The organism is Joostella sp. CR20, from assembly GCF_038433465.1.
Lineage (GTDB): Bacteria > Bacteroidota > Bacteroidia > Flavobacteriales > Flavobacteriaceae > Galbibacter.
Genome location: NZ_JAESVF010000010.1, coordinates 1 through 57,671, shown reverse-complemented (window position 1 = coordinate 57,671; position 57,671 = coordinate 1). Strand labels below are relative to the sequence as shown.

The following is a 57,671-nucleotide window of genomic DNA, read 5'->3' as shown; positions in this document are numbered from 1 at the left end:
TATGAATCTATGCAATTTAGAATAAATTGTGAAGCTGAATGTGGGCACCACTACAAATTAACAATTCTTTAAGAAAAATGTCATGATAATGTAGCAACGACTATTTTTTTTATAATTGTCCGCAATCTGTCATAACATACTGTCACCTCGAACGCAGTCGAGAGGTTATTTAGCTTAACAACTTTAAATAAGGTCTCGACTACGCTCGACCTGACATTTTAATCTTGGTATGATACATTACGGATATTCAATTTTTTTCTTTTATAAAATCTTGATAAATTTTACTTTTTAATGCTTCTGATAATTGCTGACGAAGTGCATTGTAAGTCGTTAAAATTTTTGCGCGCGAAACATTAATTGAATCTACAGGAGCATTTTCTTCTAATCGAGTTTTTAACTGATGACTGAAGGTTTTAAAAACTACCAAACGGCTTTTAACATCTGGAGAATTAAACTTTGCAGGAAATAAAGAATCTTTCGCAATATCGGTGTCCAAACGGATAAATTCTTCAGCAAAATAAGTAAGGTCGCCTGTTTGCTGATTTTGAAACTTCTCCATCAAAACACTTAATTCCTTAAATTTTTTCCACTTGTTTATCTCTGTCAATTTCTCTTGACTAATCGGGACAATTGCAGGCAATTCACTATACGTCAATTCTTTTTCTTCTTCGGAAGTAACATTTCCGTCTTGACTAGCATCGCTCCCGCAACTAGTAAAAAAAAGACCTCCTAAAAATATGGCTATGTAAATAATTGACTTCAAAAAACTGTGAATTAAAATTTAGCTCCAAAGATACGGGAGTAAAAATAAAAATCTATTTACAATTAAAAAAAAGAGGCTCTTTAATAAAATTTTAAAGAGCCTCTAAAGTATATCAATGTTTGTTGAGCTACTTCTTAACCATTCGGATGTCTTTAACTTCTTGTCCGTTTTCTAAAACTTTCAGAATGTAAATTCCTCTGGAAAGTCTAGAAAAATTGATGGTTTTTAAATTATAACCAACATTAACTTTTACATTTTTAATGTGCTGTTTAAGTTGCCCGTTTATGTCGTACACTTGCACTTCAAGCTTTGTTGAATTATGACTGTTTATTACAAGTCCGGCTGCATAACGAACAGGATTTGGCACTAAATACACACTCGCAATCGAAATTTCGTTTGGTGTTTCTGAACAACTACCTAGTACCGCTCCAAGCTTCAATAAATGTGGAACTGTGTATTTTGAAACACATAACGAACGACCTCTATAACAAATAGCTACTTTTTCTATCCATGGGTTATTACCGCAACTTACATCTTCTACCTCAACGGTAACACTTTCGGTTTGCGAACAACCATTTGTGTCGGTTACCGTTAAAGTGTAAGTAGTGGTTTCTTCAGGAGCAACTGTTATCGACTGAGTTGTTTCTCCATTACTCCATTCGTAGGTGTACGATGCTGTTCCTCCAGAGATGTTTTCAGGAGTAATTGTTACTGAATTCACATCACCATATCCCACATATATTTTTTCAATTGTAGGCATATCAACAGTGATTGCTTCAGGTTCAGTAATCGTAAAATATTCAGTAATAGAATTTCCTTTAGCATCATTTACCACCACATCATAATCTCCAGGAATTAAATCGGAAACACTTTGCGTAGTTTCGCCATTACTCCACAAATACTCGTAAGGAGCAACACCTCCGCTTATTTCGATAGAAGCTGTTCCGTTGTCTGCTTCGGAACACGTACTGTTGGTGAACTCTAAATTTTCAACAACTAGCGGAGCCACATTTTCAAACATCAATCGAATAGAAACTGGGAAATGGTCGGAAACTGTACTGGTATAATCGCTGTCGTAAAATTCGTAGTGTACTGTTGCTGAATTTTCTATAAAATTATCCTGAAGTTCATTGGAGAGTGAGATATGGTCAATCATGTTTTCTCTAAAAGCATACGAACGATATCCTGCTTCACTCAAAGATAGAGTTGCCAAGAAATATTCTTCAGGGTCATTTATAAATGCTTCAAATGAAGAAACAGTCGTATTAATTCCGTCTGCAACAGTTTCATCTAAATCATCGTTATAGTCACCCGCCAAAATAAGATTGGCTTCAGGAAACATAACATCCAACGAATCTTTTAAAACTTCTATGTCGTACTTACGCATTTCATATCGCAACTGCGCATCGCTACTACTATTTGCACGTGCATGCAATGCTACGATATTAATTTCTTCGGAAGCGCCATTGATGTTTACATCGGCAGTCATTAAAAAAGGGAGTCTTCCACTTGCATAAAAACGGTCTGCTTCAGAAGGATAATCGGTTAAATAAGAAGTATCTCCACCGTTGTAATACGGATGAATACTTTGCAATAACGCCTGTGTTTTCTTTGGCGTAACCGTAGCGGTTTTATAAACAAATCCTACTTTTTGTTTGGTGCCAGAATCATTTGGATACGAAGTAGCGTCGGACAATACAAAATCATAGCCATCGAGTTCACTCACTGCTTGTGCAAAAAGGGCATCGTCCGAAATTTCTACCACCGTATAAATATCGGCGTTCAACTTTTTCATGATGGTTACAACGCTATCTTTTTGTACCGCATCTGAATTTGGATAACTAGAAGCTGGCGAATTTCCTTCATCGCCAAACCATTCGATATTCCAAGTTACAATATCTAAGGTTTCTTCCTTCGGAATATCAATTCCGTTACTTGGGTCAAAAGGTGTAGCACATGGAAAGTCTGTTTTCATTCGTGGTAACAACTGTGCAAACTCGTTAAAAGTTCCTACAACACCAACAATTTCACAATGCTCTGGTTGTACCAATCCAGATAAATCTGCTACATCTTTATCAATTCGCAATTCTCCTGTTCCAGAAGCATCGGTAATATTCACGTTTGAATCTCCAAAAAGTAAACTTCCAGGAGCTGGAAAAGTAGCATCTACAATTTTAACCAGTTGCCCACGATAATTTGCCAATTCAGCAATAGTAATTTCTTTTGGTTGAATAGGTTGTGTTGGTAGTCCGTTATTTGCTACGGAAGAAACACTTCCTAATTGAATTTGATTGTTGAATGACGAGCGACTAGCAGTTACGGTTATTGAATCTCCGATAGCAAAGTTCCCTCCGTGAATTTGTTCATCAAAAATAGCAATTCCTCCAGTGTTATCTTGAAGATATGCAGGACCTGCAAAATTATCAGACACCGTCAAAACCCCTGTAATGGTTACTGTTGTACCGTCTGGAAGTGCTCTAGCTTCGGCAATTGGAATAATATCCGTAGGAACAACAATTACAGTCCCTTCGTTTTCTACCCCCGGTGTTGGAGTTTTTGCAACATACGCACTCGTATTTAAAAGTCCGCCACCACCATTTGGAATACGTTGCAGTGAATGATTGTCTTTATCGCCTTCGGCATCTTCATTTACCTGAGGTTCCCCTGCATTTAACAATGCTAAAAGTTCCGTGTCATCGTCGTCATTTGTATCGTACACTATGGCATCGATTAAGCCATTTGTAGTAAGTGTTGTTCCATTTGGAAAATCGGTTGCAACCCCCTGATAAAGCGCAATTGCATCCGCTCCATTTTGAATGCTGTTACTGCCTATCACATAAGAAACATTGGTAACACCTTCATTTCCTAAAACAAAATATCCTTCCGCATTGGTTGTATATCCGCTTAAATCATAAGTGTTATAAACTGTATCTCCGTTTCCGTTGTAAAGCACCAACAAAAATCCGTCAAGGGCAACATTTCCAACGCCACCATCATAAAGTTCTATAAATTCGGCAACATCAGTACCTGGGGTATCTGCGTCAATTTCGTTTATAATTAAATTGATTTGTTCCGTTGCATTGGTGTTGCTAGCTCCAGGCGTTGGAATAGCCGTAACATATGTTTCCGTATTTCTTAGCCCCCCACTCCCATTGGTATAGCGCTGTAACGAATGGAAGTCTTTGTTGCTATTAAAATCTTCATTTATTTGAGGTTGCCCATCGTTTAGTAACACAAGTAATTCGGCATCATCACTATCGTTTGTATCGTACACAATAGCATCAACTAGACTGTTGGTAGTTACTTCTGTTCCGTTCGGAAAATCGGTTGCTTCAGCTTGGTAAAGTGCAACTGCATCGGCTCCATTTTGCAATCCGTTTCCAGCAAAAACTATAGAAACATTAGAAACTCCTTCGTTTCCTAAAACAAAATATCCGTTTGCATCGGTTGAATAGCCATCCAAATCATACGCTTGGTAGCTCAAATTGTTTGAACCGTTATACAAAACAAGGGTAAATCCGTCAAGTGCGGTGTTTCCAACACCTCCATCATACAATTCAATAAATTCGGCTGTATCGGTACCTTCAGTATCTGCATCGATTTCATTAATTAGCACAACAGCATCTGTGCCTCCGTTATTTCCTGAGAACACTTCATTGGTAGTATTTGGTGTATTTAATGCTTCTCCTTCTTCGGAAGTGGCATCTGGGAAATTTGGTAATCCTTCTCCATTAAAACTATTTCGAACCCAATCTGAAGTTGTATCGGTATCCATTCCATTCGGAATTCTAGAAGCACCACCAACGGTAAAAGTACTTCCATCAAAAGACGGATTTAAAACTACTTCAGCATAAGCAACATCGCCAGTTTCGGTATCAACCACCGCAACAGCATCAACAATGGCAGTCCATGGAGTTGTATCGAATACGCCATCGGCATTGGTATCTACAACATCACCTACGGCACCTGTAAAGTCTTCTACCAAAAGTAAACTTACAGTTCCGTTTTCAAATTCATTAGAGAAAAATTCGGTTGTATAAAATCCTTCAGCATTTGTTGTTCCTAATTGAAATGCGCCATCAATTGTTCCTACGGAAGAAGAAGCGTCGCCTTCAATTTCAATCAGCCAATACGATGATAAATCGGTTTCAGGAGTTGCAAAAATTTCGACAAACTCGTTTGAATCTGTACCCGTGTGATTAAACACAAACTCATTAATAACAGGCGCGATGGTAACCGAACCAAAAATTTGATTTGTATTGATACTTCCAAAGGTAGCTGACTCTTGAACTTCCCATGAAAACGCAGTATAATCAGTGCCAGTTCCTACCAACCCTAAAGAAGTTCCTTCAGGCGTGCTGCTGGTTTGTGCAATTCCAATATCTTCACTCAACATTCCGCTAGCGGGACCACTTGTTGCAGTTAAAGTTCCTTCGTAACTTAAAAACTGAACAACCGTTCCGCTTGCATCAACAAGCGCAATTCCATCTGGACTTCCGTTTTGCAATCCGTTAGCTGGTAACGAAATATGAGCAACGCCAAAACCATTACTCAAATCGGCAATTGTGGTATTTATCGTTAAGGTGTTATAAGGTGTACCGTTAGAACCGTTGTACAACACAATGTTGTAAGTTGAAAGGTCGGTACCAGCAGGGCCTGCAATTTCGATGCTTTCGTTTACATCGGTGCCTGCATTGTCGTAATGAATTTCATTTATAAACACACTTTGCGCGAAAGTGTAGCATGAACAAAACGCAATGGATAAAGAAAGTAGAAATCTTTTCATATATTATTTTTGATGGGTTATCTCTCACAAAAATAACATCTATTTCTTTTTTAACACTGATTATCAATGTTATGTAATTGTTAGGCAGACTTAAATAAATAGAAAATTTTCGAACTTACACTTGAAGAAATATAGGCTGTTTAAAAATCGAATTTCAATTGCACAGAAACTGTTTTTGGGATATTGGTAATTTCTTTCTTTTTCTCGGTGTTTAAATTTGCCAAGGAAATCCCCAATAAACGCACCGAATTTTCTAAAGATTCTTGATAAAGTAATTCTTTGGAAGTTTCTAAAATCAAACTTTTATCAGCAATAAAATAGTCCAATGTTTTACTGCGAGTCTGTAGTTTAAAATCGCTATATTTTATTTTTAAAGTGACTGTTTTTCCTGCAATTTTATTTTTTTTGAGTCGCCTTTCTAGCTCATTTGCAATACTTTCCAATCGTTCTAGCATAAAAATTTCGCTACTGAGGTTGTCTGCGAATGTACGTTCGGCACCAACCGATTTCGGAATTCTATTTGGTTTTACAGCACTTAAATGAATGCCTCGAACTACTTGATAATAAAAAGCACCACTTTTACCAAAATGCTCGGTTAAAAACTCAACCGATTTTTCTTTTAAGTCTTTTCCTGTAAAAATCCCCAACGAATACATTTTTTGGGTTGTTACTTTCCCTACGCCGTAAAACTTCCTTATTTCTAAGGCTTCCAAAAACGGAATTACAGCATCGGGTTCAACTGTTTTTTGTCCGTTAGGTTTGTTATAATCACTCGCTACTTTAGCAACAAACTTATTGATAGAAATTCCTGCGGAGGCTGTCAATCCTACCTCATCAAAAATGCGTTGCCGTATTTCTTTTGCGATATTACTAGCCGACGGATTTCCTTTTTTATTTTCGGTTACATCCAAATACGCCTCATCGAGCGAAAGCGGTTCTACCAAATCGGTATAATCAAAAAATATCTTTCTAATTTTTAATGAAATCTCTTTGTATCGGTCAAACCTCGGACGCACAAAAATAAGCTCTGGGCAATTGCGTTTGGCTTGTGTACCACTCATGGCACTTCGCACACCAAATTTTCGTGCTTCATAACTCGCTGCAGAAACAACTCCTCTCCGCTCGCTTCCGCCCACAGCAATAGGTTTCCCTTTTAACTCTGGGTTATCCATTTGTTCTACGGAAGCATAAAATGCGTCCATATCAACATGAATTATTTTACGCAAAGGGAAGCTTTTTTCCATATACAAATTTAATTAGTAAATACATCTATTGTGTAATATTGAGTAACTTTATACATAAATGTATTGATACCATCAACCGATTTTAAAAACATGAACAAAGAAAAAACTGCTATTATCCTTGGCGCAACTGGTCTAACGGGAAACATCCTTTTAAACCAATTGTTAAACGATTCGCGTTACGCTACTATAAAATTGTTTTCACGGAATTCGGTAAACATCCAACATCCAAAACTAGAAGAACATTTAATTGATTTGTTCGAATTAGAAAGTTATCAAAAAGACTTCTTTGCTGATGAAGTGTTTTGTTGCATAGGAACCACCAAAGCCAAAACGCCCAACCAAAACACCTACAAAGCTATTGATTACGGCATTCCTGTTACAGCTTCTAGATTAAGTAAGGTAAACGGCATTGACACTTTTGTGGTTATTTCCGCACTAGGAGCAAACCCAAATAGCAATATATTTTACAACAAAATAAAAGGAAAAATGGAAGCCGATGTTTTAAAAACAGGCATTCCAAATACTTACATTTTACAACCTTCTTTAATTGGTGGAAACCGAAAAGAAAAACGAGCAGGCGAGCAATTCTTTAAAATCATTATGAAAGCCCTCAACTATATTATGGTTGGCCCTTTAAAGAAATATCAATCGGTTGACCCTGAAAAAATAGCAACAACAATGGTATATTTGGCAAATACTAATTTTTCTTCTGGAAGAATTAAGAACAACGATATTATTGATTTAGCAGAAAAAAATGATAGAAATTGAACGTAAATTTTTGGTTGCTTCGGATGAATTTAAAAAAGAAGCTTCAAAAAAAGAACGCATCGTACAAGGTTTTTTAAACAAAGACCCTGAGCGTACTGTACGCGTAAGAATTAAAGGTGAAAAGGGATATATAACCGTAAAAGGGATTTCCAACGAGACAGGTACCAGCAGATTTGAATGGGAAAAAGAAATTACAACCAACGAAGCTGAATCACTATTGAACATCTGTGAAAAAGGAATTATCGACAAATACCGATATGAAGTGATTGTGGGGAAACACACTTTTGAAGTCGATGAATTTTTTGGCGACAACCAAGGTTTAATTATTGCTGAAGTTGAATTATCTTCAGAAGAAGAAACTTTCGAAAAACCAAAGTGGCTAGCCGAAGAAGTTACAGGAAACCCCGCATATTACAATTCTCAACTAAGCATAAAACCTTTTAAAGATTGGTAACCTTCAAAAATACATCTTATGAAACTTTTTACATACACCTTTATTATTTGTTTGTTGATTGCTTGTAATAATGAAGCTTCAACGCAAGGAGTTACTTCCGAAGAAAAAACAACAATTTCTACCCAACAACTCAAAAAGCAACTTACAGAAAATGGTTTTCAGATTTTTGATTATATCGATGAAAAATCTGGCGACACTATCTTAATGCAACAATACTTTATTGCTTTTTTAAAACGTGGAGATAACCGTTCGCAATCAAAATCGGAAGCCGACAGCCTCCAAAAATTACATTTGGCACATCTCGGCAAGATGTATGAACAAGGTTATGCCGATATCTCTGGACCTTTTGGAGACGATGGCGATATTCGAGGAATTACAATTTACAACGTACCCTCTTTAAAAATGGCCGATAGTTTAGCCAATGCCGACCCTATGGTAAAGGCTGGCAGACTAAAAATTGAAATCCATCCGTGGTGGGCTGCTAAAGGTTTTCCGTTACGCTAAAAATCATCCATTTGTTTGTAGGCTTCAATCACGGCCAACTCCCCTTCTTTTCCTGTTTTTGAGTTTCCGTGTTCCATTCCTAAAACTCCAGTAAATCCTTTTTCATGGATGTACTTAAAGATGTTTTTATAGTTAATTTCTCCAGTAGTCGGTTCGTTTCTTCCAGGGTTGTCGCCCATTTGGAAATAAGCAATTTCATCCCACGAAGCTTCTATATTCGGAATTAAATTCCCTTCTGTAATTTGCTGATGATACACATCGAATAAAATTTTACAAGATGGCGAGTTAACTGCTTTACAAATTTCATAAGCATGCGCCGATTTTTGTAAAAACATCCCTGGATGATTTCTAAAATTTAAAGGCTCGAGTACCATTACAATTCCGTGAGGTTCTAAAATAGCAGCTGCTTGCTTTAACGACTCAACCACATTTGCCGTTTGGTAACCTTCCTCCAAACGCAAATCAACATAACCCGGAACAACGGTTACCCATTTGGCGTTTACACGTTTTGCAACTTCAACAGCATTCTTAATATCGGTTAAAAATTCAGTTCTATAGGCTGCATCACCACTGGTTAAATTTGGGTCTTGCCAATAAATTTTATGAGCCACAAAAACACCCATGGTCAAACCTCTTTTTTCCATAGTTTTGGCCATCGCATTTTGTTCAGAAACAGGACGATTACGCATTTCGTTGTCTTCAAAGGCAGTAAACCCTTGGTCGGCCATAAAGTTTAATTGGTCTATCACATCGGTTCCGGCAAGGTTTTCAAACATTCCAATATGCGGCGCATACTTTAACTGAAACTGATGTTTTTGCAAGTTTGTAGGTTTTGAAAAAGCAAAGGCTCCAGTAGTAAATACTGAAGCCCCAACACTTGTTGCTATTGTATTGTGAAGAAATTTTCTTCTGTGCATAGGTTTTGGTTTAATTAATCTTGGTTAAAGATATTAAAAAAACCATTTACACAAATTAGTCGCGACTAATCTCCAAAATTTCAAATTTTATAATTCCGTTTGGCACTTGCACTTCGGCAACTTCTCCAACAGATTTTCCTAGAAGTCCTTTTCCGATAGGAGAATTTACCGAAATTTTCCCTGATTTTAAATCGGCTTCGCTTTCGGCTACCAATTTATAATTCATTTGCATTCCGTTAGCTTGGTTTTTAATTTTTACATTCGATAAAACCAATACTTTAGAGGTATCCAACTGCGACTCGTCGATAACGCGTGCATTTGCCAAAGTTTCTTCTAATTTAGAAATTCGCATTTCCAACAAGCCTTGCGCCTCTTTTGCGGCGTCGTATTCGGCGTTTTCAGATAAATCTCCTTTGTCTCTTGCTTCTGCTATTGCTTGTGACGCTTTTGGGCGTTCTACGTTTTTTAATTGCTCTAATTCTGCTCTTAATTTCTTTATTCCTTCTTCTGTGTAATATGATACTTTACTCATAACTTCATCATTTATAAATACAAAAAATCCCCTTTGTCCAAAGAGGATTCTCACAAATATACAAAATTTTACACAACGCTCGTCAGTAAAATTTAATCCGCATTTCTAAAATTAAACTTGAAAGTATTTGTTGTAAATTGCATAACATTTTTTAAAGTTTTGCGTTTTTCTTTTTTTAGATGAAGGCTTTCAAATTAAAACAATCTCATATGAAATACTTAGTATACTGTTTATTGGCTTTAGTAAGTTTAACTGCTTGTAGTAGTGATGATGCATCGTACGACAACCCGTACCTTGCCGAACCTAATTTTAATTACACCATCAATTTAAGCTTACCTCAATATGCAAACTTATCCGTTCCTGGGTCTACTGCATACATCAATCAACCCAATGTTGGACTTAGAGGAGTTTTTGTGATGAATGTTTCTGGGAGTTATAGAGCATGGGAAGCAGCTTGCCCAAACCATCCGATAGAATCGTGTTCTACCATGACACTCTCTGATGTTACTTGCGAATGCAGTTGTGAGGGCTACCTGTACGAATTGGCTGGTGGAAATTTAATTGTAGATTTTCAAGGAGAAGGAAAATCGTATCCGTTGCAAGAGTATAGTGTTTCTGCAAATGGAAATACAGTGAGGATTTTTAATTAAAAAAATATCTCTTGAGAAGAAAGTACAATCGCTTTCTTTTCTGCTGAAAAAACAAATTTCCTTTACAGTGAATTTAGTCTTAAAACTAAAATCAACGTAAAGGAAATTATTATTTTATAGGATTCTTTTCAATATCCAGAATGTATCATACCAAGATAAAATGTCAGGTCGAGCACCTTAAAACTTATTAATTCGAACAACCTCTCGACTACGCTCGAGGTGACTGTTCATTATGACAGATTAACGATAATCATTACTTTTTTTATTCTTCTGAAGAAAAATTCCAGTTTTTCAAACGGTCCAAATACAAATACGACTCTACAAATTCTCGCTGTTCTACACTTGTCATTTTCTCCAACAATTCTAGAGAAGAAATATAACTCGCTAAGTTTCCGTTAGACGAATAAAACTTGCCATCGGTAACAAAACTTACTTCCTCATCGTTTTGCACTAATAAATCTGGATAATCTTTTTGAAGTTGTGCACCTCCACCAATCCACGTTACAATTTTCTTTCCTTTGGCAATTCCTGTTTTTCCAATAAGTTGTGCCCCACCACAATTACTCACCGTGTATTGTGTTTCCTTATTTCGTTCAACAATAAAATTTACAAGCGCTTCATTACGAACAGCTGTCCACATATCGTAAGCACTCGGTACAAAAAGCACATCGAGTTTTGGCGCAGTTTCAAAAGTAAAATCAGGAACAATGGTTAATCCTTCTTCGGTTTTTACGGGTTGCAAACTTTCTGCAATTGTTACCACATTAAAAAGTTGTTCTCCAGCTTCTGTGTGTTTCGAAAAAACATCCATTGGCGCGGTAACTTCAGTCATTAAAACTTGCTTATACACCAATAGTCCAATTGTTGGTAAGCTATCGTTTACCTCTACTGAGGTAACTTCTTTACTGGCAGTTTGTGCTACTTCTTTTACTTCGGTATTTTCTTTTTTCTCGGAACAACTCACTAAAAAAGCAAGCGCAAAAACAAACAAGATATGTTTCATAAAACAGTTTTTTTTAAGCTTGAATATAATTTCAATAGCTAATTTTCATCAAAAATACAGAATATAATTTACGAAAATTAGCTGTTTCAAGAATAATTAAACTGTTTTACTTCTTCTAAAAAGTAATGGTAGCACCCAATAAAAAGTTAATTCCAGCCTGCGGGTAATATCCTGTTCCGTCGTAAGTGGTTATCGAACCATCACTATTTTCTCCATCGTAGGTGTAATAATATCCGTTAGAACTGTATTCAGCATCAAAAATATTATTTACCAATCCGCTTAAAACTATTTGCTTAAAGAAACTGTTTGTTTCGATAGTGTATTGCACATTAAAATCGTTTACAAAATAGCTGTCCAGTTTAGAGTTTTCAGTATCGGTATTTCCTAAATATTGCACAGAAACAAACTTCGATAAAAACGATAATTGTAAGTTATCGAATGGTAAGTACGTAAAGTTATTTCCAGCTACAAAATTTGGAGAATACGAAATATTTGTGTCGCCTAAATCTTGTACATTGCCATCTATTTGCGTGTAAAAATCGAGGTTTTTGTTGGTGCTCAACGCAAAGTTAGGCTTTAACAAAAACTTATCTGCAAAGAAAAAAGTAGCATCAACCTCGAGTCCTAATCGGTAGCTATCACCCACGTTTTCTCTTAAAGGCGCACCAACATCGTTTAATTCGCCCGTTAACACCAGTTGATTTTTATAACGCATATAATAAACATTGGCATTTACTTTGGTTGTTGGCGTAGCATAGCGCCACCCCAATTCGAAATCGTTTAGAGTTTCTGGCTCTGGACTTCCACTTTCGTAATCGTTTCGGTTGGGTTCTCTATTGGCTCTGGCATAGGAAGCATACAAATTATTAGCATCGTTTAATCGATATGTAAGTCCCGCCTTCGGATTGAAAAAATTAAAAGTATCATCCACCAAACCTGTGTCTTCTCCGTTTGCCTCATAGGTTACTCGTCGGTATTGCAAATCTCCATACAAACTTAAATTGTTGGTTACTTTATAATTCAGTTTTGCAAAACTATTAAAGTCGGTTTTAGTAGAAGTATCGTCGTAATAACGGTCTCTTATTTCGCTATCGCTAGCATATCTCGCCCAAATAATTTCTCCAAAATGGTCGCCTTCGTATTTATTCCAAGCTCCACCAGCAATAAACTCCATAGTTTCATTTTCGTAAGTTGCCGAGAAAGTAGTTCCATAAAAATGATTGCTCAACCATCTACGACGAATTAAATCAGTCGATTGTATCGTTTCATCTGAAACCTCTATGGGCGCTAAACCATAATCTGAAAAATCTTCATCTTGTCTGTACTGCTCAAAAAATCCTCTTCCACGTGTGTAATGAATAGCCAAATTTGTATTCCAATTTGCAGTTAATTGCTCATTCCAATGCAACTGAAAATGGTCTTGCTTGTAATCGTCAACTTCATTATCGTAATAATCAACCACATTTCCATCGGTATCATAAATGGCACCTGCACTGTTGAAAGTGCGTCCATATTGCTCTATTTGCCAATTTTCAACACCATTCCAAGATTGATACGTAATTTCGTGTCCGCCAAAAACCAATGCTTTAATCAACGTATTGTCATCTACATAAGAACCTTGTAAAAAATACGATTCTAAGTCTGATGAAGCTCTGTCGATATAACCGTCAGATTTAATTCGTGACAAACGCCCAGATATTTCAACATGGTCGTTTAACAAGCCACTGCTGAATTTTATGTTTGCTTTTCGCGTATCGAAACTTCCTACAGAACCCGAAATTTCGGCATACGGATCTTCATTCACGGCATCGGTTAACAAGTTTAAACTCGCTCCAAATGCACCCGCACCGTTGGTAGAAGTTCCAACTCCACGCTGTAATTGCAGATTCTCTACGGAAGATGCAAAATCGGGCATATTCACCCAAAAACTTCCGTGTGATTCTGAGTCGTTGTACGGAATTCCGTTGATGGTTACATTCACTCGTGTAGCATCACTACCACGCACACGAATTCCTGTGTATCCTACTCCAGCACCAGCATCTGAAGTTGTAACTACCGACGGAAGGTAATTCATTAAAACAGGAATGTCTTGCCCTAAATTTCGAGGCGCAATTTCTTCCGCAGAAAGATTTGAAAACGTAACAGGTGTCTCTGTAGTTACACGAATAGCAGAGACCAACACCTCATCGAGCATAACATCGTCCTCCGAAATCTGTACATCGAGCACCGTGTTTTGAGTAACATTTATAGTTTTTGTAATTGGATTTTGAGCAGAAAATCTAAAAACCAAAGTTTGCTTTCCTGCAGGAACAGTTAATTCATAATTTCCGTAAGCATCAGTTTGAGTACCGTTATTGGTTTTTTGCAATAATACAGACGCTCCTGGAACTCCTACATTTTCTTGGTCGGTAAACTTCCCAGAAATCGTAAACTCTTGTGCAAAACATAGCTGAGCGCTTACGCATAAAAAAATTAAAGATGTGAATAAAAACTTCATTCGTAAATAGTTTTTTACGAATAAAAGGGGTTATTATTCTGTTGTTTGATTAAAATTAAATTGTTGCCTGTGCAAAAAAGCAGTTGAAGAATTTTTGTTTCTCGACTCCGCTCGAAAAGACAGCTAGCTGTATCTTTTCAAATTTACATTTAAAACCGCTTTTAAGCTCGGCCTCCCTAAACAGCATTACCTGTTCTAGGTTCCATGGGTATAATCTCAGCCTTTTTGAGTTAAAAAAATAATTTTCAAACTAAAAAGCACCCCTTATGAGATGTCGCAAAACTACAAAATGAAGGTTGGTTTAAAAAAATATTTTGACAAAACTTTCACATCAAATTAACACCCATTATTTATCTTTAAAAAATGGAAAAATCGAAAAGCAGAATTCCCTTAAAAGTGTTTTTGAGCTACTTAGCTTTGGCAACACTCGTTATTATTGTTGGCTGGCTCGTGTCAAACGAAATCAACTCTTTTACACAAGCTCAAAAAGACGAAACTATCGAGAAAAACAAAATTTTAAAAATAGGAAAACTTCTTACACTCATGTATGAAAGTGAGAGTTTTGCGCGTTCTGCTATTCAATCAAATTACAAAGAACCTTATCTTAATTTTCTTCGGAAAAACGATTCTATTTCCATCCAAATCGATTCTATAAAGTTGCTTATCGATGAGCCGCATCAGTCGCAACTTTTAGATAGTGTGAATAATCTTCTTCAGCAGAAAATAAAAAACATAAACGAATTAAGACAATTACGCTTAAACGATACTTCAGAAAAAACAATTGAAGTAGCCATCCAAAAATTGAGTAGTATTGAAGATCAGCTCGGGCGACTTTCGTTAAAAGATTTTGTTGAAGATCCAGAAAATTTAGACGAAAACACTAAGAAAATGCTTCTGGAATATATCGACATTAACAATCGGTACATTCCGCGAGATTCCAGCAATTCGGTAGATCAACAAACGCTCGATTCTATTGTAATTGCATCTCGAGAAATGCTTCAAAACGTAAAAGAAGAAGCCACTACGCAAAAGCTTTCACTAGCTTTAAAAGAACGTCAACTTTTAAAAAACGACTTAACAACTTCGCAGCAATTACGACAAATTTTAACTGCTTTTGAAAACGAATTTGTAACCAATGCGAGGGTAATAAATGCCGAACGCGAGCGTGTGCTTCAACGTAGTATCCGAGTAATTACAATTGCCGCAATCATCGGAGCTATATTGGTCTTGGTGTTTTCGATTGTTATTTTAAGAGATTCGTGGCGAAGTCAGCAATACAAACGAGAAATTGAAAAATCGAACGAGCACAACAAACTTCTTCTAAAAAGTAGAGAGCAACTTATCTCGATGGTAAGTCATGATTTACGAACTCCTTTAAGCACCATTTTAGGATATACAGAATTGTTAAAAGAAGCCAACCTCAACGAAAAAGAAGCACATTACACCGACCGAATTAAAAGTGCTTCGGGTTACGTAACCCAACTTGTGGACGACCTTTTAGATTTTTCAAAATTGGAGGCTGGAAAAATAAAGGCCGAACGCATCGCTTTCAATCTAAAAACGCTCATTACCGAAACTGCTGAAAGCGTTCAAGCAATTTACAGTCAAAAAAATATTGCGCTTCAAATTGATGTCGATCCGCAAATTCAAAACACCATAATTGGGGACCCATTTCGGGTGAAACAAATTGTATCGAACTTAGTGGGAAATGCTTATAAATTTACGCAAGAAGGTAGTATTACAATTAAAATTCGACTTAAAAATAGCCAAAACCAACAGTTGGTAAATATTGCTGTAATCGATACTGGAATTGGAATTAAAAAAGAAAAACAACAAATAATTTTTGAAGAATTTACGCAAGCCGAAAGCGATACCGAAAAAAAATATGGCGGAAGCGGCTTGGGACTAACCATCTCTAAAAAACTCGCAAATTTGCTTGGCGGAAATTTATTTTTGGAAAGCAAAGAAGGCAAAGGAAGTACTTTTTCATTTGTTTTTCCTGCGGAATTTAGCACACAAAAGGCTGTAAAAACAGAAACTCCAAAAACCAATACGCCGCTTCAAGAAAGCTATACTGCCATTATTATTGATGATGACGAAACACTTTTAAAACTCAACCAAGAGATTTTAGAAAACAACAATATTAAAACGCATGTTTTTAGCAGCGGAAAAAAAGCGCTCGAAGAAATACAAAATATCGATTACGACTTTATCATAACCGACATTCAACTTCCTTCGTTTAACGGGTTTTTCTTTGCAGAAACACTTCGCTCCGACGAGCAATACAACTACAAAAACCAGCCAATAATTGCAGTTACTGGAAGAAAAGACCTCAACAAGAAAAGTTATATCGACGCAGGTTTTGCTGAGTTTTTATACAAGCCATACACGCCACAGGCCTTACTAGAAAAAATACATCTTATTTTAAACCGCGAAGAAACAACTCCCGAAACCGAAATTGAAGAGACAGAAACCATGCAAAAGGATGCACTTTTCAATTTAAAATCGTTGAGCTCTTTTATAAGCGACAAAGAAGGGTTACTGCATATTATTGAAGTTTTTAAAGAGAACACCCAAAAAGATTTATCAGATTTAAAAAAGCATATTACTGATGAAAATTTGGAAGAAGTACGAAAACTTGGGCATAAAATGCAAACAATGTTTAAGCAAATAGATGCCCAAACTGTAGTGCCTATTCTTAACTTTTTAGAACACTTTAAAGACAGTGAAAAGAAACAACTTTCTAGAAATTACAAAGCTTTAAAGAAAAACATCAAGCTTACTTTTTCAGCAATCGATAAACACTTAAAATAACCTAAGCGTCTATTTCGTATTCTTTGATTTTGTTATAAAGTGTTTTCCGAGTAATATTTAACAATCGAGCAGCTTTCGATTTGTTGTTACCAACTTCTTTAAGCGCGTTAATGATTAAATCTCGTTCGTTGTCTTTTGTAGAAAAAGATTTTGCTTGCTGATTTTCTCTTGGCGGATTGATCACCTCAAAAGGAAGCACCGATTTTTCAATCAGATCGCTTTGTGTTAGTAATGCTGAACGTTTAATAACATTCGACATTTCTCTTAAATTTCCAGGCCATTTGTATTGCTGAAAAATGGTAATCACTTCATCTGAAAAACCTAAAACATTTTTATTGAGTTGCTCGTTGGCAAGGTTTAAAAAGTAATCAGCAAAAATTAGTAAATCTTCTTTCCGTTCGTGTAAACTTGGCACTTGAATAGAAAACTCATTTAAACGATGGTATAAATCCTCTCTAAATTGTCCGTTTTCAACAGCCTTCAATAAATCTTCATTGGTAGCGGTTATCAATCGGATATCAACTTCAATTTCTTTATTACTTCCAATAGGTTTTATCTTACGCTCTTGTAAAGCCCTTAAAAGTTGAATTTGGTTTTCATAAGAAAGATTTCCTACTTCATCTAAAAAAATAGTACCGCCGTTGGCCGCTTCAAAATGACCTACTTTATTATTTACCGCACCTGTAAACGAACCTTTTACGTGACCGAAAAATTCGCTTGCAGCAATTTCTTTCGGAATAGCTCCACAATCAACAGCAATAAAACTAAAATCTTTTCGGCTACTATTATCGTGAATTCGTTTTGCTACCACCTCTTTCCCTGTGCCGCTATCACCAGTAATTAAAACCGACATATCGGTTGGTGCCACCAATTTTATATATTCATTTAATTTTGAAGACGCGCTGCTAATGCCTGTTACCGTTTTTTTAGAAGACACTTTTTGAGCTGAAGTAGCATTTGGAGTAGCTACTGGTTTTACCTCAGTATTTACACTTGGTTGCTTGTCGCCTTGTAACGCATTTTTTATAACCACCAACACCTCATCTTGATTAAAAGGCTTAGAAATGTAGTCGAAAGCGCCCTTTTTCATTGCCTTAACCGCAGTGGTCACCTCGGCGTATCCCGTCATTAAAATTACAGGAGTATCTGGGTGCTTTTCCTTTACTTTTGTAAGAATCGAAATTCCGTCGTCGTCGGGAAGTCTTAAATCTGTAAAAACTAAATCGTAAGCAGTAGTACTAAGCTTCTTTTGAGCTTCTTCAGAAGAATAACTCGTTGCTACCGTAAAACCGTTTTTGCTTAAAAAACGTTCGAGCATAGCCGAAAACGTAACATCATCTTCTATTAATAAGATATTTGGCATCCTTAAGTGGGTTTCTACAAAAATAGCAAGTTATTGAGTGTAACATTTTAAAAAAATCATAAAAAAAGGATGGCTTTCGCCATCCCTCAAACAAAATATGACTTTGTTTATAAATTAATAAATTACAGTTGATTATTGGTGATTATAGTGGTTGGTTAATTATACTTTTTTACTTCTGAAGCCACTCTCCACCTGCAGTAGCATATAAATTTGAAGTTTGCTCCCCTACAATTACTTGAATTTTATACTCATTGGATTCATTTTTAAATGCTTTTGTAACTTGAATTCCAGGAAAATCTCTCTCCAAAGCATCGGTAACTGCAGTTGGCAACTCCGACGTGTCGATAGGAGTGTATTCATCTTGCAAGATGTTTACTTTTTCTGTTGTTGATGTTTCTAATGTGTTTGGAACGGTTGCAAACGACACTAAACTACCTAGTGTTAAAACGGATGCTAATACTAACTTTTTCATATCTATACTTTTTTTGGTTAAACTTTAATTGCAATGTTTTGATTTATAATATTCCAATTTCATTCCAAAAAACACATTTAACTAATTATCAGTATTTTATGTGTTTTTAATGCTATCTCAAACTGTAAAAACTGAGTAAAAACAACACATTTCTGTGTAAACAATACGCAATTTTTAAAGTTGGATTTTTCTTTTTACTGAAATGGATTTGAATAAAATAAGCTCGATTCGAGGTAGATGGTGATATCAAGGAATTTTATTTATATTTTATTCATTAACAATACTTTCATTTTTAACTCACAAAAAAATATTTTTTATTGGTGTTCGTTGATGTGCTCCGCAGTTGTCTTGACACAAAAACGAAACAAAAAAGGCTATCCAACTGGATAACCTCTTTCAAACGTAATTAAAATAAACGAAGCTTAAACTTTATTTTTGCAACCACTCCCCGTTTTCATCGGCGTATAGTGTTGTTGCTTCTCCGCCAGCAGATACTTCAATCTTATACTCGGCGGCTTCATTTTTGTATGCTTTTATAATTTCTGCACCAGGAAAATCCGATGCTAATGCTTCTGTAATTGCTTGTGGAACTTCAGAAATTTGAATTTCTTCGTACTCATCTTGTGTTGCATAAATATCTTCCGCTATTCCGTCGTGAAAAATTACTGGTGTTGCTGCAAATGATGCAAAACTTCCTAATGCAAATGCTGATGCTAAAACTAATCTTCTCATAACTATATATTTTTAATGTTTTGTGTCTGATTAGTATATAGCTATATCTGTTCCATTTAAAATCAGAAGAAATAAATTATTTTAAATAATTGATTTTCAGACAAATAAAATCAAAAACAAAAAAGACAAGAAAAATGTAGATGTGTAAAAAAGTGTATAATAAAATATAAAAGTGTGTAAAAAGTAAACTATCTCGGTTCAATCGCCGAAGCAATTAAATCGTGATTATCGATTAACCTATTACACACTTTTTAATAGTACTTATTTTTGATAAGCTCCAGAGGAATAGGTTAGCTCGTAACTATGCGTGTAAATTTCGAATACTATCCCAAATGGATCTTCTACGTAAACCATTTTATACGGCTTTTCATTAGGGTAATATTCACGAATTGGCATTCGTTGCTTCCCTCCTGCCTCAACAATCCGTTCTGTTAGCTCTTCAATATTTGGATCTTGAACACAAAAGTGAAACAGACCTGTGTTAAAAGGGTTAAATTCTGGAGCCGATTTTACGCCATGCGGAAAAGAAAACAACTCAATTCCTATTCCATCAGACGTTGCCATATGAGCTATCTCAAATGTTTCCCAATTATCTCCAAAAACATCAATACACATTTGCCCAATAGCAGTGTCGGCTTCTTTTTTTACTGTTGAAGGTTGCATAATAACGTACCACCCCATCACATTTTGATAGAAATCTACTGCTTTTTGAATATCTGGAACTGTTATTCCGATATGCGAAAACGACCTTGGGTATTTAACTTCTTTCATTTCTCTATTTATCTATTTATCTTTTACTTGATGCGCTGGTTTTAATAAATCAACCACTGTTTTTACAGGATTAAATGTTGTGAGCGGAACTTCCACAAAAATGGTATTCCAAAAAGCCATTCCTCCATTCCAAAGTCCGGGAAGCTCTAACGCTTTTAGTTCTTTTCCTTCTTTGGTCTTATTCGTGATAAAGGCTTGCTTTTTATTTACAAAATCCAATAAGTTGTACTTTTCGCCTTTATAATTTTTAACACTGCAAACAATATCTACCGGGTTAAAATGTGTAGCCGATTTTAAAATTTCTTCTTGAAACTTATTTTTAGTGTCTATTTGTGGCGTTTCAACAATTTGCAACGAAATGTTTCCGTCTTCATCTTTAATCCAAAAAGGTCCACCTCCAGGCTCTCCTTCATTTTTAACCATTCCGCAAACACGAATAGGCGCGTTTAGTTTTTCTTTTAGAAATTCAATTTGATATATTTCTTTATACTTATCAAAATCACTTCGTACATGCACGTTTAATTCGGTTTGTAAGAAAGATTTTATTTCTGATATTTCTCCTTCTGAAGGCGATGTTTCATCCAACATTTTTGCATAAGCATAAGCTTTGTTTTGTACCTCCAATAATTTCCCTGCAAGTACTTTTTTATACTGAGCCAACTCGTGCTTATATTTATACACCACCACATTATCAATATTTTTTATAAAGATAATGTCGGCATCTTGGTCGTTTAAATTTTCAATCAACGCTCCATGCCCACCAGGTCTGAATAAAATTTCACCTGTTTCTAAACGGAAAGGTTCATTGTTCATGGTAACCGCCAACGTATCGGTTGCCTCTTTTTGATAAGAAAAAGAAGTCTCAAAATCAACTCCAGTTTTTTCGGTTACACGACTTTGAATACGCTCCATTTCCTCGTCAAAGTCGTTATTGTGCTCCTTCGAAATGGTAAAATGTAGTTTTGCCAAGCCGTTGGACTCATCATACAAAGCAGCTTCGTACATATGCTCTTCAAAAGCTGTAGCTGGATGCGTTTTATATTTATGAAAAGGAAGTAATCCTTTAGGACTCGACCCGTAGTCAAATTCATCTTTATCCAATAAAATCTTCACCACATAATACTTCTGAAAATGATCTGGAAGATTTAAAAAATCGGGGTGTTTTTCTACAAATCGCTTGATTACTGCATCGTGAAAAGGAAACTTTTCAATTCCAATAAAAAAAGTTCGAATGAGCTCTGCCTTTTCTCTATTGATGTATGCATTGATAGTTTCATTGGCTGGGTTGTATGTATTTAAAAACTGAAATAACGCTTTAAACATACGAGTTGCAGCACCAGAAGCAGGCACAAATTTCAGCAATGAAAGTTTATCTTTATTCGTATCAAACAAAGAAACAAACGCTTCTTTTTCTTCTTCTGAAAATTTATGAATTCCATTTCCAATGGTAGCTGCGGCGATTAAATTTACAAAAGGAATCCCTTTTTTAAATATTTCAATTTGCTCGGCTACTTGCGCCTCATCGATCCCTTTTTCTTGTAGTTGTTTTTTATCGGTTTCGGTTAGTGTCATCATGCTTTTTGAGTAGTTTATCTATCTGTTGAATGGCGAGCGAAATTCGAGTTTCGATATCGCCTTTCAATAAAACATAGTTTTTGTTATACCGTTGCAAAGTGTTTTCAAAATAAGAAAACATTGCCTCACGCTCGTTTGGTTTATCTCTTAAATCATCCTTCTCCCACGGCACATCAATATACGTTAAAAAATATAAATCGTAGGTGTTTTGTAGCGCATATTTTTCTAGTAAAGGATCGCAACTTCCGGTGTAATATGCTTCGGAATAAACTTTAGTTTCCAACAAATCGGTGTCGCTAAAAAGTACTTTATTGGCACTTTTGGTAAGTGTGTTTTCGAACTCCATCTGACCAATTGCAATAGGAATTAAATCTTTAGGCTCACAAGTTTTTTGCTCTCGGTTCCATTTCTCCTGAAGATACTCTCTTGCATACTCGGGTACCCACACAGTATCATAGTACTTGGCTAATGCTTTTGCGAGCGTTGTTTTCCCAGTAGACTCGGGTCCGAACATTACTATTTTAATAATGTTTGAGGGCTCTTGTTTAAGTTTTTCTTCCATGCTTTATAACCATAAATTGCAATTACGGTAAACAGTATATACTGCAAACTGGTAAATGCCAATCCTTTATATAAATATAGCGGAATCGAAATGATATCGCCAATAATCCAATATATCCAGTTTTCTAATTTCTTTTTTGCCATGAGCCACATCCCTACAAAAAATATGGCGGTTGTAAGAATATCGACATACGAAACCCACGATTGCCATTTGTCGAAAAACTCATACAATCCAAAAACAAATATCATGGTTCCTACAAATAGTAATACTGATATTTTTTGTTCTTTTTGAGTAGTTTTGGTAATTGGGATAAAATGTGAATCGTCTACCTTTCGAGTCCACAAATACCATCCGTAGATACTCATTGAAAAATAATAAGCATTAATCATCATATCGCCCAACAATCCGTATTGCAACAACAAATACACAAATATGGCGGTGCTGATAATTCCTGTTGGATACACCAATATGTTTTCTTTTTTGGAGTACCATACACTCAAAAAACCAAAAAACACCCCAATAATTTCGAGGACTACGTAATGTGTAGGAACGCCGTTATATTGCGCAAAGAGCCAATCAAAAATGTGGTTCATAATCGCTTCGATCAGATTTTACAATTTTCATATACAACAATCCTCTGTCAATCATTTCGAAAGCTTCTTTAATTTCGGTAGTTAAAACTTTCATTACTTCATCATAACTTCCATACACTTGGGTGCTTAAAGGATTTTCCAATACGGTAAGTCCGCTTGCGCGCATTTTTTTTATAAAATGAATAATAGCTGGTTCAAACTCGTCTTGGAGTGGTGTTAAGGTTAATTCTACTGATATGTTCATGTTTTTATTTTTTGATATGTTTAGTGACAAAGGTTCACAGATTCATAGTGTCAAAGGTGCAAAGAAAATTAGCTTTTTGTTGGTAGTTTTTTGTTTTTAAATGCAGGCTCGATATGACTGTAATACCAAAGGTACAAAGTTGCAAAGCATCAAAGGGTCAAAGTTTAAATCTAAAAGTCCTTTACTCTTTCATTTTTTTCTCATTTTCTCTATTAAACAACGATTAACCGATTCAACGAATTAACAATTACACAAAAAGATATCTCGACTCCGCCTGTCTGCCGACATAGGCAGGCTTGATATGACTGTAATACCAAAGTTGCAAAGCATCAAAGGGTCAAAGTTTAAAGCTGTGAACTCTTAACTCTTTCACTTTTTTTCCTCATTCATTTTCTTTAAACTTCAATTGCATAGGCACAGGTAAAACCATCAAATTCTAGAAATTCTACTTTATACTTTTGTATCCTTCCACAGTAAAAAATCCATCCAAATGTTTTCCCTTCTTCTAAATCAAAAGGTAATACTTTAGTATGTTGTTTAAAACTCATGCCTTCCGTAGCAAAAACTTTATACAAGCTCTCTTTTACACACCAAACTACCGTCAGTTTATTAATATCATTATCGGTGAGGTAATTGTATTCGTATCCTACAAATTTATGTGCAATGACACTTATTTTATCACGTTGCTTTTCAATGTCTATTCCAATTGGCGTTTGCTTACTGATAATAATTCCTGAAAATATAAACGAATGCGTAATCGAAATATAATTACCGTCTTTTAAATGTGGCCTCCCTGCAGTATCGTAATACAAATCGGATGTTGTATACCCCGCTTTTTTGAGCAATTGCCTCACACTTAAAAATCCGCGCTGGTGAATCTCAGATTTCATTCGCGACAATCGGTTGATGCAATTGTCGGTAAGTTCAATTCCGTCAGCTAATTCGTCATAAGTTTCTTCTATCTTCCAAATCAACACTTTAGTATGAAGATTGGGCTGTATAGTTTTGTAAAGAGGCATAAATAATACAAGTTATTTATGTAACTTTGCACCGAGTTTTTGCAGTGAAAAATTACTATTACAAAGCAACATTCATTGCTTAACAGTTGTAAAAATAAGAAATGAGTTTCAACTAAATTAATTTTTGCAGTACAACTGCCATAATTATAGTTTTCACTCAACAAATAAATTTTAAAATATAATATTCAATATGAGTACGAAAACAGTTCCTTACGTAGCTTACAAAGTAAAAGATATTTCTTTAGCTGAATGGGGAAGAAAAGAAATAGAGTTAGCCGAAGCTGAAATGCCAGGACTAATGTCTTTAAGAGAAGAATACAAAGACGAGCAACCTTTAAAAGGTTCTCGCATTGCAGGATGTTTACACATGACGGTTCAAACGGCTGTTTTAATCGAAACGCTGGTAGCTCTTGGTGCCGAAGTTACTTGGAGTTCTTGTAACATCTACTCTACGCAAGACGAAGCTGCTGCTGCAATTGCTGCTGCTGGAGTTCCTGTGTATGCTTGGAAAGGAATGAACGAAGAGGAATTTGACTGGTGTATCGAGCAAACTTTATTTTTTGGCGAAGATAGAAAGCCTTTAAATATGATTTTGGACGATGGTGGTGACTTAACCAATATGGTTTTAGACAAATACCCAGAATTGGCAGAAGGTGTAAAAGGACTTTCAGAAGAAACTACTACGGGAGTTCACCGTTTATACGAGCGTGTTAAAAACGGAACACTTCCAATGCCAGCAATTAATGTAAACGACTCGGTTACAAAATCTAAATTTGATAACAAATACGGATGTCGTGAGAGTGCTGTAGATGCTATCCGTAGAGCTACCGACGTAATGCTTGCAGGAAAACGCGTTGTAGTTTGTGGCTATGGAGACGTAGGGAAAGGTACAGCGGCTTCTTTTAGAGGTGCTGGGTCTATCGTTACTGTTACAGAAATCGATCCAATTTGTGCGTTGCAAGCTGCAATGGACGGTTATGAAGTGAAGAAACTTGAAACTGTTGTAGAAAAAGCAGATATCATTATTACCACTACTGGAAATAAAGACATCGTTACTAGCAAGCATTTCGAAAAAATGAAAGATAAAACCATCGTTTGTAATATCGGACATTTTGATAACGAAATCGATGTGGCTTGGTTAAACAAAACGCACGGAGCGAGTAAAGTAAACATCAAACCTCAAGTAGATAAATATACCATCGATGGGAAAGATATTATTTTATTGGCACAAGGTCGTTTGGTTAACTTAGGTTGCGCAACTGGGCACCCAAGTTTTGTAATGAGTAACTCGTTTACAAACCAAACTTTGGCGCAAATCGAGCTTTGGAACTATTCCGATAAGTACGAAAACGACGTTTATATGCTTCCAAAACATTTGGACGAAAAGGTTGCTAAACTTCACCTAGAAAAAATTGGTGTAGAACTTACAGAGCTTAACGAAGAGCAAGCTAAATATATTGGCGTTACGGTTGAAGGGCCATTCAAGCCAGAGTATTACAGATACTAAAACAAATTCATTCAACATATTAAAACTGTCATCCAACTGGGTGGCAGTTTTTTTTGTTTACTATTTTGGGCAATTGCCACACTTTAGTGCGGCACCAGGCTTTACGCTCATAGTTTTATTGTGTATAAAACACAATAAAAGCTATCCGCTTCAATCCTTATTGCGAGAACATCTAAAGATTAATCTAACGTAAGTTCATCATAAGATGGATAAATATGTAATAAATTTGGCCTATTTAAAAAGCATTAAAAATCAAGGAAGCAGTTGTGGCTAAAGATAAAAAGCTGTTTGAGCGTAGCGAGTTCTTTTTATCTATGGCGGATGGTTCCGTAGATTTTCTTATGCTTTTTTAATCAGTCTTGACTTTTTTGTTTCGTTTTTGTGTCAAGACAAAAATGAAAATACCATTAAAAAATTGGAATACAAATAGATGATGAATTTAACTTATAATGACATTATATCGAATTTGCGTTAAACTAATAATTAGTAGATAAAAAAACACCTCACAGATTTTAAAACCTGTGAGGTGTTTTTTATTAACCCTTCGATAACGAAGAAATATATATTTTAAAAAAAATATTCTAGTGGTGCAATTCTTCTTCACCTTCTTGTAAAGGTACAGTTTGCGGAACAAAATCTTGTCCTGGAATTACATACTCTCCATTTTCATTTGTTTTACTATAATCGTAAGCCCAACGGTGTACTTCAGGAATTTCTCCTGGCCAGTTTCCGTGAATTGCTTCAACTGGAGTAGTCCACTCTAAAGTTGTAGAATTCCATGGGTTCTGAGTTGCTTTCTTTCCGTAGAACATACTATAAACAAAATTCCAAACGAAGAACAATTGTGCAAATCCAGCGATAATTGCAAATACAGTCATTACAACTTGAATATCTGTTAAATCGTCAAACATTGGGAAGTTTGTATTGGTATAATAACGTCTTGGTACACCAGCCATACCTACAAAGTGCATTGGGAAGAATACTCCATACGCACAAACTGCAGTAATCCAGAAGTGAATGTATCCTAAGTTTTTGTTCAACATTCTACCGAACATTTTAGGGAACCAGTGGTAAATACCAGCAAACATTCCGTAAAGAGCAGAAATACCCATTACTAAGTGGAAATGCGCTACTACAAAGTAAGTATCGTGAACATTAATGTCTAATGCACTATCTCCCAAAATAATTCCTGTTAAACCACCAGTAATGAAAGTCGATACAAATCCAATTGAGAATAGCATCGCAGGGATCATTTGGATGTTCCCTTTCCATATTGTTGTAATCCAGTTAAAAGCTTTTACAGCAGAAGGAATTGCAATTAACAAAGTTGTAAAGGTAAACACAGATCCTAAGAATGGATTCATCCCTGAGATAAACATGTGGTGACCCCATACAATTGTAGATAAAAATGCAATTGCTAAAATAGACATAATCATTGCGCGGTATCCAAAAATAGGCTTACGTGAGTTTGCAGCCATAATTTCAGATACAAGTCCCATTGCAGGTAAAATAACAATATATACCTCTGGGTGACCTAAGAACCAGAAAAGGTGCTCAAATAATACTGGTGAACCTCCTTGGTAATGTAATACTTCACCTTGAATAAATATATCTGACAAGAAGAAAGAAGTACCAAAACTTCTATCCATTATAAGTAATAATGCTGCAGAAAGTAATACTGGGAAAGAAACAATACCAATAATAGCAGTTACAAAGAAAGCCCATATAGTAAGCGGCAATCTTGTCATTGACATTCCTTTTGTTCTTAAGTTAATAACCGTTACTACGTAGTTTAACGATCCTAATAAAGAAGAGGCAATGAATATAGCCATAGAAACTAACCAAAGTGTCATTCCTAAACCTGATCCTCCTTGTGCTTGTGGTAAAGCACTTAATGGTGGATAAATTGTCCAACCAGCTGCTGCAGGTCCTGCTTCTAAAAACAAAGAACAAATCATTACAATACACGAAACGAAAAACAACCAGTATGAAACCATGTTCATAAACCCAGAAGCCATATCGCGTGCACCAATTTGCAATGGAATTAATAAGTTACTAAATGTTCCACTTAACCCTTGTGTTAATACGAAGAATACCATGATAGTACCGTGAATAGTAACAAGTGCTAAGTAAATATTTGGATCCATAACTCCATCTGGAGCCCATTTCCCTAATAATACTTCAAATACTTTAAAAGATTCTCCAGGCCATGCAATTTGCATTCTAAAAAGTAGCGACATTGCAATACCAAGAACACCCATAATTAAACCTGTAATTAGGAATTGCTTGGAGATCATTTTATGATCTTGACTGAATATATACTTTGTTATAAACGTCTCTTTATGATGATGTCCATGATCATGTGCGTGATCTTCTGAGTGCGTCTGTGCTGTTGCTGACATAATCTTATTTCCTTTATTATTTTTTAACTTAATTAATAGCTTTCTTTACTCTGCTTTAGCAATAGTTTGTTTAAATGTATCTTGACCTGCAATCCAAGCATCAAAATCTTCTTGAGATTCTACTACTATTTTCATTTGCATGTTATAGTGCGAAGATCCACAGATTTTGTTACATAGTAATACGTAATCAAACTCCCAAGCATCAGCATTATCATCGCCATTTGCTTTTCTTTCAGCTCTTAGCTTATTGATGTGTTGTACTTTCTCTACCATATCTGGATCCATTCTCATTTCTTCAGTAGTCACTGTAGGAGTGAAAGAAAACTGAGTAATCATTCCAGGAACACAGTTCATTTGTGCTCTAAAGTGTGGCATATAAGCAGAGTGTAAAACATCTTGCGAACGCATTTTGAAAATCACTTTTCTTCCTACAGGTAAGTGTAATTCTGACTGCGATACAACATCGTCTTGACCGTAAGGATCTGCAGCGTCAATACCGATAACGTTGTTTGTATTGATGTCGATTAAACGAACATTCGCTTGACCTAAAACATTATCATCTCCAGCGTAACGAGCTTTCCAGTTAAATTGTTGCGCATACAACTCAATAATGATAGGGTCTCCTTCTTCTGGATCGATATCCATTAGGCTTGTCCAAGTGAAAAGTCCGTAGATAATTAAACCTGCAAGTGTAATAACTGGAATAATTGTCCAAATAAACTCAAGTTTATCATTATCAGCATAAAATAATGCTTTTTTACCTTTTTGACCTCTGTATTTGTATGCAAAACCGTGTAATAACGCTTGTGTTATAATTTGTACAAAGAAGATTAATGCCATAGAAATGAACATTAAATTATCGTACTCAGATCCGTGCTCTGAAGCTGGAGTTCCAAGAACTACATCTCCCCATTTCCAGAATGAAAAAATGGTAATTAGGTAAATGAAGATTAAAAATCCGAACATCAAATACCCATTCAGCTTGTTGTCTTTATCGTTAGCAACTTGAGAATCATCGGTATTAACTTGCGACAATTCAAAAATTTTAGTCATCTGCCAAATTGCAATGGCAACAAGTATGAGAACAATTATTGTTAATAAAGCAGTCATCGTATATATCCTGTTTACTTTTTAATAGTTTAATTAATAGTGAAAGTGTTTACTTTCTTCAATAAATGGGTTGCGCTTTGGAACGAAAGATTTTGTTCTTGCTAAAGCTCCAAAGACAACAAAAATAAATAATCCTAAGAAGAAAAGTATACTTCCAACTTCTGGAATTCCAAAGCTCCATAACTCTCCAACGGTAGATGGCATTACAATTTGGAAGATATCCATATAGTGACCTATAAGAATACTTACACCCGCCATCATTACAAACCAATTTACACGTTTAAAGTCGCTATTCATTAATACTAAGAATGGGAACACAAAGTTGAATAATAACATTCCGAAGAATACAAAATTGTAGTGCTCAATTCTAGTAATAAAATATCCAACCTCTTCTGGAATGTTTGCATACCAGATAAGCATAAACTGACCGAACCAAAGATACGTCCAGAAAATACTTAAACCGAACATAAACTTAGCTAAATCGTGTAAGTGGCTATCGTTAACATACTCCAACAATCCTTTAGATTTTAAGTACATTGTAAGCATTGCAATAACAGTAATTGCAGACACAAACATACTTGCAAAAACATACCATGCAAATAATGTACTGTACCAGTGTGGCTCTAAACTCATAAACCAATCCCAAGCCATTAACGACTCTGTTACGAAGAAGAACAATAAGAAAAATACAGATAACTTAAAGTTTTTCTTGTAGTAAGTATTGTCGTTTGCTTCGTCTTGTGCGTATGAATTTTTAACAGCAAAATGTCTGTATAAAGCCCATCCTGTTAAGAAAACAAAAGCCCTAATTAGGAAAAATGGAATATTTAAATACCCAGATTTTAATTGTAAAATTTCGTCATGCGCCATAATTGTAGGATCCATCCAAATGTATAAATGATTTAGATGAAAAGCCGACGTAAGCACAAAGAATACATATAATATAATTGCTCCTGGGAAAAGGTAAGCACTTATAGCTTCCATAACTCTGAATAAAACTGGAGACCATCCTACTTGTGCTACATGCTGAATTGCATAAAACACTAATGCTCCAACAGAAATCATGAAAAAGAAAAATCCTGCTATAAAGAAAGCTGCCCAAGGGCGATTTTGTAATTTACTTAATGTGTGAGCATCATGCTCTGCATGTGCATCTGCTTCTGCGTGTGCACCGTGAGCATCTTCATGATGACCAGCTTCTTTTGTTTCTGAATGATGTGTTGCAACAGCTTCATGCGACTCTTCTCCGTGAGAAGCTCCTCCGTGGTGAGCATCTGCTGCTACCATAGCTTTAGCTTCTTCTACAGTAGAAGGAGAACTAATAAAACCGTATCCTATCCCAAGAATACCAACTATCATTAGTATGATAGATGCCATCTTTAATTTATTTGAAAACGTATACATATCTTGATATCTTCTTTTTGATAGTTGATTTTAATTATTTATTCTCTAAGTCGTGTTTTAGCCCCATTACATATTCTGTAACTTGCCAACGTTCTTCTTCACTAAGTTGATTTGCGTAAGACCCCATAGCATTTAATCCGTAACGAATTACGTGGTAAACACTACCTTCGGTAATTGCTCTTCCTGCGTCATCATAACTTGGAACACCAAGTATTTTTTCACGATCTACCAACACACCTTTACCGTTACCTTTTGTTCCATGACATACTGCACAGTAAATATCGAAAAGTTCTTTTCCGTCTTTTAAGTATGCTTCAGTTATAGTAGAATCAGCATTTCTGTATGATTCGAAAGGCATTGGGTTTTTAAGATTCGCTTTTGCTAAGTTGTATCCTTCCAAAGTGTTTGGATACTCGTATGGCATGTGCCCTCTTGAAATAGTTCCCTCTACAGGTAATTGTCCTTCTTTTCCATTTCTAAATGCACTTGTTTCTTGGTAAGTTTCGTAACCTACAGATTCGTACATATTAGGCATGTATTGGTAATTTGGCTTCGAGTTGTTTTGGCAAGAAGCTACAAGGGTAGCAACACCTAAAACAATTCCTATTTTTACAAAAACTCTCATTTCGAATTATTAATGCTTTTCTGAAACTTTAACTTCTACTGCTCCTGTATCTACCAAGAGTCTTGTTAACTCATCTTCGTTGTCGTTCAAAGACACTTCCATTAAAAAGTGGTCGTCTGTTGTACGAACATCTGGATTTTCAGCTTTTTTAAATGGCCATAATCTACTTCTCATATAAAAAGTAATTACCATTAAATGCGCTGCAAAAAATACAGTCATCTCAAACATAATTGGTACAAACGCAGGCATGTTTTCAATAAAACTAAAGCTTGGTTTCCCTCCAATGTTTTGAGGCCAGTCTTCAATCATGATAAAGTTCATCATCAAAACTGCTACTGATATACCTACACACCCATACATAAATGCAGTAATTGCAAGTCTTGTAGGTGCTAATCCCATAGCTTTGTCGAGTCCGTGAACTGGAAACGGCGTATAAATTTCTTCAATATGATGATGCGCTTCTTTAACACGCTTAACGGCCAACATCAAAACGTCGTCATCATTATATATTGCTTGTATAACTTTTGAAGCCATAGTCTTATGAATTATTTTTTGTGTCTTGATCTAAATTTTCTTTAGTGCTGGTTCCTGCTATTACAGATGTTCTAGCATCAGCGCCTGTCCCTACAAGGCTTTTACCTTCTTCACGTAAACGTTTGTAACGCTCACCTGAAGATTTTAAAATTGTTTTTACCTCTGCTTGAGCAATCACTGGGAATGTTCTAGCGTACAATAAGAATAGTACAAAGAAGAATCCAATCGTTCCGATAAAAATTCCTATATCTACAAATGTAGGAGAGAACATTGTCCAAGAAGATGGTAAGTGACCTTTACTTAAGTTGATAACAATAATATCAAAACGCTCAAACCACATTCCGATGTTAATTACAATCGAACAGATAAAAGACCAAATATAGTTTCTTCTTAATTTTTTAATCCATAATGTTTGTGGCACTACAAAGTTACAGATGATAAGTGCCCAGAATGCCCACCAGTATGGTCCTGTTGCAGCACCTATCGAAAGGTATGTATAATCTTCGTAGTTACTTCCAGAATACCAAGCAATAACAAACTCAGTAATATAAGCAACACTAACTACTCCACCTGTTAACAAAATTACTTTGTTCATATACTCAATATGTCCACGAGTAATATATGCTTCTAGGTTTGATACTTTACGCATAATAATAAGTAGCGTTAATACCATTGCAAATCCAGAGAAGATTGCTCCCGCAACGAAATATGGCGGATAAATGGTACTGTGCCATCCTGGAATTACAGATGTAGCAAAGTCAAAAGATACGATGGTGTGTACCGAAAGTACAAGTGGTGTAGCTAAACCTGCTAATACCAATGATACCTCTTCGAAACGTTGCCAATCTTTAGCTCTACCGCTCCATCCGAAACTTAATAAACTGTATATTTTTTTCTGAAATGGCTTAACTGCTCTATCTCTAAGCATTGCAAAATCTGGAAGTAAACCTGTCCACCAGAAAACTAATGATACAGATAAATACGTAGAAATTGCAAATACGTCCCAAAGTAATGGTGAGTTAAAGTTAACCCACAAAGACCCAAATTGGTTTGGAATTGGAAGTACCCAATATGCCAACCATGGACGACCCATGTGAATAATAGGGAACAAACCTGCTTGAACTACCGAGAAAATAGTCATTGCCTCTGCAGAACGGTTTACCGCCATTCTCCATTTTTGACGGAACAATAATAGTACCGCAGAAATCAAAGTTCCTGCGTGACCGATACCTACCCACCATACAAAGTTGGTAATATCCCATGCCCATCCAACAGTTTTATTTAATCCCCATACTCCAATACCGGTAGATACTGTGTATATAATACAACCTAATCCCCAAAGAAAGGCCACTAAGGCTATTGAAAAAACAATCCACCATTGTTTGTTAGCTCTTCCTTCAACAGGAGCAGCAACGTCTACAGTAACATCATGGTAAGACTTCTCTCCCGTTACTAAAGGTTCACGTATAGGTGCTTCGTAGTGCGACGCCATAATACTTTATATAATTATTCTTGTTAATTCTATTTTTATACTTCTTCTGTATTTCTAACTTTTGTGTGGTAGAATACATTCGGTCTAGTTCCTTTAAATCCAAGTAAGTGATACATACGCTTATCTTCTTTAAGCTTTACAATTTCACTTTCTTTATCATTAACATCACCAAACTTCATTGCTCCACTAGTACAAGCCGCAGAACAAGCAGTTTTAAACTCACCGTCTTTAATTGGTCTACCTTCTCTTTTCGCATCAAGAATTGTTTTCTGTGTCATTTGGATACACATAGAACATTTCTCCATAACTCCACGAGATCTAACCGTAACATCTGGGTTTAACACCATTCTACCTAAGTCATCATTCATATAGAAATCAAACTCATCGTTCTGGCTATATAAGAACCAGTTGAAACGACGTACTTTATACGGACAGTTGTTAGCACAGTAACGTGTACCTACACAACGGTTATAAATCATTTGGTTTTGACCTTGCTTACCATGAGAAGTTGCCGCAACTGGACAAACAGTTTCACATGGAGCGTGGTTACAGTGCTGACACATTACTGGTTGGAAAGCTACCTGAGGATTCTCAGATGGGTGCTCCAACTGGTGGTAAGTACTGATAGAGTTTGGAGCAGCTTCAACTACTTCATTATCCCCTTCAAAGCTTTCTTCAGAAGAATAATATCTATCGATACGCAACCAGTGCATATCTCTGTATTTTCTTACCTCGCTCTTACCTACTACAGGAACGTTGTTTTCAGCATGACATGCAATTACACAGGCTCCACACCCAGTACATGCATTTAAGTCGATTGACAAGTTAAAATGATGCCCGATACTAGAATCAAACTCCGCCCAAATATCAGCTTCATCCGCAGCAACTTCTACGTGATTTACTGAAACCTCTGGTTGCGGATTCCAATCGTGAGCACTTTTTGTATTGAAGATTTCAAGAGAAGTTTCTCTTAAAATATCTCCTCTACCATCCATAGTACTCTTCATCTGCACAGACGCAAACTGATGCGTACCAGAAACTTTTTCAATTTTAACTTCTTGTGTATTGTTAAAACCTAAGTAAAGCGGATATGCATTTACTCCAGTCTTCATTTCTTCTTTTACACCTAGTTTTTTACCATATCCAAAAGACAAACCTACGGTTCCTTTTGCTTGACCTGGCTGAATTAAAACTGGCACTTTATCAATAGAAACACCTCCAACAGTAACTTTTACATAGTCACCATCTAGCGCTCCATTAGATACAATATTGTTTTCTAATCCTAAAGCTTCCGCATCAGCTAAAGAAATAGTTAAGTAGTTATCCCAAGTATTTCTTGTAATAGGATCTGGCATTTCTTGCAACCAAGGATTGTTTGCTTGCGTACCGTCACCCATACTTGTTTTAGCATACAAAGTAAGCTCCATTCCGTTTGCAGTAGCTCCAGCTAATTTATTTACTGAAGACGACACTGAAGCAACAGCAGCTTCTGCACCAACAACTGTAGTAGCTTCTGCTTCTACATTTTCTTCGGAAGCAACAACTGCATTACCAGCTGAAACAAATACACCATCATGTAAAGCAGCGTTCCAAGAAGTTCCTCCAAGGATATTTGCTTGCCATGTTTGCTTGATGTAATCGTGATAACTAACATCATTACCTATCCATTTTAATAAAGACTCTTGAAATTGTCTTGTATTAAACAACGGACGGATAGTTGGCTGCATTAAACTGTAATGCCCTTTTTTCATTTCAACATCTCCCCAAGACTCTAAGTAATGAGGCGTTGCTGCAATGTATGTAGTTTTTGTAGACGTTTCATCTTCTTTCAAAGAGAAAGCAACAGAAAGATCTACATTTGCTAATCCAGCTTCAAAATCGGCTGCATTTGGCAATGTGTAAAGCGGATTCACTCCACTCATAATTAAAGCACCTACTTTACCAGATTTCATATCTTCAACCAAAGTAGCTACTTGTTTAGTATTACCTTGACGCGTTAATCTTGGTGTTTCAGCATTCATAACAACGCTTCCAATTGCTTTATTAATAGCTAAAACAACTTTTTGCGCATCTATATCGTTAATCCCTGTAACAACCACAGCACTCTTACCTGCTCTTGCAACTTGAGCCGCAGCATTTTTAACAGCCTCATCAATGTTAGCAGGCAATTCACCTCCAACAGATTTACCGTTTAAATACCCGTAAAATTTAGCTAAAGCTATTTTTTGTTGTGATGGTGTTAAAGGAACTCTTTTATCTGCATTCGCTCCAGTCAAACTCATGTTCGACTCAAACTGAATATGTCTAGACATTTTTCCGTAAGAAGGAATACGTCCTTTTGCATAATCAGAATCAAATCCTCCACCTTGCCAATCTCCTAAGAAATCTGCACCGAAAGAAACAATTACACTTGCTTTTGAAAAATCGTAATCTGCTAAAGCTCTTACTCCATAAGAAGCCTCAAAGGCATTTAGAGCAGCATCTTCAGAAATGGCATCATACTGAATATGTTTAACGTTTCCGTATTTTTCAGAAAATTCAGCAATTAATTTATTTACAGAAGGACTAGCAAAAGTTTGCGTTAACAACACAATTTGCTTTCCAGTAGCTTGTGCAGATGCAAGTCCGCTTACCACATTTGCATCAAGATCCTCCCAAGAAACATAAGCTCCTTTAGATTTAGGACCTTGTACGCGTAAACTATCATACAATCCTAAAACAGACGCATGCACTCTAGCATTTGCTCCACCATTTACTTTTGCGTCGGAATTACTTTCTACTTTAATTGGTCGCCCTTCACGAGTTTTAATTAAAATACTTGCAAAATCATATCCATCTGCAATTGTAGTTGCATAATAGTTTGCCACCCCAGGAACGATATCCTCTGGCTGCACTACATAAGGAATAGATTTTACTACAGGACCCTCACAAGCAGCTAAAGAAGCAGCAGCTGTAGAAAACCCTACATATTTAAGGAAATCACGTCTAGATGTAGACGAAGAACCCAAAGAATCTTTATCTCCTAAAAATTCGTCATTTGGAATTTCCTCAACAAACTCATTCTGTTTAAGCGTCTCAGCGATAGAGCTATTTGGATTTAGCTCCTCAACACTTGACCAGTATTTTTTGTTTGATGCCATGTTATATATAACTATTTTAAATCAACCTGCCTAAAACAGGCTTATCTTAGATTTTGTTGTTTTTGAATTTCTTTTTATAGAAATCTCTTTATTAATAGTGACATTTTGCACACTCGGTTCCACCTAATTGTGCCGCTGTCAATTCATCTACACCGTATTTCTTAGAAAGCTCTTCGTGTATTTTTGCGTAATACTCGTTACCTTCCATCTTAACATTTGTTTTACGGTGACAGTTAATACACCATCCCATTGTTAATGGAGCTTCTTGGTGTACAATTTCCATTTCTTGAATTGGACCGTGACACTCTTGACATGCAATTCGACCAACCGTTACGTGTTGTGAGTGATTAAAATATGCGAAATCTGGTAAGTTATGAATACGAACCCATTTTACAGGTTTTGTTTCACCAGTATAACTTTGCTCGTTAACATCCCAACCAACTGCATCGTATAATTTTGCAATTTCTTTATCGTAAAATTCTTTTGAATGTTCTGCAGTCGCTGTAGACTCAGCAACCTCTGGAATACTTTTATGACAGTTCATACAAACATTCAAAGAAGGAATCCCTGATGTTTTTGAAGTTCTAGCAGAAGAGTGACAGTACTTACAATCGATACCGTTATCTCCAGCGTGTATTCTATGTGAAAAATGTATTGGCTGAATTGGCTGATACCCTTGATCAACTCCTACTTGCATAAAATATCCATACGCGAAGTAAGCAGAAGACAACAACAAGAAGATAACAGAAACCAATACTAAAAATTGATTCTTAACAAAAGCTTTCCATAACGGAAGTCTTTTTTCTGGAGCAGCAAACTCAACACCGTTAGCTTCAGCAATTCTTCTTAGCGTTTTATTCACCAAGAACAACATCACTACAAGCACCCCGAAAACTAATATAAGTGCTCCTAAAATAATTTCATTTCCAACGCCTCCAGAATTAGCTCCAGCATCTGTTCCAGCAGTAGCGCCAGCAACAGCAGCAGGCTTTTCCTCCTTAGGCTGCATTGTATATGCAATAATATTATCGATATCTGCCTCACTTAACTGAGGGAAAGCCGTCATTACGTTTGGTTGATACTCATCCCAAAGCTTAACTGCAGCTTCATCTCCAGACTTAATAAGTGCCTGGCTATTTTTAACCCATGCATGCAACCATTCTGCTTCATGCTTATCTCCCACACCTCTCAATGCAGGACCCGTCATCTTTCTATCCAGATGGTGACAAGCAGCACAATAAGTGTTAAATAAAGATTTCCCAGCAGCAGGATCCGCTCCTTCCTGAGCAAAAAGAGAGCTTGTAAACGCTAGCATAATCGCTAATCCGATACCTAAAATTCGTGAAATTGAATTAGGGTGTATCACCTTTTTCATATTAGAATACGTGTTTTCTATCATAAATTGGCACGGTTTATACAATAAAAAAGTTATCAACCGTTTTTTTAACCGAGCACAAAAATACGACTTAGACTCGATTTGCGAAATGTTAGAGAAGCGTTAATGCTTAATTTATATAGATTCTAAATAAAAAAAATTAAAGTTGAATAAAATAATAAAATTACATTTGCACAAAACAGCATTCATTATGAGAATATTAGAATATAAAAAACAGCTTATTATTTCAGTTTTCGCCCTTATTTTTAGCGGAATAACCTACGGACAAACAAATGTTAAAACTTCACAGACAGACGGAAAAGTAAATATTTCGCAAGATGAAAGAGTTGAAAAACTGGTTGCCTATAAAGCTAAAATTAATAAAACGGATGACGAGAAACGCTTTCGAATTCAAATTTATAACGGAACATTAGAAGGTGCTCAAAAAGCGAAAGAAACCTTTAATAAAGAGTTTAGCGGGATTGATTCTGACATTGCTTTTGAAACTCCAAACTACAAAGTAAGAGTAGGGAAATTTAGAACTCGTTTAGAAGCCGACAGATATTTAATTGAAGTTAAAAAAGAATATCCAAGTGCTTTTTTACTTCAGCCATAAAAAATACAAGCATAAAAAAAAGCGACTCAAATGAGTCGCTTTTTTTATATCTATATTGAAAAATTTATTTCAGCTTTTTCTTCACCTCAACTTCTCTGAAACTTTCTACAACATCACCAATTTGAATGTCGTTATAGTTCTTAATTTGAAGACCACAATCGTATCCTTTAGACACTTCTTTTACGTCGTCTTTAAATCGTTTCAACGAAGCTAATTCTCCAGTGTAAACTACTACACCATCACGTATCAATCTAATTCCAGAATTTCTGTAAACCTTACCATCTGTTACCATACATCCTGCAATAGTTCCAATCTTAGAAATTTTGAAGGTTTCTCTAATTTCAGCAGTACCTGTAATTTCTTCTTTAAGCTCTGGAGACAACATTCCTTCCATCGCATCTTTAAGATCGTTGATTGCATCGTAGATGATAGAATACGTACGGATATCGATTTCTTCCTTATCAGCTACCATTCTAGCATTCCCCATAGGTCTTACGTTAAATCCTATGATAATTGCATCTGAAGCAGTTGCTAAAAGCACATCAGACTCTGTAATTGGTCCAACTGCTTTGTGGATAATATTGATGTGAATTTCTTCCGTAGATAATTTCTGGAACGAATCTGTTAACGCCTCTACCGAACCATCCACATCTCCTTTAAGGATAATGTTAAGTTCTTTAAAGTCTCCTAACGCAATACGTCTTCCAATTTCATCTAAAGTAATATGACGTTGCGTTCTAACCGATTGCTCACGTTGTAATTGTGTACGCTTGGTTGCAATTTGTTTTGCCTCACGCTCGTCTTCGTAAACATTAAATTTATCTCCCGCCTGTGGCGCACCGTCCAATCCTAAAATTGAAATTGGTGTAGATGGACCCGCTTCTTTAATATCGTTACCACGCTCATCTTGCATTGCTTTTACTTTACCGCTATGCGTTCCTGCAAGTACGTAGTCTCCAATTTTTAAAGTACCAGCTTGTACCAATACTGTAGAAACATAACCACGACCTTTATCTAGGAATGCTTCAACAACAGTACCATTGGCAATTTTATTTGGGTTTGCTTTTAGCTCTAAAATTTCAGCCTCGAGCAATACTTTCTCTAATAATTCCTGAACTCCTTGTCCTGTTTTAGCAGAAATATCTTGCGATTGAATTTTTCCACCCCAGTCTTCAACAAGAAGATTCATTTGCGCTAAACTCTCTTTAATTTTATCAGGGTTTGCCGTAGGCTTATCCACCTTGTTAATTGCAAAAACAATTGGCACTCCTGCAGCTTGCGCATGGCTAATAGCCTCTTTTGTTTGTGGCATTACATCATCATCGGCAGCAACCACAATAATTGCTAAATCGGTTACTTGAGCACCACGAGCACGCATCGCTGTAAAGGCTTCGTGACCAGGTGTATCAAGGAAAGCAATTTTTTGTCCGTCTTGCAAGGTAACTCCATACGCACCGATATGCTGTGTAATTCCTCCACTCTCACCAGCAATTACATTTTCTTCACGGATGTAATCCAGTAAAGATGTTTTACCGTGGTCAACGTGCCCCATTACAGTTACAATTGGTGCACGAGGTTTTAAATCTTCAGGAGCATCTACAACTTCTTCTACTGCTTCTTCGATATCAGTAGTAATAAATTCTACTTCGTATCCAAATTCGTCAGCAATAATTGTTAGTGTTTCTGCATCCAAACGTTGATTCATTGTTACCATCATACCAAGCGACATACATGCTGATATAATTTGAGTAACTGGCACATCCATTAAGGTAGCAACTTCACTTACAGTGACAAACTCTGTAACTTTAAGTACTTTGCTTTCCGCTTCTTGTTGTGCTTGTTCTTTTTCAGATTTTTGTCTGTGGAAATCTCTTTTCTCACGACGGTACTTAGCACCTTTCGATTTGTTTGATTTCCCTTGAAGTTTTTCAAGAGTTTCTCGTACTTGTTTTTGTACTTCTTCCTCTGTAGGCTCAACTTTTTCTACTGGAGCATTTCTACGTCCTTTTCCTCTTTGATTTTTATCTTTAGAGAAACGTCCGCCGTTATTATTACCTCCAGTATTTGGTCTTGGACCTCTGTTGTTATTGTTACCGTCTTTACTGATTCTACGACGACGTTTTTTCTTATCGTCTGCGGTTTTATTATCACCTTTTTTATCAGTAGACTTGGCAGTTTCTTTTTTCTTTTTAGGCTTATTAAACTGAGAAAGATCGATTTTCTCTCCTGTAAAATTAGGACCCGATAGTTTTGTGTATTGCGTTTTTACTTGTTCCGCATCTACTTCTTCTCCGTCAACAATTACTTTCTTTGTAACCTTTGGAGCTACTGGCTCTTTCACAACAGGTTTCGCTTCTTGCTTTGGTTTTTCCACCTCTTTTGGTTTAGAAGTATTTTGAGGAGTCTTAGCTTCTACAGGCTTTTCAACTGGTTTTTGTACCGGTTTTGGAGCTGGTGTATTTTTAGTTTCTCCCTGTGGTTTTACTTCTTCTTTTTTAGGAGCCTCCACTTGTTGCGGAGCTGGCTTTGGCGCATCTACTTTTTCAGCTGGAGTTGCTTCTTTTTCTGCTGAAGCTGGTTGATCTTTCTTTCCATCAAGATCTATTTTCCCAACAGTTTTTGGACCTGTTAACGTTGCTTTAGCTTTTACAACCTCTTGCTCTTCTTGCTTTTGGCGTTTTAGCTCGTTCTCTTTTTCCAACTCCTGCCTAATCGCTTCTTTCTCTTTACGCTTTTCTTCTCCAACCTCTTTAGAAGCTACTTTCTTACTTCTATCTGTTTGAAATTCACCCAAGAGAACATTATATACTTCATTGGTTATTTTTGCAGTAGGACGTGCCTCCACTTCATAACCCTTCGCCGATAGAAATTCTACCGCTCGATCTAATGAAATGTTTAATTCTCTTAAAACTTTATTTAGCCTCAATTTTGCGCTTTCAGCCATACAATATTTGTTATCCTAAAAATTTATTTACTCAGTTTGAGCGTGTTAAATATTTCTTTTTACAGAAACATTTGATAATATGCTTTTAAAAATTCCTTTCTACTGAAAGGGTGGTCAAATTTAATCTTCGAACTCTTCTTTTAGAACCCTAACAACATCTAAAATTGTTTCTTCTTCTAAATCGGTTCTTCTTACTAAATCTGCAACATCTTGATCTAATACACTTTTTGCAGTGTCAAGACCAATTTTTCTGAACTCGTCGATAATCCACTCTTCGATTTCATCTGAAAACTCTGTTAACTCTACGTCCTCGTCTTCAACACCTTCGCGAATTACGTCGATTTCATAACCTGTTAATTGCCCTGCTAAACGGATGTTAAATCCACCTTTACCAATTGCTTTAGAAACTTCTTCTGGTTTTAAAAGCACCTCGGCATGCATGGTTTCATCGTTCAAAGTTACTAAACTTACTTTAGCTGGACTCAATGCACGGCTAATAAATAACTGCGGATTGTTGGTGAAATTAATCACATCGATATTTTCGTTCCCCAACTCACGCACAATTCCATGTATTCTAGAACCCTTCATTCCAACACAAGCACCTACAGGATCGATACGATCATCGTATGAATCTACCGCTACTTTTGCTTTCTCTCCAGGAATTCTAACTACTTTTTTAACAGTAATTAATCCGTCGAAAACTTCAGGAATTTCTTGCTCGAATAATTTTTCAAGGAATTCTGGTGCCGTTCTAGACATAATAATCATCGGCTTGTTTCCTTTCAACTCTACGCCTTCAATAATCCCTCTTACATTTTCTCCTTTTCTGAAGAAATCTGAAGGTATTTGTTTGTCTTTCGGAAGTACAATTTCGTTCCCTTCATCGTCAAGCAAAATCACTGCTTTATGACGAATATGATGAACTTCTGCTGTATAAATATCTCCGATAAGATCTTTAAATTGCTTGTAGATAGTAGTGTTATCGTGCTCGTGAATTTTAGAAATTAAGTTTTGTCTTAACGCCAAAATAGAACGTCTTCCAAGATCGATTAACTTCACTTCTTCCGATACATCTTCCCCTACTTCAAAATCTGGTTCGATTTTGCGAGCTTCTGTTAAAGAAATTTCTTGGTTATCATCTTCCACTTCATCATCAGCAACCACAACTCGGTTTCTCCAAATCTCTAAATCTCCTTTATCAGGGTTTATAATGATATCAAAATTATCATCAGATCCAAATTTTTTCTTTAGCGCATTTCTAAATACATCTTCTAAAATGGCCATTAACGTTACACGATCTATGAGTTTATCGTCTTTAAACTCCGAAAAAGATTCGATCAATGCAAGATTCTCCATGTCAATTTCTTAATTAAAATGTTATCATCACTTTAGCTTCCACTATATCCTCAAAAGGGATTTCCTTTTCATACTTAACCGTTACTTTTCCTTTTCCAACGGGTTTTGGCTCTCGTGCCTTCCAACTCAATTGAATACCAGTTTCTGTAACAGCGGTAAGTTCTCCTTCTAATTTATCTTCAGCAGTTTTTACCTGAAATTTTCTACCTATGTTTTTTGTATATTGCCTGTTGTTAATTACAGGCTCTGTAGCTCCCGGAGAAGTAACTTCTAGAGCGAAATCGTACTCGTCTCTGTCAAGGTTATGTTCTACATGCCTGCTTACCGCAATGCAATCTTTCAAAGTAACTCCATTATCGCCATCAATTATAACCTTGATTTTGTTATCTGGAGTCATAGAGAAATCAATCAAAAAAAGCGATTGATGTTCCTCAAAAACTTCATTTAAAAGTGCTTTTACTCTTTCCTTCAACATCTAATATTTGTATAAAAAGAGGGGACTTTTTGTCCCCTCTGAAATAGATTATTCACTTTCAACGGTGCAAATATACAATTTTTTTTAAACCTAAAAACACATAACAACATCTTTATATGGTATATCTTTCTTAAAATGAATTTATTCCTCCATAAAAAAATCATATTTATAGAAAATAATTTGACACTTTTACCATTAACACTATCTTTATACTCCTCCCCAAAACCAGTATTTTTTTTTCAAAAGAAACCACTATGAAACTACTTTTAAAGCTTACCATTTTATGCTTTATTTTCTTCGGAATTAACTTAGCAACTGCACAACGTAGACACCCCATTGCATACGACAGTGTGAAAAACATTGAAAATTTTGGGCGTTTTAGAACTGTTGAAATTAAAGGCCACGCAGGAATGCACTTGTACACAGGCGAAACCTTAACCGATTTTGTACAGTCGGGTTTTGGCGCTATCGAAGCGCGTTTTGGATGGCAAAGCACCAATCCCGACAGTTGGGTAAGTCAATACGGATATCCTATTTATGGATTTGGAGTGTATTCTGGCTTTTTGGGAGATCCAGAAATATTTGGAAACCCAAATGCACTTTACGGTTTTATCACTTTTAAAACGAGTAAACCTTACCGAAGAAATACTTTCGAAATCACTCCCGCACTCGGACTCACATACAACCTCAACCCATACGACGAAGAGAACAACCCGCTAAACGACGCCATCGGATCGCCCGTAGATGTGTATTTTAATTTAAACTTCGGGTTTTCATACCAACTAACACGCGAACTGGATCTTGGCTACGGAATTTCATTTACCCACTTTAGCAACGGACGTACTTTTGTGCCAAACCACGGACTCAACATGCTAGGTCTTAACGTTGCATTGCGCTACCATTACAACGCCGACCAACGTTTGATCGACAAAGATCCGTACTCACCAAATCTTATACAAGCACGATTTAAAAGAAGTCCTCGAAACAAAAACACGGTACTCAACAAACATTCCATTACTACTTATGTTGCTATTGCCACGGTTCAAAACTACCCAGAAACAGAAGGTGCCGATAAAGAGCGCTACTACCCTTTTTCTGCCGTGCTAGATTACAAATACCAATGGAGCAATATGCACGCAGTTACAGCGGGTATCGATTATTTTAGAGACGGAAGCTTACACGAAAGTTACCCCGATGATCCAGGGAAATACAATTTGGTAGGAGCGCATCTTGGTTACGACTTTTTATTTTGGAAACTCGCAATTAGACTACAAGCAGGAACATACTTAACCGATGATCGTGGCAAGAAAAATTATTATTTAAGACCTGCATTACAATACCACATTAACGATTGGATGCACGCACAGGTAGGATTAAAAACAAGAAGCGGATTTAGAGCAGATTGGATTGAATGGGGAGTAGGATTTTCTCCTTTTAAATGGTAACTTAGCCAACATAACCCAAACTGTAAAGTATAATGAAGAAACTATTTTATTCTCTTTGCTTCTTGACAAGCCTTGCTTTTAGTCAAGAAAAACTAAATTATCAAGTTCCACCAGACGAAATTCTAGAGCTAGCCGATGTGCAATTAGCACCTTCGGTAAGAATAAGCGACAACGGAAACTACATGGTTTTATTTTATCGAAACAGATACAAAACCATCGAAGAACTTTCAGAAACGGAATTACGTCTTGGCGGACTCCGCATCAACCCAAAAACAAATATTGGTAGCCGTACAACATACTACAACAACATCACGGTAAAACATCCGTCAGAAAAAAAAGAATCGGAAATTGCCAATCTACCAACAAATTTACGTTTAGCTAATTACTCTTGGTCGCCCGACGAAACAAAAATTGCCTTCACCAACACAACGCAAGAAGGTGTAGAACTTTGGGTAATTGACCTCGAAAAGAAAACAGCTAAAAAACTAACCGATGCAACTGTAAATGCAAATCTTGGAGATGTTATCAATTGGTTTAGCGACAGCAACTCGCTTTTAGTAAAAATGCTTCCTCCAACTCGAAAAGCATTGATTGACCAAAGTAACAGCATCCCAACAGGACCAACAATTTCGACTAATAACGGAGAAAAAGCACAAAACAGAACGTATCAGGATTTGTTGAGCAATCCAAACGACGAGCACAATTTTGAGCAACTAGCAATTTCTGAACTTTACAAAGTTTCTCTAGACGGAAGTAAAACCAAATGGAAAGACAGCGCTATGTACCGTAGTATTAGTTTTTCTCCAGACGGCGAGTACGTAATGGTAAGTACTACCGAAAAACCATTTTCGTACATCGTGCCTTACTACAGATTTCCTACCACCACAACCATCTACAAAAAAGATGGCGCATTGGTAGACGAAGTACATAAAAATCCGCTTTTAGAAGAACTTCCAATTGGTTTTATGGCTGAACAAAAAGGAAAAAGAGATTTTTCTTGGAGAAGAGACAAGCCATCAACGCTTGTTTATGTTGAAGCTTTAGACGAAGGAGACCCTGAAAACAAGGTAGCCTACAGAGATGAAGTTTTTACACTTGAAGCTCCATTTAAAGGAAAAGGAAAAAGCATTTTAAAAACTAAAAATCGTTTCTCTGGAATTACTTGGGGGAACGACCAAATAGCTATTGCCTACGATTATTGGTGGAATAACAGAAATGCAAAAACTTATATTTTTAATCCGAATAAACCTTCAAAAGAACCTGTAATTATTTCGGACAGAAACTACCAAGACGCCTACAGCGACCCTGGAAATTTTGTTGCTACCAAGAATAAATACAAACAAAACACTTTATTTATCGATTCAGAAGAAAATGTATTTTTAATCGGGGATGGATTTTCTGAAAAGGGACAGCATCCGTTTTTAACCAAAATGAATCTTAAGTCATTAGAAAAAGATACTCTTTACAAATCTGACATTCCTGGAAAGAAAGAAACATTGGTTGAGTTCCTTCCAGAGAAAAATGTAATGATTACACGTATAGAATCGCCTAATGAATATCCTAATTATTACTACAGAAACATCGAAACCAAGGAGCAACCTCAACAGCTTACTTATTTTGAAAATCCTTTTGAAAGTTTAAAAGACATCCATAAAGAAGTTATCACTTACAAAAGAGACGACGGATTGGAGCTTTCTGGAACTTTGTACTTGCCTGTAGGTTACGACATGCAGAAAAAGGAAAAACTACCAATGATTTTGTGGGCATACCCGAGAGAATACAAAGACAAAAGTAGCGCTTCGCAAAACACACAAAATCCTAACGAGTTTACATACATTTCGTATTCTTCGCCAGTGTTATGGGCTTCAAAAGGATATGTTGTTTTAGACGATGCAGCCTTCCCAATTGTTGGAGAAAAAGACGAAGAGCCAAACGACACTTTTAGAAAGCAATTGGTTGCAAATGCCAAAGCCGCTATCGATGCAGTCGACAACCTTGGTTACATAGACCGAAATAGAGTTGCAGTTGGCGGACATAGTTACGGCGCTTTTATGGTTGCAAATCTTTTATCGCACTCCGATTTATTTGCGGCTGGAATTGCACGAAGTGGCGCTTACAACCGTACCCTAACTCCTTTTGGTTTCCAAAGTGAAGAACGTAACTATTGGCAAGCACCAGACATTTACAATACCATGTCGCCATTTATGCATGCCGACAAAATGGACCACCCACTATTACTTATTCATGGGGAAGCCGATAACAACTCAGGAACCTACCCAATGCAAAGTGAGCGTTATTTCAATGCACTTAAAGGCTTAGGAGCTACAGTTCGCTTGGTAATGCTTCCGAAGGAAAGTCACGGATACAGAGCCAAAGAAAGTATTTTACATGTACTGTGGGAGCAAGACCAATGGCTAGACACTTATGTAAAGAATAAAAAAAGTCAAGAAAAAGCTAAGTAAGTTTTTCAAACTTCAATAAAAAAACCTCACGAATCAAACGTGAGGTTTTTTTTATCTGTATAACTATAACAAAGATTATAAATTTTAAGAAATGCCTAAAAACAAAAAATCCCGATTATAAAATCGGGATTTTTTTGTTGGCCTACTAGGACTCGAACCTAGAACGACTGGACCAAAACCAGCTGTGTTGCCAATTACACCATAGGCCATTAAACCTGCTTTAGTTGAACTCTCATCCGTAAAAGCAGGTGCAAATTTAATACAAAGTTTGATATGCGCAAACATTTTTTAAAAATATTTTTTTCTGCTAAAAAACTGCCTTGTTAACATTTATCAAAAGTGAGGAACTTTAGCTTAATATTTATTAAATTCGCCTGCTATATATGAAAAACAGTTACATGTCTGCTAATCAATTTAAAAAATGGGACACAATCTTTGGATGGATTGTATTTTTAATCGCATTAATCACCTATCATTTAACGGTTGAACCCACTTCAAGTTTCTGGGATGCTGGAGAATACATCGCTACTTCTGCAAAACTACAAGTAGGTCACCCTCCAGGAGCACCATTTTTCCAAATGATGGGAGCCTTCTTCGCCATGTTTGCACCCAATGCCGAAGCTATTGCGGTAACTGTTAACCATATGTCGGTATTTTCGAGTGCTTTTGCTATTTTATTTATGTTTTGGTCTATCACCAATATCACCAAAAAACTCGCATTGCAATCGGGAGAACTTACCAACGCAAAAACTATTGCCATTATTGGAAGTGGTGCTGTTGGAGCATTAGCCTTTACTTTTTCAGATAGTTTTTGGTTTAATGCTGTAGAAGCCGAAGTATACGCCATGGCGATGCTCATGACTTCTCTTATGGTTTGGTTAGGGTTAAAATGGGCAGACGACATGAACAACCCTAGAGGTAACCGTTGGCTTATTTTGATTTCTTTGGTAGTTGGACTTTCTTTTGGAGTACACTTTATGGCGTTGCTTACAATTCCATCGCTTGGAATGATTTATTACTTCAAGAATTATAAAAACTACACTGTAAAATCGTTTATCATTGCCAATGTTATTTCAATAGCAATCTTATTATTCCTATTTAAATTATTACTTCCAAACGTAATGAAGGTGTTTGGATACCTAGAAGTTTTCTTTGTAAACAGCATCGGACTTCCATTTAATTCAGGAACAATTATCGCTGGAATAATTATTATCGCTCTTTTTTACTACGGATTACATTACACAAGAAAAAACAACAAACCACTTTTAAACACTATCGTTTTAAGTGTTTTATTTATACTGATAGGATTCTCTACTTGGATGATGGTTCCTATCCGAGCAAACGCAGGAACCGTAATTAACGAAAACAGCCCTACGGATGCTCGTCAGCTACTTGCATATTACAACTTAGAGCAATACCCAGAAACGCATTTATTTTACGGCCCTATGTATTCGGATGCTTTTGCAGGGCAAGACCCAGACAATCCGTACAAAGACGACAAACCAAAATACGAGCGCGATTACAAGAAAAATAAATATGTAATTGTAAACAAATACAAAAATGCAAGAGTAGCACCAAACAGTGCTCACGAAGGTTTTTTACCAAGAATGTGGAGTAGCGAACACGCTGCCAATTACATGAAAATTACAGGCCCATTAAACGTTACGGTAAAACCACAGTTTAGAAGTGAAAAACAATTGACCGATGCTGTGAGTCAGTTTAAGCGCGACCTTGAAAATGGTGTTATTGATGCAGATGAATATTTAAACTTTATCAAGCAATTTAATGAGTATTTAGACATCGAAAAGCCAAGCTTCTGGCAGAATATGCATTACTTATTTGAATTTCAAATGGGTTATATGTACTGGCGTTATTTTATGTGGAATTTCACGGGGCGACAAGACGATATTCAAGGACGATTAGACAACCACGGAAATTGGCTAAGCGGAATTAAATTTATTGACGAATGGCGATTGGGTTCTCAAGACAATCTTCCGTCGGATGTATTAAACAACAAAGCTAGAAATACCTATTTTTTCCTACCACTTATTTTAGGACTGATAGGGTTTTTATTCATTTTAAAATCTAGCAAACAGCAATTTTGGGTGCTTTTTATACTTTTCCTTTTTATGGGACTTGCATTAAAAATTTACCTAAACGAACGACCGTTCGAACCTCGCGAAAGAGATTACGCCTTGGTAGGTTCTTTCTTTGTATTCTCGATGTGGATAGGGATGGGAGTATACGCTTTGTTCGACGAATTTAAAAAATACATCACTCCAAAAACATTAGCGCCTTTGGTTACCGTGGCTTGCTTTTTGGCTGTTCCAACCGTGATGGCTTATCAAAACTGGGACGATCACGACAGGTCAGATCGTTACACGGCGCAATCAATGGCAAAATCGTATCTCGACTCTATTGAAGAAGATACTGATGCGATGCTCTTTACCATTGGAGACAACGACACCTTCTCACTTTGGTACGCACAAGAAATTGAAGGTTATCGTACCGATGTTCGAACTATTAACACTAGTTTATTTGCCACCGATTGGTACATCGACCAGATGAAGCGTGCTGCTTATGAAAGTTCACCAATTCCGTCGCAACTTACACACGACAAATATGCTTTTGGGGTTCGCGATGCGGTGTACTACCAGCAATTAACCGACGAACGTTGGGATATAAAAAAATTCATGGATTGGGTTGCCAACGACGACAACACCATTAGGAATCTTATTAAAAAACGCGGCGGCGATACGAGTCAGTATCCAGAAAGTTACCTCAACCTTCCTTTCTACCCAACCAACAAAATTAGAGTGCCAGTTAACAAAGAAATGGTTTTAAAAACTGGTTTGGTAAAAGAAAAAGATTCAGCAAAAATTGCAGAATATATCGACATCGATTTACCAAAAAGTGCACTTCCTAAAAACAGATTGCTCATGCTCGATTTGCTAGCAAACAACAATTGGGAACGTCCTATTTATTTTACTGGCGGAAGTTTTGATGCTGCGGAATATTTATGGATGAAAGATTACTTGCAACTCGACGGATTGGTTTACAAACTCGTTCCGATTCGCACACCAATCGACAGAAACAACCCATACGAAATGGGACGCATCGATGAAGATTTAATGTACAATATTGTAATGAATTGGGATTGGGGTAATTCGGAATCTACCAAAATATACCACGACCCAGAAACTCGTAAAAACAGTATTTCGTACCGAGGAAACTTAGCACGACTTACCGAAAAACTTATCCAAACAGATAAAATTGAAAAAGCAAAAGATGTACTAGACCTTGCTATGGAGAAAATGCCTTTTGGATATTTTGGGTATTATGTGTTTTTAGAGCCGTATGTTGAAGGTTACTACAAAGTTGGAGAAAAGCAAAAAGCAAGAGATTTATACTTGCAAGTTGCCAAAAAATACCAAGAAAGCTTAAACTACTACAGCAATTTATCTAGAGACGACCAATACATGTATGCGTCGGATATTGTTAGTGATGTAGAACGTTACCGTAGCTTGTTGGATATTGTAGTTGCCAACGACGATAAAGATTTTGGCTTACCAGAAACGCAAACTTTCAATGAGTATTTAGAGCGCTTTAGCCATTTTTATAGAGGTTATGAAGACGAGTTACCACAAACCCCAACAGAAACACCAATTAACGATGGAGATGTAAAAACTCCTATGGAAATCGATTCGGTTTTATTGGAAGATAACCAATAACTCACATTCAATTTTTGTGAGATTCATTATAAAACAAAGGTTGCTTTAGGTATTGAAAATTCAATTCTTACTATAAAGCAACCTTTTGTATTTTCATCTAAATTATCAGCAATGAAAACCTATATTGCAAAAGCTCCAAAACTTTTAAAACTAGCACGCAAAAGTTTAGTTTGGGATATTAAAACTGATAAAAAAGAAGTTTTTTTAACGTTTGATGACGGTCCTACTCCAGAGGTTACAGAGTTTGTTTTAGCTGAGTTAAAAAAATACCAGGCTAAGGCAACCTTCTTTTGTATTGGAAAAAACATTGTAAATCACCCTGAAGTTTTTGAAAAAGTCAAAACAGAAGGACATTCAATCGGGAACCACACGCACAACCATTTTAATTGCGCCAAGCATTCGCACGAAGCGTATATAGAAAACATTAAATTAACGGAAGATATATTGAGCAATCACAACTGCAATACGACTCAAAAACTCTTTAGACCTCCCTACGGAAGAATTAGCTTTAAAGCAACAAAAACAATTCAGCAAAAAGGATTTAAAATTATAATGTGGGATGTAATTAGTGGCGATTTTGACACAAACATTTCAGCAGAAAAATGCACTTCAAATGTATTGAACAATGTACAACCTGGAAGTATTGTTATCTTTCACGATAGCGTAAAAGCATTCCCAAGACTCAAAGAAACACTGCCTACAGTTTTAAGTACTTTACAAAATCAAGGCTACAGCTTTTCAGCAATAAAACAACTAAACGTAATCTTGAAGTAAACCGATAAGTGTATTGGCATCTTGCTCGCCACTTTGGCGCCAAACCATTTCTCCAGCCTTGTAAATCATCAATGTTGGTAAGCCTTTTACGCGTAAAGCTTCTGCCAATTCGTTATTTTTGTCTACATCAATTTTAATTACGCGAGCTTTATCTCCTAAAGCGGCAGCAACATCGCGCAATACTGGATGCATGGCTACGGAAGACTCGTTCCACTCGGTATAAAAGTCTAATAATACCGGGATGCTACCATGAATTAACTCTCCAAACTTTGACATAAATATTCAATTTTTTTTCAACTTGATAAATCAAATGTAATAAAAAAAGCGTTAAAATGCTCTATACAAGGCTTTTTAGCTGATTTTTCACTCACTAAGATGACTTTAAATTATAATTCAAACTTAAACAGTATTCTTTTTAAAAGACATTAATAAGGTTGTTTCAATGGAGTAAAGTATGATTATGAGATTCCTCCTCGTACCTCGTTCAGTATTGACAAAGTCGCAAAGGTTCAAAGTAGCAAAGAGACAAAGTTTCAATCTAGTTAACCTTAACTTATTTACTCTTTCACTTTTCTAGTTTTGTCATTTCGACAGAATGAGGAACGAATGACGAGAAATCACATTATGTGTATTTCTGGTTTGAAGTTTCTGGTTTGAAGTTTCTGGTTTGAAGTTGCAAAGGTTCAAAGTAACGGAGGCAAAAAGTTTCAATCTAGTAAACCTTAACTTATTAACTCGTTGACTCTTTCACTTCTCAAATCAAAAAAACAATTCAGCAAAAAAAGATTACTACACCGTAGCTTTAGCTTTTTTCTTCAATTCAATAACAGTTACCTCTGGCCAAATTCCAACACGCCCAGGATAACCAATAAATCCGAGTCCTCTATTCACATTGATGTACTGCCCCATTTTTTCATAAACTCCAGCCCAATATTTATAACGATATTTTACCGGACTCCACTTTAACCAACCTGGAATTTCAACCCCAAACTGCATTCCGTGCGTATGTCCGCTTAACGTTAAATGGTAATGGTACGGATGCTTCAACACCTGATATTCCCAATGCGATGGGTCGTGACTCATAAGCACTTTAAAGTCGTTTGCATCTACATTTTCGATAGCTTTCTCTAGGTCTCCAGCTTTTTTAAAACCACCTTCACCCCAGTTTTCAACTCCAATCAGCGCAATTCGTTGTCCGTCTTTTTCAAGAAATCTACTTTCATTAAGCAATAAGTCAAACCCCATGTCTTTTTGAATTTGCTTAAGTTCATCTAGGTTTGCTTTTTTTGCTTCTTCGGAAGGCCAATCGGCATAGTCGCCATAATCATGATTTCCCAGTACAGAATACACGCCTCCCTTGGCAGAAAGTTTTGAAAAAGTATCTTTCCACGGATACATTTCTGAGGCTACATTGTTAACCAAATCTCCAGTAAATAAAATAATATCCGACGCTTGTTGATTAATCAAGTCGACCGCGTAGCTTACTTTTTCTTTATTGTCGAAACTTCCGCTATGTACATCCGAAATTTGTGTGATGGTATAACCGTCGAAAGCATCTGGCAAATCGTCAAACTCCAACGTATGCTTCAACACTTGGTAATCGTACTTTCCTTTGTACATTCCGTATAAAAGAGAAATAAAAGGAACTGCGGCAACGCCAAGTGCTACTTGACTCATAAACTTTCTTCGGGACGGAAACCCTTCCGAAGCAACCGTATTGGAAGTAGCAATTTTACCGAAAACCCAGGTAAAAAAACGAACAATATCTTCAATCAACATAAAAATTCCAGCACTAAAACCCAAAGCCATAAAAGCCAAAAACAAACCAACAGCGTAGCCCATTTTGTGAGTCATTCCGTGACTTCTATCAAAATGATTAAACTGCAAATAAACATTTACCAAAACCGCTAGAAAAACAATTCCGTAAAGTATTTGTAAATAAGGGTTTTTAACAAGTGTTCGAAAAGCCTGAAAGCCATAAAAAGCCCCAACGAGGTAGATAATTCCTAAAACAATAAAAAAACGTGACATATAATTTTCTTCGCTATTTTTAACAAAAGTATTTCATTAACAATCAAATACGGTCTTTTTACGGTTTATTTAACTTTATCGACCATTTTTTGAATAGTGATTTTGTCGGACACCGTCACAAAACTTTCATCAGAAACATTATTATTGAACGATATTTTTGGGGTTTCGGTAATCGTTTTAACCTCAGTACTTCCAGAAAAATGAATTTCGGAAAAACCAGCTTTCTTAAAAGTCTCAATATTGTTGATATTCACCCCACTTCCTGGCATTATACACATTTTATCTCCGTATGTTTTTTGAAGATTTTCAAGAAGTGAAAGTCCGTCTATCGCCTTTGGTTGCTGTCCGCTAGAAAGTATACGCTTACACCCTATTTTTAATAATTGCTGAAGTGTTTCTTCAGGATTTGGCACCCAATCAAAAGCGCGATGAAAGGTAAAATCCATTGGTTTTGCAAGCGCTATCAATTGTTTAGTCCTTTCAACATCTAAGGTATTATCTTTTTTAAGCACTCCAGAAACTACGCCCGCACAACCTATCTGTTTGCAAAAAAGAATATCTTGTTTCATCACTTCAAACTCTTCATCAGAATAGGTGAAATTTCCGCTTCGAGGACGAATCAAGACAAACACAGGAATCGATACTTGTTGCATTACACGCGTCAACATTCCGTAGGAAGGCGTAATTCCTCCTACGGAAAGCTCTCCGCAAAATTCAATTCTATGAGCACCACCCGCTTCTGCATTTAAAGCAGATGCTACAGAATTGGCACAGACTTCTATCATCATAATTCCTTATATTTAGCAAAATAATTAAGCAACTAACTTCAAAAATAAACAAGATATCCCCATGCAAAGAAGAAACTTTCTAAAAAAAACAGGATTAGGCGCTACAGGAATTGTTGCAACTCCTTTGTTATCCTCTTGGAAAATAGCTCCACAACATATTACTACTGAAGAAAATACACAAAGTGTTATTCCGTTAGCTGTTTGTACTTGGAATTTTGAAAATGCTACCGCCAAAGCATGGGAAGTTCTAAATAGCGGAGGCTCGGCTTTGGATGCCGTAGAACAAGGTGTGATGATTGAAGAAGCCGACGAAAGCAACCAAACTGTTGGAAAAGGCGGTCGCCCAGATAGAGACGGAAATGTCACACTAGATGCCTGTATTATGGACAAAGATGGAAATTGCGGTTCGGTGGTGTATTTACAAAATATAGTTCATCCTGTTTCGGTGGCTCGCAAGGTTATGGAAGAAACACCACATGTAATGCTCGCAGGGAAAGGCGCCGAGCAATTTGCGTATGAAAAAGGATTTCAGAAAGAAAACCTATTAACAGAACGCTCTAAAAGAGATTGGCTAAAGTGGAAAGAAAAATCGCAATACGAAACAATTATTAATATTGAAAATCACGATACCATTGGCATGCTTACCATTGATAAAAATGGCGATATTGCCGGTGCTTGTACCACAAGCGGAATGGCATACAAAGTTGGTGGTCGTGTGGGCGACTCCCCTATTGTTGGCGCCGGACTTTTTATAGACAACGAGATTGGTGGCGCAACGGCTACAGGTGTTGGAGAGGAAGTTGTAAAAACCGTAGGTTCCTTTTTAATTGTGGAATTAATGCGACAAGGTAAATCTCCACAAGAAGCTTGTGAAGAAGCCGTAAACCGAATTATCGCAAAAAACAAAAATCACGATACGTTTCAGGTTGGATTTTTAGCAATCAATAAAACCGGAGAAGTAGGTTCGTATTGTATTCATCCAGGGTTTAGCTACCGAAAATATACAGAAGAAGGCCATACCAACAATCCGTCGTCCTCGCATTACAAAGCAGAATAGAATAAGTATTTCACTCTTACATCTTTAGTCACCTTTTAGAGTATTTTTAAAATAGTTGCCTCTTTATAAACCACAAATCCATTCATACTACACTTGTTCTAACGAATCAAGTCAAAAAATTATGTGTAAATTGAATTATAAATCGATTTCTGCAAAAAAAAGACTTTCATTGGAATTATCATTAGATTTATTAGGCTTTATACTCCCTGAATTATTAGTTAGTCACTTTACAAAGTTTCCCATGAAATGGAAAAAGGAACGCTTCATTTGTACTTTGAAGAAAAGAAAGATGCTCCTAAGAAGAAAAACATCGGATTTTGATAGCTCATGGTTTTCATAAAAAGCTTGTTGTTCAAGACTATCCATTGCGTGGTAAGCATGTTTATATACATATCAAGCGTCGTCGCTGGCTTGACAAAACCACAAGACAAACCGTGCATCAAGATTGGGATTTGGTAGCGCAGGAGACTCGTGTGACAGTAAAGTTCGCCGCTTTTTTTAAAAGTACTTAATCCGTACCAAGACTAATAATTGCCACACCATAGGTGGGTTTTATATGACCAGCCCTAAAAAATCGATACAGATTTATTAGGACTAGTCACTAACCTGCCCTTTAATTCATATTGAACATCTTATAAAGCACATCCTCCCTGGCTTCTTGGACAACTATATCTTTTAAGTAATCGACCAATGCAATGTTGTGTTGATCTTTGTAGTTGTCTTTAAATTTTTCAATAGCTTCAAGCGTATAATTCTGTCCATTAAAGTAATTATCTAAACCCAACTTGTAGTATTGTAGACTTGAATTCTCTTCTTCATACTCCTTTGTCAATTTATCAAATGAGTCATATGCACTTTCAAGTACTTTTTCAGCTTTAGAGTTATTCTGTTTTAATAGAATGATACCATAGAGCATTTCATATGTTGGGGAGTTGTCAGACATCATATCCTTAACATTAGAAGTAGCAGCAGCATAATTCCCATATTTCAACAAAAGCTTTACTTTCTCAAACTTGAAAAAGTCATCATCTGGATCACATGTTATTGCTTTGTCTATGTAGTAAAGTGCAGAATCCTTTTGTTCCGCCATTACATACTCTATATATTTATCATTAAACACAGAACAGCTTTGCGACTTTGTTTTTGCTTCTTGCCCTTTACTGTTTGACTTACATGTGGCTAACATAATAGCCATTATTCCAATATAAACTTTCATCATTTTTTAATTGTAACTGTATTTGATGTACTAAAGAAACCTTTTCTTCCATTCTGTGGCAACCTAAATGTAGCCGTAGATCTTATTCCAAGATTAAAAAGAGACGAACCTCCAAATTGATTCCTTGATATCCTATTGAACGTATTTAAACCAATTGTCAAACTAGCAGCACCTGAAGAATGGCTTTGAAGGTTGCTAAGTGTGGAAACACTTTGAAAAGAACCACTATCACTAACATTTCTTTTACCTAAAGCCGTCCATTCCTTTAAGCCAAAGCTTCCGTCCACACCTGTTATATCGATAGGCTGGCTTACTCCAGTAGACATTGTAACATTAACATTAACACCTGTAATCTCAGTTTGGCCGTCAATACGCTCTAAGCCGCTTTCGCCTGCATTTTCAACATTCAAATCAAAACTGACTTGAGCTGTACTTTCTAATACCACTGGAGCCAACGCTCCATTACCATTGCCTTTCGAACCACCTAGTACTACGGCTTCAAGGTCATTCCACTCGAAATTCTGGTCTTTTGGTACATTTAAACTTTCTTCTGCTTCTGCAAGATTCGCTCCTATGTTTTCCCATTGATCTCCATTTTCCGAAGTAAAGCTTTCTGATGTATTATCAAACCAAACAACTTTGCCCTCTTGGTTTTTAAACCAATCAAAAGGAGCCATCCCGTCAGGATCCACAAACTTAAGCGGGTTATCCATCATAGCATTATAAGGAGACCACTCCATAAACTCCTCACTCAAGGGGTCTATATTCATCCAACGTCCTAAAGCTGGATCATAGTTTCTAGCACCAAAATCATAGGTATTAATATCCAAACTCTCATCATACTCCTTGCCATTGTATTTCCAACGCTGTGCTACACTATTCCCCAAAGACGATGTCATTGGCCCGTAACCCTTGTGCTGCAAC

General features: G+C 36.4%; 45 protein-coding genes and 1 tRNA gene. 13 read left to right on the top strand and 33 right to left on the bottom strand.

Annotation, left to right across the window (positions count from 1 at the left end):
- Positions 1–247: 247 nt before the first annotated feature.
- The 3 genes from JMA43_RS12125 to dinB form a co-directional block, all read right to left on the bottom strand.
- Complete coding sequence (locus tag JMA43_RS12125; RefSeq protein WP_342156894.1) at positions 248–763, bottom strand: hypothetical protein; 516 nt, start codon at positions 761–763, stop codon at positions 248–250.
- A gap of 127 nt (positions 764–890) precedes the next feature.
- Positions 891–5,549, bottom strand: coding sequence for a T9SS type A sorting domain-containing protein (locus JMA43_RS12120; protein WP_342156893.1), 4,659 nt, complete (start codon positions 5,547–5,549; stop codon positions 891–893).
- Positions 5,550–5,689: 140 nt separating this feature from the next.
- Positions 5,690–6,793, bottom strand: coding sequence for a DNA polymerase IV (gene dinB / locus JMA43_RS12115; RefSeq protein WP_342156892.1), 1,104 nt, complete (start codon positions 6,791–6,793; stop codon positions 5,690–5,692).
- 90 nt (positions 6,794–6,883) lie between these two features.
- Here dinB and JMA43_RS12110 point away from each other — a divergent pair, with 90 nt between their 5' ends.
- The 3 genes from JMA43_RS12110 to JMA43_RS12100 are packed head-to-tail and all read left to right on the top strand — an operon-like array spanning position 6,884 to position 8,519.
- Positions 6,884–7,561: an NAD(P)H-binding protein gene (locus JMA43_RS12110; protein WP_342156891.1), complete on the top strand. Its 678-nt coding sequence runs from the start codon at positions 6,884–6,886 to the stop codon at positions 7,559–7,561.
- Complete coding sequence (locus tag JMA43_RS12105) at positions 7,548–8,015, top strand: CYTH domain-containing protein (RefSeq protein ID WP_342156890.1); 468 nt, start codon at positions 7,548–7,550, stop codon at positions 8,013–8,015. The genes JMA43_RS12110 and JMA43_RS12105 overlap by 14 nt, the downstream gene beginning before the upstream one ends.
- A gap of 18 nt (positions 8,016–8,033) precedes the next feature.
- A complete protein-coding gene (locus JMA43_RS12100) occupies positions 8,034–8,519 on the top strand; it encodes a YciI family protein (RefSeq protein ID WP_342156889.1) in 486 nt (161 codons plus the stop codon).
- Here the strand turns inward: JMA43_RS12100 and JMA43_RS12095 are convergent.
- A complete protein-coding gene (locus JMA43_RS12095; protein ID WP_342156888.1) occupies positions 8,516–9,436 on the bottom strand; it encodes a hydroxypyruvate isomerase family protein in 921 nt (306 codons plus the stop codon). The genes JMA43_RS12100 and JMA43_RS12095 overlap by 4 nt on opposite strands.
- A gap of 55 nt (positions 9,437–9,491) precedes the next feature.
- Positions 9,492–9,968 (bottom strand): transcription elongation factor GreA, encoded by a 477-nt coding sequence (gene greA, locus JMA43_RS12090; RefSeq protein ID WP_342156887.1) that lies wholly within the window; start codon positions 9,966–9,968, stop codon positions 9,492–9,494.
- Positions 9,969–10,177: 209 nt separating this feature from the next.
- Between greA and JMA43_RS12085 the strand changes: the two genes are divergently transcribed.
- A complete protein-coding gene (locus JMA43_RS12085) occupies positions 10,178–10,618 on the top strand; it encodes a hypothetical protein (protein WP_342156886.1) in 441 nt (146 codons plus the stop codon).
- 262 nt (positions 10,619–10,880) lie between these two features.
- Here JMA43_RS12085 and JMA43_RS12080 read toward each other — a convergent pair whose 3' ends face one another.
- Together JMA43_RS12080 and JMA43_RS12075 are read right to left on the bottom strand one after the other, a co-directional pair.
- Positions 10,881–11,621 carry a DJ-1/PfpI family protein gene (locus JMA43_RS12080; RefSeq protein WP_342156885.1) on the bottom strand — a complete coding sequence of 247 codons (741 nt, stop codon included), beginning with the start codon at positions 11,619–11,621 and terminating at the stop codon, positions 10,881–10,883.
- 115 nt (positions 11,622–11,736) lie between these two features.
- Positions 11,737–14,118 carry a TonB-dependent receptor gene (locus tag JMA43_RS12075; RefSeq protein ID WP_342156884.1) on the bottom strand — a complete coding sequence of 794 codons (2,382 nt, stop codon included), beginning with the start codon at positions 14,116–14,118 and terminating at the stop codon, positions 11,737–11,739.
- A 363-nt stretch (positions 14,119–14,481) separates the two neighbouring features.
- Here JMA43_RS12075 and JMA43_RS12070 point away from each other — a divergent pair, with 363 nt between their 5' ends.
- On the top strand, positions 14,482–16,932 hold the full coding sequence (locus JMA43_RS12070) for a hybrid sensor histidine kinase/response regulator (protein ID WP_342156883.1): 2,451 nt from the start codon (positions 14,482–14,484) through the stop codon (positions 16,930–16,932).
- 1 nt (position 16,933) lies between these two features.
- Here the strand turns inward: JMA43_RS12070 and JMA43_RS12065 are convergent, their stop codons facing one another.
- The 9 genes from JMA43_RS12065 to JMA43_RS12025 all read right to left on the bottom strand — a co-directional run bounded on the left by JMA43_RS12065 (position 16,934) and on the right by JMA43_RS12025 (position 24,263).
- Complete coding sequence (locus JMA43_RS12065) at positions 16,934–18,295, bottom strand: sigma-54-dependent transcriptional regulator (RefSeq protein ID WP_342156882.1); 1,362 nt, start codon at positions 18,293–18,295, stop codon at positions 16,934–16,936.
- A 169-nt stretch (positions 18,296–18,464) separates the two neighbouring features.
- Positions 18,465–18,767, bottom strand: coding sequence for a hypothetical protein (locus tag JMA43_RS12060; protein WP_342156881.1), 303 nt, complete (start codon positions 18,765–18,767; stop codon positions 18,465–18,467).
- A gap of 429 nt (positions 18,768–19,196) precedes the next feature.
- A complete protein-coding gene (locus JMA43_RS12055; protein WP_342156880.1) occupies positions 19,197–19,499 on the bottom strand; it encodes a hypothetical protein in 303 nt (100 codons plus the stop codon).
- 261 nt (positions 19,500–19,760) lie between these two features.
- Positions 19,761–20,270 carry a lactoylglutathione lyase family protein gene (locus JMA43_RS12050; protein WP_342156879.1) on the bottom strand — a complete coding sequence of 170 codons (510 nt, stop codon included), beginning with the start codon at positions 20,268–20,270 and terminating at the stop codon, positions 19,761–19,763.
- Between the two features lie 12 nt (positions 20,271–20,282).
- Complete coding sequence (locus JMA43_RS12045) at positions 20,283–21,845, bottom strand: DUF4301 family protein (RefSeq protein ID WP_342156878.1); 1,563 nt, start codon at positions 21,843–21,845, stop codon at positions 20,283–20,285.
- Positions 21,820–22,407: an ATP-binding protein gene (locus tag JMA43_RS12040; protein ID WP_342156877.1), complete on the bottom strand. Its 588-nt coding sequence runs from the start codon at positions 22,405–22,407 to the stop codon at positions 21,820–21,822. The genes JMA43_RS12045 and JMA43_RS12040 overlap by 26 nt, the downstream gene beginning before the upstream one ends.
- Positions 22,362–23,000 (bottom strand): nicotinamide riboside transporter PnuC, encoded by a 639-nt coding sequence (gene pnuC / locus JMA43_RS12035; RefSeq protein ID WP_342156876.1) that lies wholly within the window; start codon positions 22,998–23,000, stop codon positions 22,362–22,364. The genes JMA43_RS12040 and pnuC overlap by 46 nt, the downstream gene beginning before the upstream one ends.
- Positions 22,984–23,244, bottom strand: a complete 261-nt coding sequence (locus tag JMA43_RS12030) for a thiamine-binding protein (protein WP_342156875.1) — start codon at positions 23,242–23,244, stop codon at positions 22,984–22,986. Before JMA43_RS12030 ends, pnuC begins: the two co-directional genes overlap by 17 nt.
- Before the next feature lie 395 nt (positions 23,245–23,639).
- Positions 23,640–24,263: a 4'-phosphopantetheinyl transferase superfamily protein gene (locus JMA43_RS12025; protein ID WP_342156873.1), complete on the bottom strand. Its 624-nt coding sequence runs from the start codon at positions 24,261–24,263 to the stop codon at positions 23,640–23,642.
- Positions 24,264–24,453: 190 nt separating this feature from the next.
- Between JMA43_RS12025 and ahcY the strand changes: the two genes are divergently transcribed.
- Entirely contained in the window at positions 24,454–25,770 is a 1,317-nt protein-coding gene (ahcY, locus tag JMA43_RS12020) for an adenosylhomocysteinase (RefSeq protein WP_342156871.1), read from the top strand.
- A gap of 581 nt (positions 25,771–26,351) precedes the next feature.
- Here the strand turns inward: ahcY and JMA43_RS12015 are convergent.
- From JMA43_RS12015 to JMA43_RS11980, 8 genes are all read right to left on the bottom strand, one after another.
- Complete coding sequence (locus JMA43_RS12015; RefSeq protein ID WP_342156870.1) at positions 26,352–28,172, bottom strand: cytochrome c oxidase subunit I; 1,821 nt, start codon at positions 28,170–28,172, stop codon at positions 26,352–26,354.
- Between the two features lie 45 nt (positions 28,173–28,217).
- Positions 28,218–29,282 carry a cytochrome c oxidase subunit II gene (locus JMA43_RS12010; protein WP_342156868.1) on the bottom strand — a complete coding sequence of 355 codons (1,065 nt, stop codon included), beginning with the start codon at positions 29,280–29,282 and terminating at the stop codon, positions 28,218–28,220.
- A 33-nt stretch (positions 29,283–29,315) separates the two neighbouring features.
- Positions 29,316–30,686 carry a quinol:cytochrome C oxidoreductase gene (locus JMA43_RS12005; protein ID WP_342156867.1) on the bottom strand — a complete coding sequence of 457 codons (1,371 nt, stop codon included), beginning with the start codon at positions 30,684–30,686 and terminating at the stop codon, positions 29,316–29,318.
- Positions 30,687–30,720: 34 nt separating this feature from the next.
- On the bottom strand, positions 30,721–31,311 hold the full coding sequence (locus JMA43_RS12000; protein ID WP_342156866.1) for a c-type cytochrome: 591 nt from the start codon (positions 31,309–31,311) through the stop codon (positions 30,721–30,723).
- Positions 31,312–31,320: 9 nt separating this feature from the next.
- Positions 31,321–31,845 carry a DUF3341 domain-containing protein gene (locus JMA43_RS11995; RefSeq protein ID WP_342156865.1) on the bottom strand — a complete coding sequence of 175 codons (525 nt, stop codon included), beginning with the start codon at positions 31,843–31,845 and terminating at the stop codon, positions 31,321–31,323.
- Positions 31,846–31,849: 4 nt separating this feature from the next.
- Positions 31,850–33,337, bottom strand: coding sequence for an NrfD/PsrC family molybdoenzyme membrane anchor subunit (gene nrfD, locus JMA43_RS11990; RefSeq protein WP_342156864.1), 1,488 nt, complete (start codon positions 33,335–33,337; stop codon positions 31,850–31,852).
- 35 nt (positions 33,338–33,372) lie between these two features.
- Complete coding sequence (locus tag JMA43_RS11985) at positions 33,373–36,477, bottom strand: TAT-variant-translocated molybdopterin oxidoreductase (protein WP_342156863.1); 3,105 nt, start codon at positions 36,475–36,477, stop codon at positions 33,373–33,375.
- Positions 36,478–36,568: 91 nt separating this feature from the next.
- Positions 36,569–37,852 carry a cytochrome c3 family protein gene (locus JMA43_RS11980; RefSeq protein ID WP_342156916.1) on the bottom strand — a complete coding sequence of 428 codons (1,284 nt, stop codon included), beginning with the start codon at positions 37,850–37,852 and terminating at the stop codon, positions 36,569–36,571.
- Positions 37,853–38,063: 211 nt separating this feature from the next.
- Here JMA43_RS11980 and JMA43_RS11975 point away from each other — a divergent pair, with 211 nt between their 5' ends.
- Positions 38,064–38,468 carry an SPOR domain-containing protein gene (locus JMA43_RS11975; RefSeq protein WP_342156861.1) on the top strand — a complete coding sequence of 135 codons (405 nt, stop codon included), beginning with the start codon at positions 38,064–38,066 and terminating at the stop codon, positions 38,466–38,468.
- Positions 38,469–38,532: 64 nt separating this feature from the next.
- On the opposite strand, the gene infB is transcribed toward JMA43_RS11975, so the two are convergent.
- The 3 genes from infB to rimP form a co-directional block, all read right to left on the bottom strand.
- Positions 38,533–41,412: a translation initiation factor IF-2 gene (gene infB / locus JMA43_RS11970; protein WP_342156859.1), complete on the bottom strand. Its 2,880-nt coding sequence runs from the start codon at positions 41,410–41,412 to the stop codon at positions 38,533–38,535.
- Between the two features lie 120 nt (positions 41,413–41,532).
- On the bottom strand, positions 41,533–42,768 hold the full coding sequence (nusA, locus tag JMA43_RS11965) for a transcription termination factor NusA (protein WP_342156858.1): 1,236 nt from the start codon (positions 42,766–42,768) through the stop codon (positions 41,533–41,535).
- A gap of 13 nt (positions 42,769–42,781) precedes the next feature.
- The gene (gene rimP, locus JMA43_RS11960; RefSeq protein WP_342156857.1) at positions 42,782–43,243 is read right to left on the bottom strand and encodes a ribosome assembly cofactor RimP; all 462 of its coding nucleotides are present in this window, start codon (positions 43,241–43,243) and stop codon (positions 42,782–42,784) included.
- A gap of 254 nt (positions 43,244–43,497) precedes the next feature.
- Between rimP and JMA43_RS11955 the strand changes: the two genes are divergently transcribed.
- Both JMA43_RS11955 and JMA43_RS11950 read left to right on the top strand, forming a co-directional pair.
- Positions 43,498–44,688 carry an acyloxyacyl hydrolase gene (locus JMA43_RS11955; protein WP_342156856.1) on the top strand — a complete coding sequence of 397 codons (1,191 nt, stop codon included), beginning with the start codon at positions 43,498–43,500 and terminating at the stop codon, positions 44,686–44,688.
- Between the two features lie 32 nt (positions 44,689–44,720).
- Complete coding sequence (locus JMA43_RS11950; protein ID WP_342156855.1) at positions 44,721–47,150, top strand: alpha/beta hydrolase family protein; 2,430 nt, start codon at positions 44,721–44,723, stop codon at positions 47,148–47,150.
- Between the two features lie 137 nt (positions 47,151–47,287).
- Here the strand turns inward: JMA43_RS11950 and JMA43_RS11945 are convergent.
- Positions 47,288–47,359: transfer RNA gene (locus JMA43_RS11945), tRNA-Gln, on the bottom strand.
- Positions 47,360–47,548: 189 nt separating this feature from the next.
- Between JMA43_RS11945 and JMA43_RS11940 the strand changes: the two genes are divergently transcribed.
- A complete protein-coding gene (locus tag JMA43_RS11940; RefSeq protein WP_342156914.1) occupies positions 47,549–50,881 on the top strand; it encodes a glycosyltransferase family 117 protein in 3,333 nt (1,110 codons plus the stop codon).
- A gap of 111 nt (positions 50,882–50,992) precedes the next feature.
- Positions 50,993–51,655, top strand: coding sequence for a polysaccharide deacetylase family protein (locus JMA43_RS11935; protein WP_342156854.1), 663 nt, complete (start codon positions 50,993–50,995; stop codon positions 51,653–51,655).
- On the opposite strand, the gene JMA43_RS11930 is transcribed toward JMA43_RS11935, so the two are convergent.
- From JMA43_RS11930 to JMA43_RS11920, 3 genes are all read right to left on the bottom strand, one after another.
- Positions 51,635–51,931, bottom strand: coding sequence for a thioredoxin family protein (locus tag JMA43_RS11930; protein ID WP_342156853.1), 297 nt, complete (start codon positions 51,929–51,931; stop codon positions 51,635–51,637). The genes JMA43_RS11935 and JMA43_RS11930 overlap by 21 nt on opposite strands.
- Positions 51,932–52,444: 513 nt before the next feature.
- A complete protein-coding gene (locus JMA43_RS11925; protein WP_342156852.1) occupies positions 52,445–53,686 on the bottom strand; it encodes a metallophosphoesterase in 1,242 nt (413 codons plus the stop codon).
- 65 nt (positions 53,687–53,751) lie between these two features.
- Positions 53,752–54,474, bottom strand: coding sequence for a copper homeostasis protein CutC (locus tag JMA43_RS11920; protein WP_342156851.1), 723 nt, complete (start codon positions 54,472–54,474; stop codon positions 53,752–53,754).
- Positions 54,475–54,535: 61 nt separating this feature from the next.
- On the opposite strand from JMA43_RS11920, the gene JMA43_RS11915 reads away from it, so the two are divergent.
- Positions 54,536–55,531 (top strand): isoaspartyl peptidase/L-asparaginase family protein, encoded by a 996-nt coding sequence (locus JMA43_RS11915; RefSeq protein WP_342156850.1) that lies wholly within the window; start codon positions 54,536–54,538, stop codon positions 55,529–55,531.
- A 317-nt stretch (positions 55,532–55,848) separates the two neighbouring features.
- Positions 55,849–56,043, top strand: coding sequence for an ISAon1 family transposase N-terminal region protein (locus tag JMA43_RS14055; RefSeq protein WP_446719407.1), 195 nt, complete (start codon positions 55,849–55,851; stop codon positions 56,041–56,043).
- A 101-nt stretch (positions 56,044–56,144) separates the two neighbouring features.
- On the opposite strand, the gene JMA43_RS11910 is transcribed toward JMA43_RS14055, so the two are convergent.
- Together JMA43_RS11910 and JMA43_RS11905 are read right to left on the bottom strand one after the other, a co-directional pair.
- Entirely contained in the window at positions 56,145–56,750 is a 606-nt protein-coding gene (locus tag JMA43_RS11910) for a hypothetical protein (protein WP_342156849.1), read from the bottom strand.
- A partial coding sequence (locus JMA43_RS11905; RefSeq protein ID WP_342156848.1) for an RHS repeat domain-containing protein occupies positions 56,747–57,671 on the bottom strand: 925 nt, incomplete at its 5' end. The genes JMA43_RS11910 and JMA43_RS11905, both read right to left, overlap by 4 nt.

What these genes read in the sequence shown, in the direction of transcription:
- JMA43_RS12120 (WP_342156893.1), bottom strand. Translation starts at nt 5,549, where the DNA reads ATGAAAAGATTTCTACTTTCTTTATCCATTGCGTTTTGTTCATGCTAC.
- dinB (WP_342156892.1), bottom strand. Translation starts at nt 6,793, where the DNA reads ATGGAAAAAAGCTTCCCTTTGCGTAAAATAATTCATGTTGATATGGAC.
- JMA43_RS12110 (WP_342156891.1), top strand. Translation starts at nt 6,884, where the DNA reads ATGAACAAAGAAAAAACTGCTATTATCCTTGGCGCAACTGGTCTAACG.
- JMA43_RS12105 (WP_342156890.1), top strand. Translation starts at nt 7,548, where the DNA reads ATGATAGAAATTGAACGTAAATTTTTGGTTGCTTCGGATGAATTTAAA.
- JMA43_RS12100 (WP_342156889.1), top strand. Translation starts at nt 8,034, where the DNA reads ATGAAACTTTTTACATACACCTTTATTATTTGTTTGTTGATTGCTTGT.
- JMA43_RS12095 (WP_342156888.1), bottom strand. Translation starts at nt 9,436, where the DNA reads ATGCACAGAAGAAAATTTCTTCACAATACAATAGCAACAAGTGTTGGG.
- greA (WP_342156887.1), bottom strand. Translation starts at nt 9,968, where the DNA reads ATGAGTAAAGTATCATATTACACAGAAGAAGGAATAAAGAAATTAAGA.
- JMA43_RS12085 (WP_342156886.1), top strand. Translation starts at nt 10,178, where the DNA reads ATGAAATACTTAGTATACTGTTTATTGGCTTTAGTAAGTTTAACTGCT.
- JMA43_RS12080 (WP_342156885.1), bottom strand. Translation starts at nt 11,621, where the DNA reads ATGAAACATATCTTGTTTGTTTTTGCGCTTGCTTTTTTAGTGAGTTGT.
- JMA43_RS12075 (WP_342156884.1), bottom strand. Translation starts at nt 14,118, where the DNA reads ATGAAGTTTTTATTCACATCTTTAATTTTTTTATGCGTAAGCGCTCAG.
- JMA43_RS12070 (WP_342156883.1), top strand. Translation starts at nt 14,482, where the DNA reads ATGGAAAAATCGAAAAGCAGAATTCCCTTAAAAGTGTTTTTGAGCTAC.
- JMA43_RS12065 (WP_342156882.1), bottom strand. Translation starts at nt 18,295, where the DNA reads ATGCCAAATATCTTATTAATAGAAGATGATGTTACGTTTTCGGCTATG.
- JMA43_RS12060 (WP_342156881.1), bottom strand. Translation starts at nt 18,767, where the DNA reads ATGAAAAAGTTAGTATTAGCATCCGTTTTAACACTAGGTAGTTTAGTG.
- JMA43_RS12055 (WP_342156880.1), bottom strand. Translation starts at nt 19,499, where the DNA reads ATGAGAAGATTAGTTTTAGCATCAGCATTTGCATTAGGAAGTTTTGCA.
- JMA43_RS12050 (WP_342156879.1), bottom strand. Translation starts at nt 20,270, where the DNA reads ATGAAAGAAGTTAAATACCCAAGGTCGTTTTCGCATATCGGAATAACA.
- JMA43_RS12045 (WP_342156878.1), bottom strand. Translation starts at nt 21,845, where the DNA reads ATGATGACACTAACCGAAACCGATAAAAAACAACTACAAGAAAAAGGG.
- JMA43_RS12040 (WP_342156877.1), bottom strand. Translation starts at nt 22,407, where the DNA reads ATGGAAGAAAAACTTAAACAAGAGCCCTCAAACATTATTAAAATAGTA.
- pnuC (WP_342156876.1), bottom strand. Translation starts at nt 23,000, where the DNA reads ATGAACCACATTTTTGATTGGCTCTTTGCGCAATATAACGGCGTTCCT.
- JMA43_RS12030 (WP_342156875.1), bottom strand. Translation starts at nt 23,244, where the DNA reads ATGAACATATCAGTAGAATTAACCTTAACACCACTCCAAGACGAGTTT.
- JMA43_RS12025 (WP_342156873.1), bottom strand. Translation starts at nt 24,263, where the DNA reads ATGCCTCTTTACAAAACTATACAGCCCAATCTTCATACTAAAGTGTTG.
- ahcY (WP_342156871.1), top strand. Translation starts at nt 24,454, where the DNA reads ATGAGTACGAAAACAGTTCCTTACGTAGCTTACAAAGTAAAAGATATT.
- JMA43_RS12015 (WP_342156870.1), bottom strand. Translation starts at nt 28,172, where the DNA reads ATGTCAGCAACAGCACAGACGCACTCAGAAGATCACGCACATGATCAT.
- JMA43_RS12010 (WP_342156868.1), bottom strand. Translation starts at nt 29,282, where the DNA reads ATGACTGCTTTATTAACAATAATTGTTCTCATACTTGTTGCCATTGCA.
- JMA43_RS12005 (WP_342156867.1), bottom strand. Translation starts at nt 30,686, where the DNA reads ATGTATACGTTTTCAAATAAATTAAAGATGGCATCTATCATACTAATG.
- JMA43_RS12000 (WP_342156866.1), bottom strand. Translation starts at nt 31,311, where the DNA reads ATGAGAGTTTTTGTAAAAATAGGAATTGTTTTAGGTGTTGCTACCCTT.
- JMA43_RS11995 (WP_342156865.1), bottom strand. Translation starts at nt 31,845, where the DNA reads ATGGCTTCAAAAGTTATACAAGCAATATATAATGATGACGACGTTTTG.
- nrfD (WP_342156864.1), bottom strand. Translation starts at nt 33,337, where the DNA reads ATGGCGTCGCACTACGAAGCACCTATACGTGAACCTTTAGTAACGGGA.
- JMA43_RS11985 (WP_342156863.1), bottom strand. Translation starts at nt 36,477, where the DNA reads ATGGCATCAAACAAAAAATACTGGTCAAGTGTTGAGGAGCTAAATCCA.
- JMA43_RS11980 (WP_342156916.1), bottom strand. Translation starts at nt 37,852, where the DNA reads ATGAAAAAGGTGATACACCCTAATTCAATTTCACGAATTTTAGGTATC.
- JMA43_RS11975 (WP_342156861.1), top strand. Translation starts at nt 38,064, where the DNA reads ATGAGAATATTAGAATATAAAAAACAGCTTATTATTTCAGTTTTCGCC.
- infB (WP_342156859.1), bottom strand. Translation starts at nt 41,412, where the DNA reads ATGGCTGAAAGCGCAAAATTGAGGCTAAATAAAGTTTTAAGAGAATTA.
- nusA (WP_342156858.1), bottom strand. Translation starts at nt 42,768, where the DNA reads ATGGAGAATCTTGCATTGATCGAATCTTTTTCGGAGTTTAAAGACGAT.
- rimP (WP_342156857.1), bottom strand. Translation starts at nt 43,243, where the DNA reads ATGTTGAAGGAAAGAGTAAAAGCACTTTTAAATGAAGTTTTTGAGGAA.
- JMA43_RS11955 (WP_342156856.1), top strand. Translation starts at nt 43,498, where the DNA reads ATGAAACTACTTTTAAAGCTTACCATTTTATGCTTTATTTTCTTCGGA.
- JMA43_RS11950 (WP_342156855.1), top strand. Translation starts at nt 44,721, where the DNA reads ATGAAGAAACTATTTTATTCTCTTTGCTTCTTGACAAGCCTTGCTTTT.
- JMA43_RS11940 (WP_342156914.1), top strand. Translation starts at nt 47,549, where the DNA reads ATGTCTGCTAATCAATTTAAAAAATGGGACACAATCTTTGGATGGATT.
- JMA43_RS11935 (WP_342156854.1), top strand. Translation starts at nt 50,993, where the DNA reads ATGAAAACCTATATTGCAAAAGCTCCAAAACTTTTAAAACTAGCACGC.
- JMA43_RS11930 (WP_342156853.1), bottom strand. Translation starts at nt 51,931, where the DNA reads ATGTCAAAGTTTGGAGAGTTAATTCATGGTAGCATCCCGGTATTATTA.
- JMA43_RS11925 (WP_342156852.1), bottom strand. Translation starts at nt 53,686, where the DNA reads ATGTCACGTTTTTTTATTGTTTTAGGAATTATCTACCTCGTTGGGGCT.
- JMA43_RS11920 (WP_342156851.1), bottom strand. Translation starts at nt 54,474, where the DNA reads ATGATGATAGAAGTCTGTGCCAATTCTGTAGCATCTGCTTTAAATGCA.
- JMA43_RS11915 (WP_342156850.1), top strand. Translation starts at nt 54,536, where the DNA reads ATGCAAAGAAGAAACTTTCTAAAAAAAACAGGATTAGGCGCTACAGGA.
- JMA43_RS11910 (WP_342156849.1), bottom strand. Translation starts at nt 56,750, where the DNA reads ATGATGAAAGTTTATATTGGAATAATGGCTATTATGTTAGCCACATGT.